The sequence below is a fragment of the Agrobacterium sp. CG160-95 genome (assembly GCF_053521725.1).
On the sequence record NZ_JBNWDU010000006.1, the window covers coordinates 171,223 to 228,893 of the forward strand.

A 57,671-nucleotide genomic window follows, 5' to 3' on the forward strand; every position below is an offset into this window, starting at 1 on the left:
CGACAGTGAGCAGAACCTTTTCAACAGCCGTCGCAGTGCACTGATCGGCATGAAGAAGCAATTGGTAACGCGCAAGGATCAGCTAGCCGATGAAGCGCGGGGCATGGACGTGCAGATTGAGGCGACCAACAATGAACTTGCTATCGTAAGGGAAGACGTCTCAAAGACACAGGAGCTATATGCCAAGGGGCTGGTAACGCTTCAGCGCCTCAACCTTCTCAAGCGGCAGCTTTCCAATCTCGAAGGTCAGCAGGGCCAGTACATGGCCGCGCGTGCGCAGACGGTAGGCAAGCTGAGCGAAATGGACTTGCAGTCGCTTCAGCTTGACGAGGACCGCAAGTCCGAGGTCACTAAAGATCTGACCTCAATCGAAGCCACCGTTGCGGAATACGAGGAACGGCTTGCGGCAACACGCGACCAGCTCGACCGCCTCGATATTCGCTCGCCGATTGCGGGGCGTATCTACCAGCTGTCGGTACACAACATAAACGGCGTCATCCAGCCGGGCGAAGTGCTTATGCTGGTGGTGCCGGCAAAGGAAGATCTTGCAATCGACGCCAATGTTCTTCCAAACGACATAGACCAAATCTATGTCGGGCAGCCAGTGACCATTCGCTTCACGGCTTTCAATCAGAGCACGACGCCGGATGTAAGCGCTGAAGTCGCAGTCGTCGCCCCGGACCTGCAGACAGATTCCCGAAGCGGTGCGTCATTTTACGCACTGCGCATCAAGCCGAGCAAAACTGGAATGGACCATATACCAGGTGGACGGTTGTATCCGGGCATGCCGGCCGAAGTCTTCATACAGACAAGCGAAAGAAGCGTTCTTTCCTATTTTGTCAAACCGTTCCAGGACAGGCTTAGAAAGACGTTCCTGCAGGAATAAAAGACTTTCATTACATGCTTTCTTAGAAACGATTCGCAAATACACCAAGGGCGAGAATTTTTCCAAAAAAAACAATTTCTCATATTGTCTTGCCATTTATAATGTACTAATTATCACCCGCAATATTTATTAAATTTAATTTCGATACATCGAATTCTCAAAAATTTATAGGAGAGTAAAATGGCGTTAAAAGTAACGTTCGGCAATGGTGGCGCTTACACGGTCGCTTCGCTCACCAATTTGATCGATCAGGAAACATACAGACTTCTCGATGAAGCGACCACGCAGACCAAGTCCGGTTCCTCGCTCAATTCTGGCGTCATTCAGGTCGACAACCCGGCCAACAAGGTCGCTGTCGGATACAACGCCGATAAAAACAGTTTCAATTTCGACGTTACAACCGCTTGGAATTCTGTCAAAAACGTTCTCGCCAAATCCGACACATCCGAAAACCTTTCGTTCAAGGATTTCGTTCACGTCGATGTTCACCTCGGCGGCACAGGTTCGTCCAACGTTGAAGTCTTCAACGCAAAGCGCGGCAATATTTCAACGGGTTCGGGCAACGACACGGTCACCATCTCCCTCGTTTCAAATGAGAAATTCTGGGTAAACACCTTCAACGTCGATACCGGTGCCGGCAACGACAGCATCACTTTCAAGGCAGGCAAGGCGTTCAACGACACTTCTGCCGAAGGTACGGGCGGTATAGCCAGCGCCCCGGCTGCGAATGGCGGCGCGGGGGTCACCGATGGCAGCTTCACCACAGTAAAGATCGATGCCGGTGCCGGTGACGATAAAATCGACCTAAGCGGTGTGAACCTTGCCTCTTCGCTGGTCACCGGTGGCAAAGGCATCGACCGCATCATTGCAAGTGGTGGCGCCGATACGTTCGTCTTCAATCTGGGTGACATGGCGAAGAGCATTGCAACAGATACCATCGAAGGCTTCAACGCCTCCATGGACAAGCTCAAGCTGGTCGGTACAGTGATCGATAACTGGGCGGTTTCGACCTATGATAACGATACCGTCCTCAGCTACAACGTTACTGGCGAGCACAAGGGTGAGAAGATCATTCTCTCCGGCGTTCACCTGACCGGCAGCGATTGGTTCACGGCGTAATTTCTCTCGAAGAGAATTTCATCTGTTACCGTTTAAATGGATCATGGCCCGGACATATCCGGGCCATGACTTTTTACATATGCGGCGGTTCGGAAATTATGCCGGCTGCCGCTATCTTGCAGATCAGGCGGCCTCGGCCTGATTGCCCATTTTTCGCGCCGCGATGATGACGAGCACACCTGCCAGCGCAAGGCAGAAGGCAAGGAAGAACATCGGCGCAATCGTGCTGCCGGTCTGGTCCTTGATCCAAGGCACCACGTTCTGCGCCACGAAACCACCGAGATTGCCGACGGAATTGATGGCGGCGATGCCGGCAGCGGCACCGGCTCCCTTGAGGAAGCGGCCGGGCAGGCTCCAGAACACCGGCTGGCCAGCAAAAATGCCCGCAGCGGCGATGCAAAGGAAGGCGAACTGCAATACCGGATCGCTGAGCAGCGCCGACATCAGCAGGCAAAACGCGCCGACGAAGGCAGGGCCGACGATATAAGGCGTTTTGTTTTTTGCCTTGTCAGCCGCCAAGGGCACGACGAAGAGAGCGACGGCCACGATCACCCAGGGGATGATGTTGATGAAGCCATTGGCGGTGTTGGAAACGCCGAAGCTCTTTACGATCGTCGGCAGCCAGTAGCTGAGACCATAGGCCGCCAGCGGAAAGCCGACATAGCAAAGCGCCATGAACAGCACGCGCGGATTGATCAGCGCCTTGAAGCCGTCCTCCGCATGCTCTTCCATGCCCTTGTTTTCTTCGGCCAGTCGGTTCTTCAACCAGTCCTTCTCGGCCTGCGTCAGGAACTTCGCTTTTTCCGGCGTATCGTCCAGATAGAAGAAGGTAACGATACCGGCGATCACGGCGGGAATACCCGTCGCCAGGAACACCCATTCCCAGCCGGCATAACCGAGGAAACCATCGAGATCGAGCAGCATGCCGCCAAGCGGTGCGCCGATGGCATTGGCAAGCGCACTGAAGATCATGAACAGGCCGATCATGCGGCCGCGATAATCGCGCGGGAACCACAGCGTCATCAAGAACAGCACGCCCGGGAAGAAACCGGCCTCGCAAAGCCCGAGCAGGAAGCGCAGGATGTAGAACATCGTCGCATTCTGCGTGTAGGCAAGCGCGATGGTGACGGCACCCCAGGACACCAGAATGCGGGCGAACCATTTGCTGGCGCCGAAACGGTTGAGGAAAAGGTTGCTCGGAACCTCAAAGAGGAAATAGCCGATGAAGAACAGCGAAGCGCCAAGTCCGTAGGCATATTCGCTGAGGCTCAGCGCATCGACCATCTGCAGCTTGGCATAGCTGACATTCTGCCGGTCGATATAGGCGATGAGATAGAGAAGGCCAAGAAACGGCATCAGCCGCCAGGTGATCTTCGAGATTAGGGATTTTTCCGATACCATGTGCTTTTCCCTCCCTTCGATTGCTCGTCGAAATGCAAATGATAAGGGCACCCATCTATATGTGCGCCGCAAGATACGCAAGTTGCATTGCATCATAACCAATGCCGAAAGGGCTGCGAAACCGGCATTTTAAAGACTTAAGTACATGATGCGGCGCACATCAAAGGAGCCGGGTCACCGTTTTACGGTCTGCGTGCATTCATATTGCCGCGAAACCGGCAATCTGCTATGAAGACCGCCATGGGATCTAAATTCGGATGTCTCGCGCAGAATGTTTATGTGCTGCAGGACCACAAGCGTCTGCCGGCACGGTTTTTTGCGCGCATTTCCGGGGCGCTCAACAGCCGACTTAGGCTCGCCTGACAGCACCCGCTGTCCACCGCCTTACTGAACCCTGATTTTACCTTTCCATGACAAGGCATAGAGCCATGAGCGCACCCCGCACCCTATACGACAAGATCTGGGACGACCACGTCGTCAATCGTGACCCGGACGGAACCTGTCTTCTCTATATCGACCGTCACCTGGTCCATGAGGTGACGAGCCCGCAGGCCTTTGAAGGCCTGCGCATTGCCGGCCGTCCGGTCCATTCGCCCACCCGCACGCTTGCCGTCGTCGATCATAACGTGCCAACCACAGCCGACCGGCTGGAAGGCATCAAGAACGAGGAAAGCCGTATCCAGGTGGAAGCGCTTGCGCAGAATGCCAAGGATTTCGGTGTCGAATATTATTCCGAGCGCGACAAGCGTCAGGGCATCGTCCACATCGTTGGCCCGGAACAGGGCTTCACCCTGCCGGGCATGACGATTGTTTGCGGCGACAGCCACACCTCCACCCATGGTGCTTTCGGCGCGCTGGCGCACGGCATCGGCACGTCGGAAGTGGAGCATGTGCTGGCGACCCAGACGCTGATCCAGAAAAAGGCCAAGAACATGCTGGTGCGTGTCGATGGCAAGGTTCCGGAAGGCGTCACCGCCAAGGACATCATCCTCGCCATTATCGGTGAGATCGGCACAGCGGGCGGCACCGGCCACGTGATTGAATTTGCCGGTGAGGCAATCCGCTCGCTCTCCATGGAAGGCCGCATGACGGTTTGCAACATGACCATCGAGGGCGGCGCCCGTGCAGGTCTGATCGCGCCTGATGAGACCACCTTCGACTACATCAAGGACAAGCCGCGCGCACCAAAGGGCGAGACGTTGGAACAGGCCATCGCCTACTGGAAAACGCTGAAATCCGATGAGGGCGCCCATTACGACAAGATCGTGGTGCTGGACGCCGCCAATCTGCCGCCGATCGTCTCCTGGGGCTCATCGCCTGAGGACGTGACGTCCGTCGAGGGCATCGTTCCCAATCCGGATGATATCGAGGAAGAAAACAAGCGTACTTCAAAGTGGCGTGCGCTGGAGTATATGGGCTTGAAACCCGGTACGCGCATCACCGATATCGCCATCGACCGCGTTTTCATCGGCTCCTGCACCAATGGCCGTATCGAGGATTTGCGCGCAGCGGCAAAGATCGTCGACGGCCGCAAGGTCGCACCCACCGTCTCGGCCATGATCGTGCCCGGCTCCGGTCTCGTGAAGGAACAGGCGGAAAAGGAAGGTCTGGACAAGATTTTCCTCGAAGCCGGTTTCGAATGGCGCGAACCGGGCTGCTCCATGTGCCTTGCCATGAATGACGACCGCCTGAAGCCTGGCGAACGTTGCGCCTCCACCTCGAACCGCAACTTCGAGGGCCGCCAGGGCTACAAGAGCCGCACCCACCTCGTCTCCCCCGCCATGGCAGCGGCGGCGGCCATCGCCGGTCATTTCGTCGATGTGCGCGAGTGGCGGTAATTATCGATAACGTCTGAAACGAAAAACCCCGGATCACAATCCGGGGTTTTTCGTTAGCATCTCATTCCGCAATGATCTTCACCCGCTGGCCGGGCTGAAGCGTGGCGGTGGCGCTCATCGCATTCATCATGCGGAACATGTCGAGCTTGCGGTCGGTCCCCATCATACGTGCGGCAATCGTTGCCACGGTTTCACCGGGCTTGACCGTCACCACGCGCACGCGCAGAGGTTTTAACGATGCGATCTCCTGCGGCGTCATCTTGCGGAAACTCGTGCGCAATACGTTGGCGATGGAATCGAGCTGCGTTTTACCCTTCGGCACGGCCGTCAGGAAGCGGAATATCTGCTGACCAACACGGATGACGGTAACGTCAAAGTCCCATTTGTCCGCCGTCGCACGGGCTGTGGCAGCCTCCAGACCGTTGATCTGCGTTTCCTTCACGGTTTCCGGCATCAGGCCGGCAACCCAGCCGCTGGTAAGGTAATTGGCAAGAGTAGTCTGTTTCGGATCGGCCACGCCGTCGAAACGGATCGCCACATCGCCCGGACCCGTCGCAAGAACGGCCTCGACCTTGTTGTCGATGACGAAACCTTCCGGCACATCGAAACGGATACCGAGCGTTCCGTGCAGGAAGGTCTGGCCCCGGACATAACCCTCCTGCGGGCTGTCGCCGTAAAGCAGGCCGTCTATGCCATCCAGAAACCAGTCGCGACCCCGATCCCCGACCTGACCGTCCTGGCCGAAGGCGCGGGCATGCCGGCGTGCAAGCTCGATGCGCTGCGGCGTGTTTGGGTGGCTGGAAAGAAAGTCGAGGCTCTGGTCATTTTCGGGATCAGCCGAGGAGAAACGCGCATAGGCTGCCATGGAATCCAGAAACCGCGGCGATGCGAAGGGGTCGTAGCCGGCCTCACCCAACATGCGCACGCCAATCACGTCCGCCTGCAATTCCTGCTGGCGCGAAAAAGCCGCAAGCCGCAGCTTGCCGCGCGCAAGCGCCTGCTTGCCGGCGAGATCGCTCGACAGAACCTCGGCGACCACACGGCTTGCAATCACCTCCGCCTCTTCCCGGCGCTGGCGCTCGATGCCGTGGTTTGCGGTAACGTGGCCCATCTCATGCGAAAGCACGGCCGCCACTTCCGAGGCATCGTTGGCGAGTGCCAGAAGCCCGCGCGTCACGTAAAGATACCCACCCGGCAGCGCAAAAGCGTTGATAGCAGGCGAGTTGAGGATGGTGATGCGATAGGATTGCTGCGGATTTTCCGAAACAGCCGTCAGCGCGCCGGCGATACGGGCGACAAGCCGCTCCGTCTTGGCATCACGATATTCGCCACCATAACTCGCCACAATACGCGGATGTTCGCGCGCGCCCATCTGCGCACGGGGATCGTTCTTCTGCACCTCTTCCACGGTCTGCGGATTGTCCGAAGGCCGCAAGGTGGACTGGTAGGCCGGGCTGAAGAGAGACTGACACGATGACAGGAATACGGCAGACGCCGTCAGCACGGAACACACGGCAGCCATCCTGCCCGAACGGCGAAGGCCTGAACGGGAGAAAAGCCTCCACTGCGCAGTCATGCTATTTCTCATTCTCTATGCCTGCCCCTAACGTTCCTGATCATCCGTTAATTGCAGACCAGAATAACAGATTCGCCCCAACGAGCCATGAATGTCGAAACGGTAAAAACGATCCATCAAGTCCGGAATATTCCTGAAGAACGCAATAATTCTCGTCTTTTCTCGGGCAACGACTTGAAACTGGCAAGTGCAAATTAACGCCATTGAAGTTATCTAAAGCGATTGCCAGCGGCACGCGTCGAAAATAAGGCGATCAGCCGTTCAGAAAACTGTCGACCGCCTTCACATTTTGTGTGGCGAAGAAATCTGCGGTCGAGCCCGCATAGACAACGCGGCCACGATCAAGAAAAACCACCCGCTGTGCCAGCTTTTTTATGTCGTCTGGATGGTGCGTAACAATAATCGCCGTATTTTTTGTTTCAGCATGCAAGTCGAGAAGCAGGGAGGTCATGCCCGCCCGCAGCCCCGGATCGAGCGCCGCGAAAGGCTCGTCCAGCAGCATGACCGGTTTTTTCCGGACCAGCGCACGCGCGAGCGCCGCCCTTTGCCTTTCCCCGCCGGAAAGCGTGCCCGGCAAACGTTTGTCAAAACCCGCAAGACCAACGCGTGTGAGCGCCACGTCGATCCTCTGCCTGTCTTCCTCCCCCAGCTTCATCCCGGGGCTGATGCCGAGCGCGACATTGGTGAAGATATCGAGATGGGCGAAAAGATTATTATCCTGGAAGATCGAGGAGACCGGTCGTTCGGAAGGATCGAGCGCCTTCATGTCCCGCCCGCCGATCAGGACGCGCCCGGAATCGGGCAATTCAAAACCGGCGATGAGATTGAGGAGCGTCGACTTGCCAGAACCGGATGCACCGACGACGGCAGTCATCTGGCCTTGCGGGAATGCACAATCGAGATCGAAATCCTGCGTTCCGAGCCGCAGCATGACCTTGTCCAGCCCCACGGCAAATTCGTCACCCGTCATATACTCGCCCTTGCTGATTGGGATTGCCGTGAAACGCCGCCCGCGGCAAGCAGCAGGCAGACGACGCCAAGGATGAACGCGTATCCGGCGGCATCATTGGTGCGGTAGCTGCCCATATTGCTATAGACCAGCCATGGCAAGGTGATGAAATTTTCCGACCCGAACAGGGCAACCGCCCCAAGATCACCGAGCGACAGGGCCATGGCAAAGGAAAACGCCATCAGAAGCGACCGCCGCAGTACCGGCAGATCGGCGAACCGCAGCCGCGTCAGTCCCTGAAGCCCAAGGCTGGCGGAGAGCCGGGACGTGCGTAAAAAATGGCTGGTGAAGGCTGGCTCCAGCACCCGCATGGCAAGCGGCAACGCCATCAGCATGTTGATGAGTGCCACGAGAACGGGAGCATAAAAACTGACATCTCCAAAGGGCCGCAGCAACAGGAACCACCCGCTTCCCAGCACGACGGGCGGCACCAGCAGCACCAGCGATGACCCCGCCCCGAGCGTGGCGGACAAAAGGCGCAAGGGCTGAGCCGCGTGCCGTCTGGAACCCACGGCCTGTCGCGCACCGATAATCGCAAAGCAGCAGAGCACGACGAGAGTTGCGGAGAGCGCAGCGATTGCAAGGCTGGTCGCCGCCGCACGCAGGAAGATCGGCGCGGACAAAAGACGCGGCAGATCGGCCCCCAAACCCGAGACGGTTATGGCAACAAGCGGCAGGCCGACCAGCAGAACCGCAAAAATGATTGCCGCTCCGTCCCACAGGCGCGCGCCAACACGCTTGCCGTCGAAACGGCGAACAGGGCGGCCAAGCGAGGCAATTTCCGCCTCGGGCAATGGCAAAAAGGCAAGAAGGCCGAGCAGAACTGCTGTGGCTGCAATCTGCAAAACCGAAAGCGCGATTGCCCGTTGCGGATCGAAATCAAACCGCAGCGCCTGATAGATTGCGACCTCAAGTGTCGTCGCCGCCGGTCCACCGCCCAGCAGAAGCACTAGCGTGAAGCTGGTGGCGCACAGCATGAAGACAAGCCCGGCAATACCGGGAACAAGCCGCGAGACGGCCGGCCACTCGATGAAGCGGAAAACCGAAACCGGCCCCATGCCAAGACTTGCTGCCATCCGCCAATATTCGCCCGGAATCCGCTCCAGCCCGGCCAGCATCAGCCGCACCGCAAGCGGCAGATTGAAAAACACATGGGCGATGAGAATGCCGGAAAGGCCGTAAATACTGAAGGGCTGCTCCGCACCGGCAAAAACAAGGGCAGTATTCAAAACACCCTGCCTGCCCCAGATCGTGATAATGCCGAAGGCGCCGACGATGACCGGCAGCCCCATCGGCACAGCCATCAACCTGATAATCCAAATCCGCCCCGGAAAATCCTGTCTGCGGGAGAGCGCAAGCGCCACCGGCAGGCCGAGAACAATGGAAAGAACAGTGGACAACGTTGCCTGATAGAGCGTGAAGCGCAGGATGCGCAGCGTGTAGGCATCCACGATTCCGGCGGCGGATGTGCCGGCATCGAAAGACAGGAGTGCTGATACAGCAAGCGCCATGAACAGGAAAACGGCGGCAAACGCCGCCGTTCCGCCAATGATCGACCATCTGTAGTCGCGACGCAGCATCATGCGCGGGCGTGCCTCTTGCTCAGTTCATGCTCATGGCCGCAAGCCATTCGTCGATCCAGGCCTTGCGGTTCTTCGCCACCTCTTCCGGGTCCATCAGGAAGGTCTTCTGCGGTACGACGAGTTTGGAAAATGCCTCGGGCAGGGGCGTGGACGTTGCCGCGACCGGCATCATCCAGTTGTTTTCCGGAATGGCATCCTGAAATCCTGATGTGAGCGTGAAAGCGAGGAACTGCTTCGCCAGTTCCTTGTGCGGCGCGTTTTTGAGAAGGCCGGAAACCTCGATCTGGATGTAGTTCCCCTCGGAAAAAGCCGCGGCCTGATAGCGATCCGTCTTTTCCGAGACCATGTGATAGGCAGGCGACGTGGTGTAGGAGAGCACCATCGGCACCTCACCCTTGGTGAAAAGGCCATAGGATTCCGACCAGCCCGGCGTGACGGTGAGAATGCGCTTCCGGAGCTTCGCCCAGGCTTCCGGTGCCTTGTCGCCGTAAACGGACTTCACCCAGAGCAGCAGGCCAAGCCCCGGCGTGGAGGTGCGCGGGTCCTGAATGGCGATTTTCTGTGAAGGATCGCCGTCCACCAGATCCTTCAGGCTCGTCGGCGGATTTTTTATCGTCTGCGTGTCATAGACAACGGCGAAATGACCGTAGTCGTAAGGGACGAAAACGTCGTCCTTGTAACCGCCCGGCACCTTGGCCACCGATGCATCGATACCGCTGATATCGAAGAGGCCGGTCTGTTTCGCTTCCGCGACCAGATTGGTGTCGAGACCAACAGCGACATCCGCCTTCGACGCCGCCCCTTCAAGCTTCAGGCGGTTGAGCAGCGCCACGCCATCCGCTACACCGACGAAATTGACCGTGCAATTGCACACCTTCTCGAAGGCCTCTTTCACCTTGGGGCCGGGACCCCATTCGGAAACGAAGCTTTCATAGGTGTAGACGGTCAGTTCCTGTCTGTCCTGAGCAGTGGCAAGACCGGGCAGAAACAACGAAACGGCAACGAGGGAATTCAGGAAAAGACGACGGCGCACGGGTATCTCCTCAAAAAACGAAAAGGGAAATAGCCGCTTGCCTTAAGCCGTCTAATCCCTCCGCCGGTATGAACCGGATCAGGTTCTTCGGGTTGGCAAGCCTCTCAGCCTTTTGCACGCAAGCACAAAAGACACCCCGTTAGATCAAGATGATGATGTAGTCCCGCTGTCTCTGATTGGCAAGATGGCTGCCGTCAGGCCTGCTGCACCATGTGCACCAGTTCCCAGACATGGCCGTCGGGATCCTGAAAACTACCGGCATACATGAAACCGTGATCCTGAACCGGTTTCCAGCTGCTGCCACCCGAGGCGAGCGCCGTTTCGATCATCCGGTCGATTTCCTCACGGCTTCCCGCTGTGAGACAGGTCAGGACCTCGGTGCTGCGTGTGGCGTCGGCGATATCGCCATTGATGAAATCACGAAAACGCTCCTCCTGAAGAAGCATCACGAAAATGTTCTCCTCAACGATCATGCAGAGCGTGCGGTCATCCGAATATTCCGGATTGAAGGTGAAACCGAGAGCCGTGAAGAAGCTTCTCGATGTCTCGATATTCTTGACCGGCAGATTGACGAAGATCATGCGCATTTTCTGAACTCCTCCGAACCCGCACAGGAAACGGCAATTCCGGCTCCCTGTCAAAGGTGGATGAGACCTCAGTCAAGAAATCGCGACCAAGTCACCCTTCAATTTCCTCGCGCAGCATCTCCAGCTCCAGCCATTCCTCTTCCATGGCTTCGAGCTTTTCGCGCAGCTTCGTCATTTCCTGCGCCAGCGTATTGAAGGTAGCCGGGTCCTTGGTGAACAGATTGGGATCGGCCATGCGCTGCTCACGCTTGGCGATTTCGCCCTGCGCCTTCTCCATCTCCTTTGGAAGGTTTTCGAGCGCAAATTTTTGCTTGAAAGAAAGCTTGCCCTTGGCCTTTGAAGCGTCCTGCGACGCGGAGGCGGAAGGGGCGGTCTTTGCCTTTTCCTGCTTCTCCGCCTTGCGCTTTTCTTCCGCAGCACCCTTGCGTTGCGCCATCATGTCCGAATAGCCGCCGGCATATTCGATCCAGCGTCCGTCCGGCTGGTCCGGATTGGCGGGCGCGATTGTGGAGGTGACGGTACGGTCGAGGAAATCGCGGTCGTGGCTGACGAGAATGACCGTGCCGGAAAAGCCCGCAACGATTTCCTGCAACAGATCGAGTGTTTCGATATCGAGATCGTTGGTCGGCTCGTCAAGGATCAGCAGGTTGGTAGGCCGCGCCAGAATGCGCGCAAGAATAAGACGGGCGCGCTCACCACCGGAGAGGTTGCGGATGGGCGTGCGGGCCTGTTCCGGCTGGAACAGGAAGTCCTTCATGTAACCCGTCACATGTTTCAACTCGCCATTGACCAGCAAATTGTCGCCGCGACCGTCGGTGAGGTAATGAGCGAGCGTATCGTTTGGATTGAGATCTTCACGCTTCTGATCAAGCGTCGCGATTTCCAGATTGGTGCCGAGCTTTACCGTGCCGCTATCGGGCTGAAGCTGGCCGGTCAGCATCTTCAAAAGCGTTGTCTTGCCGGCACCGTTCGGCCCGACGAGACCGATGCAATCACCGCGATGCACCCGCAGCGAAAACGGCGCGATGATCACGCGCTCGCCGTAAGACTTAGTGATTGCGTCTGCCTCGATGACCAGTTTGCCGGATTCCCGCACCTCCGCAGCCGTCGCCTGCACGCTGCCCTGCGGTCCCTTGTGGCCGCGATAGTCCGCACGCATTGCCTGAAGCTCGCCCACGCGGCGCATGTTGCGCTTGCGTCTCGCGGTCACGCCGTAACGCATCCAGTGTTCTTCACGCTCGATGGCCTTGCCGAGCTTGTGCTGCTCCAGCTCTTCCTCTTCCAGCACCTTGTCGCGCCATTCCTCGAAATGCGCAAAACCGCGATTGAGACGACGGGACTGGCCGCGATCCAGCCACACGGTCGAGGTCGAAACCTTTTCCAGAAAACGCCTGTCGTGCGAGATCAGCACCAGCGCGCTACGCGTCTGCTGCAACTCGCCTTCAAGCCATTCGATTGTGGGCAGGTCCAGATGGTTGGTCGGCTCGTCCAGCATCAGAATATCGGGTTCAGGGGCCATGACGCGGGCAAGGGCCGCACGCCGCGCTTCGCCGCCGGACAGGCTATCCGGATGTTCCTGTCCCGTCAGGCCCAGATGCTCGAGAATATAGGTAACGCGATAGGGATCGTCGCCAGGTCCCAGCCCCGCCTCGGCATAGGCCTGCACGGTGTCGTAACCGGCAAAATCCGGCGCCTGTTCCAGATAACGGATGGTGGCGGAGGGGTGACGGAAAACCTCGCCCGACTGCGCCTCGACCAGACCGGCGGCGATCTTCATCAGGGTCGACTTGCCCGAACCGTTACGTCCGACAAGGCAGATGCGGTCGCCCGGCTCCACCTGAAGATTGGCGCCGTCGAGCAGCGGGGTCACGCCGAAGGTCAGCTTGATGTCATCGAGTTTCAAAATTGGGGGTGCCAAGGCGTCAGGCTCCGGTCAGATCATAAGGGCGGGCGAGCACGATGGCTTTTCCGCTTTTCAGCGAGAAATGCACGGGGCCGCCATTCGCGACATTGGAAATAGTGCGGGAAGAGCCGAAAGCAAGCGGGAAATCCTTGATAGGATAACGCACATTGCCGATATCGAGCCCCACAAGGTCGGTAAACCCGGCAACGGAAAACAGCGCACCGGGAGGCAGATCAAGGTCGAACGACCCCGCCAGCAGCGGGCGGGCCTCCTCTTCGCCGGAGGTCAGCGTAACGTTGAGACCACGCTCAGTAAGCGCCACCGCGTAAAGGAGGTGCTGAAGTGCGTGGTCGCTTCTCGCTCCACCAAGCGCACCGGCAAGCACCAGAGAACGCGCGCCGCGGGCAAGTGCCTCCGACACCGCAATTTCGCCATCGGTCACAGCCTTTGCAGCGGGATAGGGCTGTCGCACCACATCGGGCCAGGCGTCCAGCAGGTCCTTGTCGGTGGAATCGAAATCCCCCACCCAAAGCTCGGGTGTGAGCCCGAGCGGTGCGGCATGGCGCATGCCGCCATCGGCCGCAATCACACGGCTACCCTCAACCGCCGCTTTGAGGCGGTCGGTAACGGTGACATCGCCGCCAAGCAGAATGGTGAAGCGTTCTCTATCCATGCCCTGCCTTATCGCACCTCAGGCAAAAATGGAAAGGCAGAAACCCGATGAAATCAGCCGATATTGATTTTCGTCGGCTTCGGGATTATGAAACGCCTCAGTGGTGATTTGCCGACCGGCTTGCAGCCACTTTAAAGAAGTCGCTAAAGGGTCGAGGAAAAGGGTAATTTCCTGGGACCGGCTGCGATTTCGCTGCCGGTTTTTTTGTTTTCGCAACGTTCTTTACGTCATCCGAAAAGAGAGTTCGACATGCCGATCAAGATTCCCGATACCCTTCCCGCCTTCGACACCCTCGTTCATGAGGGCGTGCGGGTCATGACAGAAACGGCGGCCATCCGGCAGGATATCCGCCCGCTCCAGATCGGGCTTCTCAATCTCATGCCGAACAAGATCAAGACGGAAGTGCAGATGGCGCGCCTCGTCGGCGCATCGCCGCTGCAGGTGGAGTTTTCGCTGATCCGCATTGGCGGCCATCGTGCCAAGAATACGCCGGAAGAGCACCTTCTGTCCTTCTATGAGACATGGGAGGAAGTGCGCCACCGCAAGTTCGACGGTTTCATCATCACAGGCGCGCCCATCGAGATGCTTGACTATGAAGACGTGACCTACTGGAACGAGATGCAAAAGATTTTCGACTGGACGCAAACCAACGTCCATTCGACGCTGAACGTCTGCTGGGGCGCGATGGCCGCCATCTACCATTTCCATGGTGTGCCGAAATACGAACTGAAGGAAAAGGCTTTCGGCGTCTATCGTCACCGCAATCTCTGCCCCTCGTCCATATATCTCAACGGTTTTTCCGACGACTTTCAGGTTCCGGTCTCACGCTGGACGGAAGTGCGCCGCGCCGACATCGAAAAACACCCGGAACTCGAAATCCTGATGGAGTCAGAGGAAATGGGCGTATGTCTGGTGCATGAAAAAGAGGGAAACCGCCTCTATATGTTCAACCACGTCGAATATGATTCAACCTCGCTTTCGGATGAATATTTCCGCGATGTGAACTCGGGCGTTCCAATCAAGCTGCCGCATGATTATTTTCCGCACAATGATCCGGAGCTTGCCCCGCTCAACCGCTGGCGCAGCCATGCCCATCTGTTTTTCGGCAACTGGATCAACGAGATATATCAGACGACGCCTTATGACCTCGAAGCAATCGGCAAACTAGCGGCGTAAATTGCGGGATTGCGAATTGCCGGAAAATGACGCAACGTCCGCCGGCAATTCAAAGATATCGGGAGAATGACGCAATGAGCGACGCGGCGGCACGGGAGAATTTCGGTTTCACGACAACCGGCGAAAAGGTTGAGCGTGTCACCATCTCGAAGGGCGGGCTGACGGCCAAGGTTATCACCTGGGGCGCCGTCATTCAGGACCTGCGCCTCGATGGGCACCAGCCGCCGCTCGTTCTCGGCTTCGATACATTCGAGGACTACAAATATTCATCCTATTTCGGCGCGACACCCGGCCGCAACGCCAACCGTATCGGTGACGGAAAATTCTCGATCGACGGGCACGAATACCAGCTGGAACTGAACGAAAAAGGCGTCAGCCACCTGCATGGCGGCAGCGACGGGATGGGCAAACGTAACTGGATGCTGATGGAACACGGCGAAAGCCATGCGGTTCTGCAGATCATCGATCCCGACGGCCGCGCCGGTTATCCCGGCAATTGCACGGTGACCGCGACCTATACGATCCGCGACGGCGGCGTGCTTTCGGTGGTCTATGAAACGGTGACCGACCAACCGACCATCGCCAATATCTGCCAGCATTCCTATTTCAACCTCGACGGTGCTGATACCGCACTTGGACATGAGATCAGCATCGCCGCTGACTTTTATCTGCCAACCAACGACAAACAGATCCCGACAGGCGAAATCCGCTCCGTCGAAGGCACCGTCTTCGACCTGCGCCACCCGACGCCGATGCGGCGAACGGAGGATGGCGAGCAGGTGCTCTACGACCATAATTTCTGCCTTTCGCCCGAGCGTCGCGCCAAGCGCAAGGTTGCCCGCGCCTATTCGCCCGCCTCCGACATTGCCCTTGAGGTTCACACCACCGAACCCGGCGTGCAATTCTATTCAGCCTTCAAGCTGAATGTTCCCGTTCCGGGCCTCGATGGCCGCCATTATGGCCCCTTTGCCGGTTTTTGTCTGGAAACGCAGATATGGCCGGATGCCGTCAATCATCCCGATTTCCCCTACGCGATCCTGCGTCCCGGCGAGACCCTGCGTCAGGAAACCGACTATATTTTCAAGAAGGGTTGAGGCGGCGGGCTGGGTTCAGTCCAGCACGCATCCCACATAACCGCCCGATGCTCGGGCTCGCCGTTCGATAAGGCCGGCAAGCCGTTGCAAACCACGCCCCGGCTTGCTGGCAACGCGATCGATGGGATTGGGTAGGGAAACGGCAAGCAGTGCCGCTTGGCGGGAGCTGAGCTTTGCCGCCGGTACCTTGAAATGGTGCTGTGCTGCGGCCTCGATGCCGTAAATGCCGGGTCCCCATTCGGCAACGTTGAGATAAATCTCCATCATCCGTTTTTTGGACCAGACGAAATCGGCAGCAATCGCCAGCGGCAACTCCAGCCCCTTGCGCAAGAACGAGCGGCCGTTCCAGAGGAACAGGTTCTTGGCCGTCTGCATGGGAATAGTGCTGGCGCCACGGGTGGACGCGCCTTCGAGCGCATTGTTGACGACGGACTGCATCTGGTTCCAGTCAACGCCGCCGTGGAAACAGAATTGTCCGTCCTCGGACATCATTACGGATTGCACAAGGCGCGGCGAAATATCCTCGAGCGGCACCCAGCGCCGGTCATAACCCTGAAGTGTCACCAGATCGGCAAGCATCAGCGTCGAGACCGGCCGCATGAAAGGCAGGGCATAAACCGGGATCAGCAGATAGGGCAGGATCAGCAACGCCAGCAAGGTCATGATGATACGCTTTGCCAACGTGCGAAAATCCACCTTCGGACTGCTCCGGTCTTCCGCCAGCACGGCGTAATCTGCGTCGCTTTCAGGCGTACTGCTCAATATTCGTCAAAGCCCCGCACCAATCGAAGCCTTTCATATTCCATTGCCGCCTTCAAGGCGAGTCCGGTCAAACAGTTGACCTCAGGAATCACGAAAAGGTTGCCTGGCCCCGCGCGCCATGCCAAAGAGCGCGGCATGGACGCTCAGATGACGAATTTCGAAACGAAGCTGCGCGATAACGCGGCACAGACCGAATCCCTGCTTGGTCGCCTGCTTTCCGCAGAGGCGCGTGCGGATGAGATTACGCGCCCGCAAAACCTGCTCGACGCCATGCGTCATGGCGTGCTGAACGGCGGCAAACGCCTGCGGCCCTTCCTCGTCATAGAAAGCACGGCCTTGCTCGGCGGAAATGCTGAAGCAGCCCATTATGTCGGTGCCGCGCTGGAATGCCTGCATTGTTACTCGCTGGTGCACGACGATCTGCCAGCGATGGATGACGACGACCTGCGCCGCGGCCAGCCGACAGTGCACCGCAAATTCGACGAGGCGACCGCCATTCTCGCAGGCGACAGCCTGCTGACACTCGCCTTCGACATTATCGCATCGGACGAAAATCCTCTCCAGGCAGACCGCAAGGCGTCTCTCGTTCTCTCGCTCGCCCGCGCCGCAGGCGTCGGCGGCATGGCGGGCGGTCAGGCGCTCGATCTGGCTGCGGAAAAGAACGCACCTGATGAGGCCGGCATTATTACATTGCAGGCTATGAAAACCGGTGCACTGCTGCGCTTCGCCTGCGAGGCAGGCGCGATCATCGGCGGCAGCGATGTTTCCGAAAGGCAAAGACTGCGCCTCTTCGGTGAAAAGATCGGCCTTGCCTTCCAGCTTGCCGACGATCTCCTGGATCTGACCGCCGATGCCGCCACCATGGGCAAGGCAACCGGCAAGGATGCCGCACGCGGCAAGGGAACGCTGGTGGCACTACGCGGTGAAGACTGGGCGCGCCTCAAGCTTCAGGAACAGGTGGCGGAAGCCTCCGAACTTCTGGCCCCCTACGGCGAAAAGGCCGCGATACTCATCGCGGCCGCCAGATTCATCGCCGAACGGAAAAGCTGAGCCGGTTTCCCGGCTCACCGTTTTTCAGCCAATCAGCCCTTGAGCGGCGAAATCAGCACTTCGACGCGACGGTTCTGAGCGCGGCCATCCGGCGTTGCGTTCGAAGCGATCGGCTGCGAGGGGCCGAAGCCGAGCGTCGAAATACGGCGCTGGTCGACGCCGCGTGCGCCGAGATAGTTTGCAACAGACGCCGCACGACGCTCGGAAAGCGCCTGGTTGTGCTGCTGGCTGCCGGTGGAGTCGGTATGGCCGTTGATGTCGATGAGCGTGCGGTTGAACTTGTTCAGCACGATGGCGACGGAATCGAGTGTCTGATAGAAGGGCGGGATGACCTGATCCTGATCCGTCGCGAAGGTGATGTTCGACGGCATGTTGAGAACGATGCTGTCGCCACGGCGGGTAACCGAAACGCCAGTGCCCTGAAGCTGGGCGCGAAGCTCGGATTCCTGACCATCCATGTAATTGCCGATTGCGCCACCGGCGAGTGCACCGATGCCGGCGCCGATGAGGGCTGCGTTGCGGCGACCGACCGGCGAACCGCCGACAGCCAGACCACCGAGAGCACCGACGACAGCGCCGATACCAGCGCCGCCCGCCGTGTTCGACATCTTCTGCTCACCCGTATAGGGATCGGTGGTGGTGCAGGCGGAAAGATAGGTCCCGCAAAGGGCAACGATCGCGATTTTTTTGATCATGTGTTTTGATGCTCCGAAGGGTTCAGGCGGTATGACAGTGGAATTTCGGCATTTTCACGGTAGTTTTTACTCCGCCGCATCTTTCCGGCCAAAACGCTTTTCGATGTAATCGATCACAAGCGCTTCAAAATCCGCGGCGATGTTGGGACCGCGCAGGGTGAGCGCCTTCTCGCCATCGATGAAGATCGGTGCAGCGGGGCTTTCGCCGGTTCCGGGCAGTGAAATGCCGATATCGGCATGTTTGCTTTCGCCGGGGCCATTAACGATGCAGCCCATGACAGCAACATTGAGCGCTTCCACACCGGGATACTTTTCACGCCAGATCGGCATGTTCTTGCGAATGTCATTCTGGATATTCTGGGCAAGTTCCTGAAAGACGGTAGAGGTGGTGCGCCCGCAGCCGGGACATGCCGCAACCACCGGAATGAACTGGCGGAAACCCATGACCTGCAGCAATTCCTGCGCCACCTGCACCTCGCGGGTGCGGTCGCCGTTCGGCTCCGGCGTCAGCGAGACGCGGATCGTGTCGCCAATACCGTGCTGCAGCACATAACCCATGGCAGCAGACGAGGCGACGATGCCCTTGGAACCCATGCCGGCTTCGGTAAGACCGAGATGCAGTGCGTGGTTGGAACGTTCCGACAGCATCGAATAAACGGCAATCAGGTCCTGTACCTGGCTGACCTTGGCAGACAGGATGATGCGATTGCGCGGCAGGCCGATTTCTTCGGCAAGCTCTGCGGAAATCAGTGCCGACTGGACTATGGCTTCGCGGGTGACCTGACGGGCAGAGAGCGGAAAACCCTGCTCCTTGTTCTTGTCCATCAGCGTCGTCAGCAATTCCTGATCGAGCGACCCCCAGTTCACGCCGATGCGAACCGGCTTGTCATAACGGATCGCCATTTCGACGATTTCGCCGAACTGCTTGTCCTTCTTGTCCTTGAAGCCGACATTGCCGGGATTGATGCGGTATTTCGCCAGTGCTTCGGCACAGGCCGGATGATCGGCCAGAAGCTTGTGGCCTATATAGTGGAAATCGCCAATCAGCGGCACGTCCATACCAAGGCGCAGCAGCCGTTCGCGGATTTTCGGCACAGCGGCAGCGCTCTCATCGCGATCGACGGTGATGCGCACCATTTCAGAACCGGCCTGGAAAAGTGCCGCCACCTGCTGCACGGTGGCGTCGATATCCGCCGTGTCGGTATTGGTCATGGATTGTACGACGACAGGCGCACCGCCACCCACGATGACGCCCCCTACGTCGACGGCAACTGATGCACGGCGGGTCTTTGGATCGTAATCGGCGTGTGACGTCATGGCGGTCTCTGGAGCTTGCGGCAAGGTCTGGCAATTGAGGTGAAACAAGGGGGCGTGCTTGTCAACACCCAACGCATAAGAGCTTCTACTTTACCGCAATCATGGCAAAATTCGAGACGCCTATTCCTTGCCCGCACCATCCGCATGCCGGGCGAGCCGCGAAAGCAGCAAAACCACCACATGCAACAACGGCAGAGCGAGAAATACGGTGGCGAGGCCGGTATGTTCGGCAATGAAGCCGATGGCCGAGGGTGCTACCAGAATCCCGGAATAACCCATGGTGGTGACGACCGACAGGCCGATGCCGGGTGCCAGTCCCGGCATGTTCCCCGCCGCCGAAAAGGCGATCGGCACCATGTTGGAAATACCGATACCGGCAATCGCGAAGCCGATGATCACAAACGTGGAATTTCCCGCAAGACCCGCAATCAGAAGGCCCGCAATCGACATGACCGAGCAGAACCGCAGGGTATTGACCGCGCCGAACCGGTCGCGCACCAGATCGCCGGCAAAACGCATGGCCGCCATGGTCATGGAAAAGGCCGCGAATGCGAAACCGGACTGGGACACGGAAGCGCCGAGTTCATTGCGCAGATAAAGGGCACCCCAATCGAGGATCGCGCCTTCCGGAATCATCGAAAACAGCGCCATCAGACCGATAATCCACGGCAAGGGCGTCAGCGGCAAGCGACCTTTCGGACGCTCCTCCTCGGCATGCGGGCGATCCGCAAGAACGCGCGGCCACGCGACGACGAGCAAAACAAGGGCGATGACCGTCAACGCGATCGCATGCCCCTGCACGCCAATGGTCGTGATGAGATAGCCGCCAAGACCGGCACCGATCAGGCCGCCCAGGCTCCAGAAAGCATGGCACGACGACATGATGGCGCGGCGCATGTCACGCTCGACCGCCACCGCATTGGCGTTCATGGCGACATCCATCGCCCCTGTCAGCCCACCGAACAGGAAAACTGCAATCACACCCGCCCAGATCGTGTCTGCCCAGGAGATGAAAAGCAGTGTCGGCAAGAAAATAGCCGCACTCGCAAGGCTGACCGTTCGCGATCCGAAACTGGCGATCTGGGAACCGGCGATCGGCATGAAAACCAGCGAGCCGACGCCGAAAACCAGAATGATAAGGCCAAGCGCACTTTCACTGAGGGATAACCGCGCCGCAAATTCCGGTATTTTGGGCGCCCACGACCCCATCATGAAACCGTTCATCAAAAACAGCAGGGACACACCGAGCCTGTGCCGCGTCAGATAGGACGAGCGCTTGACCGTCGGCGAAAATGTCGTGGGGCCGTTCATCGGTAATATCCTTCAGACTTGACCGTGAGAGAGTTGGACGGCGTCATCGTCGCCGAAATGAACTTGTACGCCTTTAGCCGATAGCGCCTCGACCAATGTGCGGTCGGCGTCATGTTCGAGCACCAGGGAAAGAGGCGGAGAAAAGTCGTGCACGTGAAACGCCGCCTTGTGGCCCAGCTTTTCCGTGGTGATGGCGGCAACAATCCGCTGGCTGGCGCTGCAGGCAAGCCGCTTGAACACGGCATCCTCGAAAATATCCGCCGACAGGCCGGTCTCAGCCGCAACACCGCAAACGCCAAGAATACATAGCTCGGGCCGCATCAGCTCAAGTTGCCGCAACGCCATGGCGTCGATGGCCGCACCGACGGCCGGATCGACCTTGCCGCCGATCATGATCAAAGCGATATCGGCGCGCCCCGTGAGTTCAGCGGCAATAGCAGGCGTATTCGTTACCACCGTCAATTTGAGACCGGCGGGGATAGCCCTTGCAATGGCCAGATTGGTGGAGCCGGCATCGATAAAGACGACCATGCCCGGCTCAAAAAGCGGCATTGCTGCGCGCGCCAACGAAGCCTTGCGATCGGCATCCTCGGTGATCCGTGTCTTCAGCGGCACCGTCTTGCTATCGGAAAGCAACGCCCCGCCGTAGACGCGCAGACACTCCCCGCGCGCCGCCATATCCCGCAGATCCCGGCGGACCGTATCTTCCGAAACGCCGAAATTCTGGGCCAGATTCTGCGCAAGCACGCGGCCGCTTTGCCGCAACTGTGCAAGGATGAGCGCCTGCCGCTCGCTGACAAAATGATCGCTCATCGGGACTCATGCATAAACAGGAACAAACGTGCACGAACATGCATATTTGAGTTTTAGCGAAGGTGCAACAGCAAAACGCCCGCCGGGAGGGCGGGCGTTTATAACGAAAGACAAAATATCGGGGCTAGCGATGCTGTGTGGGCATCATTCCGCGTAAGCGATCAGCAGATCCTTTGCGTCGATCTGGTCACCCGGGCGCACGAGAACCTCGGCGACCTTGCCATCGCGTTCGGCGTGAAGCGCGGTTTCCATCTTCATGGCTTCGATGGAGAGCAGCACATCGCCGGCCTTGACCTCCTGACCCTGGTTGATGAAGACGCGGCTGATGACACCCGGCATCGGCGCACCAATATGTGTGCCATTACCGAGTTCCGCTTTGCGGCGCACCGCAGAGCCGGATGCGCCATGAGCGCGATCCGGCACCTTGATGCGGCGCGGCTGGCCGTTGATCTCGAAGAACACCGTCACCATGCCCTTATCGTCAGTGCCGGAAGAGGCTTGATTGACGATGACCAGCGTTTTGCCGCGCTCGATATCGGCAAACAGCTCTTCACCGTCCTCCATGCCGTAGAAATACGCATGGGTGGGAAGCACGGAAACCGGACCGTAGGTCTCGGAGGTCAGCGCGAAATCGGTGAACACCTTCGGATACATCAGATAGGATGCGAATTCGAAGTCGTTCACGGAACGCTCGAGTTTGGTCTCGATCGCCTTTCTCTCCGCATCGAGATCGGCATCCGGCAGCAATGAGCCGGGACGAACCGTATAGGGCGCGTCACCCTTCAGCGCTTTTTTCTGCAGGGCTTCCGGCCAGCCGCCTGGCGACTGTCCAAGATCGCCCTTCAGCATCGAAACCACCGAGTCCGGGAAGGACACTTCGCGATCAGGATTTTCCACGTCGGCGACCGTCAGATCCTGGCTCACCATCATCAGCGCCATATCGCCGACAACCTTGGAGGACGGCGTGACCTTGACGATATCGCCGAACATCCGGTTGGCGTCGGCATAGGCCTGCGCGACCTCGTGCCAGCGGCTCTCAAGACCGAGCGAGCGCGCCTGCTCCTTGAGATTGGTGAATTGCCCACCGGGCATTTCATGCAGATAGACTTCCGAGGCAGGGCCCTTCAGATCGCTTTCGAAAGCCGCATACTGGTTGCGCGCCGACTCCCAGTAGAACGAGATGCGGCGGATCCATTCGGTATCGAGACCCGTATCGCGTTCCGATCCGGCCAGCGCTTCCACGATGGAACCGAGGCAGGGCTGGGACGTGTTGCCCGAAAGCGCATCCATGGCGGCATCCACCGCATCCACGCCCGCATCGACGGCGGCAAGCACGGTCGCAGCCGCAATACCGGATGTGTCATGCGTGTGGAAATGGATAGGCAGGCTGGTCGCCTCCCTCAGCGCCTTGAACAGCACCTTGGCAGCGGCAGGCTTCAGAAGTCCCGCCATATCCTTGACGGCGATGATGTGCGCGCCTGCACGCTCCAGCTCGGCGGCGAGGTTGGTATAATATTTCAGGTCGTATTTTGGACGCGCGGAATTGAGGATATCGCCCGTGTAGCAGATGGCCGCTTCGCAGAGCTTGTTCTCCTCGGCGATCGCATCCATCGATACGCGCATATTCTCCACCCAGTTCAGGCAGTCGAACACGCGGAACAGGTCGATACCGCCCTTCGCAGCCTGACGGACGAAATATTTCACGACATTGTCTGGATAGTTCTTGTACCCGACGCCGTTCGCACCGCGCAGCAGCATTTGCAGCAGCAGGTTCGGCGCACCCTCGCGGATCAGCGCCAGGCGCTCCCACGGGTCTTCCGTCAGGAAGCGCATGGAAACGTCGAAAGTGGCGCCGCCCCAACACTCCAGAGACAGAAGCTGCGGCAAGGCCTTGGCATAGACGCTTGCGACGCCGGCAATGTCATGGGTACGCATGCGCGTGGCCAGCAGCGACTGATGGCCGTCGCGCATCGTCGTGTCCGTTACCAGCACCCGCTTTTCGTTGCGCATCCAGTCGGCAAAGCCCTTCGGCCCCAGCCGGTCGAGCAATTGCTTGGTTCCATCAGGCGTCGGCGCATCGATGTAGGGAACCACCGGCTGTGCCGCATTTGCCGGTGGCCTGACGCGGCCCTTGGTTTCCGGATGCCCGTTCACCGTCACGTCGGCAAGATAGGTGAGCAGCTTCGTAGCGCGGTCCTGACGCTTGACCTGTGCAAACAGCTCCGGCGTCGAATCGATGAAGCGGGTCGTATAGGTGTTGTTGCGGAAACTCGCATGGCCAATGATGGCCTCGAGGAAGGTCAGGTTGGTCGCAACACCGCGAATTCGGAATTCGCGCAGTGCGCGGTCCATGCGGCTGATCGCTTCATCCGGCTGCGGCGCCCAAGCCGTTACCTTCACCAAAAGCGGATCGTAATAACGGGTAATGATCGCCCCCGAATAGGACGTCCCGCCATCCAGACGAATGCCGAAGCCGGACGCCGAGCGGTACGCCGTTATACGGCCGTAGTCGGGAATGAAATTGTGCTCCGGGTCTTCCGTGGTGATACGGCACTGCAGCGCATGGCCGTTGAGGCGGATATATTCCTGTTTCGGCACACCCGATTCCGGCGTGCCGATGGCGGCCCCTTCCAGAATATGGATTTGCGCCTTGACGATATCGATGCCGGTCACGACTTCGGTGACGGTATGCTCCACCTGAATGCGCGGATTGACCTCGATGAAGTAGAATTTGCCGGTATCGACATCCATCAGATATTCGACCGTGCCGGCGCCGATATAATTGGTCGCAGCCGCGATCTTCAAGGAATAGGCGGCCAGTTCCTGACGCTGCGCTTCGCTGAGATAGGGTGCCGGCGCGCGCTCAACCACTTTTTGATTGCGGCGCTGGATCGAACAATCGCGCTCGAACAGATGCACGACATTGCCGTGGGTATCACCGAGAACCTGGCTCTCGACGTGGCGGGCGCGCTCGAGCAGCTTTTCGAGATAGACCTCGTCCTTGCCGAAAGCAGCCTTCGCCTCGCGCTTGGCCTCGGTGACCTCGCGTGCCAGATCCTCCTTTTTGCGGATGGCGCGCATGCCGCGACCGCCGCCGCCCCAGGAGGCCTTCAGCATCACGGGATAACCGATCTCTTCGGCCAGCCGCTCCACCTCGGCCATGTCATCCGGCAGCGGCTTGGTTGCAGGAACAACGGGAACATTGACCGAGATCGCCAGATTGCGGGCGGCAACCTTGTTGCCGAGCTGGCGCATCGTATCTGCCGTGGGTCCGATGAAGGTGATGCCAGCCTTGTTACAGGCCTCAACGAATTCGGGGCTTTCGGACAAAAGGCCGTAACCGGGATGGATCGCGTCCGCGCCGGAAAGTCTGGCCACGCGGATGACCTCCTCAATCGAGAGGTAGCTCTCGATTGGTCCCATATCCTTGGCGAGATGCGGCCCCCTGCCGACCTGATAACTTTCATCCGCCTTGAAGCGGTGCAAAGACAGCTTGTCCTCTTCCGCCCAAATGGCGACGGTTTTTATCCCCAGCTCGTTCGCTGCCCGGAAAACTCGGATCGCAATTTCGGATCGGTTGGCAACAAGTATTTTCGATATTTTCAAGACGGTCTCCCCACACGCCAAAACAGAATTTCTGCTGCACTGCGGAATTAAGCAGCAAAACCCGGTCTTGAAAAGGGCAATTCGGGAGAGAAGCGTACTGTCGTAACTAGCTCAGCAGGCCGTTGCGAAAGGCGAGTGCTACAGTATGCTGCCTGTTCTTGGCGCTGAACCGACGCTGGATTCCATTGATATACCAGTCGACCGTGTGATTGGAGATCGATAGCTGGCGTCCAATTTCGGTTGAGGTCATGCCATCAGCCATCAGCGTCAGAACTTCCATTTCCCGCCTTGTAAGTTCAAGAGCGGAAACATTCGGCGCGTTGTTGAGGTTATGGACCTGGCCTGAAAGATCGAGCAGACGCCAGAACACCGCGCGCGTGGCCGCATCCAGCAGCTCAACGTGCAACGAAGGCAATTGCCGGTCCTCGCCGCCAAGGAACACCGCGCCGATGAATCCCGCGCGCCCGTGCACCGGAAAGGCATACCCACCCTGCAGACCGTAACGGCCGGCATCGTGAAAAAACACATTCGCCCTTTTTCGATGCATCGCGCGGGGCAGGCCCTCAAGCGCCTCTTTCCACTGAAACGGCTTGTGCACCATGCCGATCACCTTACGGACGGGATCGACGAGATTATATTTCTTGGCGCGGTAGACCTCGATCCACCCTTCCGGGAGATGTTGTGCGAGAATCTGGCCGGTGGAAGCAAGCTCCCCGGTCATCCGCCGGCTGACGAGGAAATATTCGAAACCATATTCGCGAATAAGTGTTACAAATTCGGAGCGAACACGATCAGCGTTTCCCGCCTGGTAGCACGCAGAGATGAAGTGAAGAATATCATGCATAAAGACACATGCCCGGAGCTTGGCTGGAAGGGATGACATGAAGGACATGGTCCCGCGAGGACGTCATGTTACTCGGGCGCCGGTCGGTTCAGACTGAACATATCGTCGTTAGCAATCCCTGAAACGAACATGCAAAATCTTGTGACGGCGTCCCCTAGAAACATCGGGTTCAGTTTTTTTTCGGTTCGCACGCGTGCTCGGTTTGTTAAGCCGCCATTCAGACTGAAAGAGCGATAATTACACAAATTTCGCCGTCTCATGCAACCTTGCTAAAACAGCATTGTATTGAGACCGAACAATCAACCGCTCGAAACAGACGCTGGACTGGATTGAAAATTTGACTTTGTTTCAGGTTTACACACGCGCCCTGCGCTATCTGACCGTACATAAATGGCGGGTGTTGATCGTTGTCATCGCCAACATCATTCTTGCAGCGATCACCATTGCCGAACCCGTGCTGTTTGGACGGATCATCGACGCCATCTCTTCCGGCTCCGATGTCACGTCCATCCTCATCCTGTGGGCGGGTTTCGGCGTCTTCAACACCGTGGCTTATGTCGCTGTCGCCCGCGAGGCCGACCGGCTGGCCCATGGTCGCCGCGCGACCCTGCTGACGGAAGCCTTCGGCCGGATCATCTCCATGCCGCTCTCCTGGCACCATCTGCGCGGCACCTCGAACGCGCTGCATACGCTTCTGCGCGCCAGCGAGACGCTGTTCGGCCTGTGGCTCGAATTCATGCGCACGCATCTGGCGACTTTCGTCGCGCTCGTACTGCTTATTCCGACAGCCATTGCCATGGACCTGCGCCTCAGCTTCGTCCTGATCGGTCTTGGGATCGTCTACTGGTTCATTGGCAAGTGGGTGATGGGCCGCACCAAGGATGGCCAGGCTTCGGTCGAGGAGCATTATCACAGCGTTTTTGCCCATGTCAGCGATTCCATCAGCAACGTGTCCGTCCTGCACAGCTACAACCGCATCGAGGCTGAAACGAAGGCGCTGAAATCCTTCACCGAAAAACTGCTGAGCGCCCAATATCCGGTGCTCGACTGGTGGGCTTTCGCAAGTGCCTTGAACCGCACTGCCTCCACCGTTTCGATGATGATCATCCTCGTCATCGGCACCGTGCTGGTGAAGAACGGCGAATTGCGCGTCGGTGATGTCATTGCCTTCATCGGTTTCGCCAATCTTCTCATCGGCCGTCTCGATCAGATGCGTCAGTTCGTGACCCAGATTTTCGAGGCGCGCGCAAAGCTCGAGGATTTCTTCGTGCTGGAGGATTCCGTCAAGGAACGGGAAGAACCGGGCGACGCCCGCGAATTGTCCAATGTCTCCGGCACCGTGGAGTTCCGCAACGTCAATTTCGGTTTCGCCAACACCAAGCAGGGCGTCCACGACATCTCGTTTACGGCCAAGGCCGGCCAGACGATTGCCATCGTCGGACCGACGGGCGCGGGCAAGACCACGCTCATCAATCTTCTGCAGCGTGTCTATGATCCGGATTCAGGCCAGATTCTGATCGATGGAACCGACATCTCGACGGTGACGAAGAACTCGCTCAGAAACTCCATCGCCACGGTGTTCCAGGATGCCGGCCTTCTGAACCGCTCCATCCGCGAAAACATCCGCCTTGGTCGCGAATCTGCTACCGACGCGGAGGTCGTGGAAGCAGCAGCAGCTGCTGCTGCGACGGATTTCATCGACAGCCGTATCACCGGCTACCTGACCCAGGTGGGTGAACGCGGCAACCGCCTGTCCGGTGGCGAGCGCCAGCGTATCGCCATTGCGCGTGCTATCCTGAAGAACGCTCCCATCCTGGTCCTTGACGAGGCAACCAGCGCGCTGGACGTGGAAACGGAAGCACGGGTTAAGGCCGCCGTGGACGCGCTGAGAATGAACCGCACGACCTTCATCATCGCCCACCGCCTTTCCACGGTGCGCGATGCCGATCAGGTGCTGTTCCTCGATCAGGGCCGTATCATTGAAAAGGGCACGTTTGACGAGCTCAGCCAGCGTGGCGGACGCTTCACCTCTCTGCTGCGCACCAGCGGCCTGCTGACAGAGGACGAGGGCCAGCCCCGGCCGAAAGCCATCGCCTCCTGACACTCTGGCTTACGGAATATAATAAGGGCGGGCACCGTGGTGTCCGCCCTTTTTCTTTGTCCGTTTTCCAAGGTCTGCGAAGCTGCAGACATGTGCCTTGATAATGCAGGCAAGGACCTAGCCTTAGCCTTAGCCTTAGCCTTAGCCTTAGCCTTAGCCTTGGCCATCAGCATTCAGCGATCCAACAGCGCAGAAACATGGCTCTGTAAAACTGCTCTGCCTGCGTGCCACGTCGAGAGGAGCACGGCTCACATTCTCGTTGGCCCTTGCAAGACCGTCGCGAGGCTGTGTCATTTCTCTCATGAGATGATGCTGGAGATACCCGCCAGGACAAAGCTGTTACCGCGCCTCCGTACAGACAAACAATACCAGGGCAGCCACAATAAAAATTAAGGCCCCTGCGTCACCGCAGGAGCCTGATTTTAAAAGCAAACGTAGAGCCGGTCGTCAGTCGAACGGGATCACCCGATCGTCAGCCGACAGGGGCTTGCCGTCGACGGATACAGAGACCTCTGCCGTGCCGGCCTTACGGCTGACGACGATGTCCTTTGCTTTACCGTCCAGCGTGATCTTCACCGAGAAGCCGCTCCAGTCTTCGGGCAGCGACGGCGCGATGTGAAGCTTGCCTTCGGTTCGGGTGATACCGAGAATGCCCTCGATCGCGGCGCGATAGAGCCAGCCGGCGGAACCCGTGTACCAGCTCCAGCCGCCGCGACCTGCATAAGCGCCCTCACCATAGACATCGGCGGTCACCACATAAGGTTCGACCCGATAGGTTTCGGACGATGCCGCGTCGAGCGCATGGTTGACGGGGTTGAGCAGCTTGAAGCAATTCCACGCCTCCTGCGCACGCCCCTGCTTGGCAAGGGCAAGCACTACCCAGGTCGCCGCGTGGGTATATTGTCCGCCGTTTTCGCGCACACCCGGCGGATATCCCTTGATATAACCCGGGTCATGCGGCGCCCGCGAGAATGGCGGGGTGAACAGACGGATGATACCGGCCTTTTCATCGACCAGATGCTCAATGACGGCGTCCATCGCCTGCCGTGACCGGCCTTCTTCACCCTCGCCGGAAAGAACACTCCAGCTCTGGCCAAGTGAATCGATCTGGCATTCCTCGCTGGTGGCGGAACCGAGCGGCGTGCCGTCGTCGAAATAACCGCGACGGTAGTAGCTGCCGTCCCAACCCGCAGTTTCGAGAGCATTGCGAAGCTTTTCGCGATGCGCCGACCACCTGCCGACACGGTCTGCATCACCGCGCTTTTCGGCGATCGCGATGAAGTCGCGAAGCGCCCCGGCCAGGAACCAGCCAAGCCAGACACTGGTGCCCTTGCCGCCGATGCCGACACGGTTCATGCCGTCGTTCCAGTCACCGCCGAGGATCAGTGGCAGACCGTTTTCGCCGGTGCGATGGATCGCGAGATCAAGCGCCAGCGCCGCGTGTTCGTAGAGGCTAGCGGATTTGTCGCTCGTCTCCGGCTGGAAGAAGGCATCGTGCTGCCCCGGCATCAATGCCGGTCCCTTGATGAAGGGGATGCTTTCATCAAGGATGGCCTCATCGCCCGTAGCTGAGACATACTGGTTGATCGCATAAGCGAGCCAGACCACGTCATCAGAGATCGTCGTGCGGACACCTGCACCGGTCAAAGGCAGCCACCAATGCTGGACGTCGCCTTCAGCAAACTGGCGGCCTGCCGCACGCAGGATCTGCTTGCGAGCGAGATCCGGCTGGTAGAGTAGGAATGCCAGCGTGTCCTGAAGCTGGTCACGGAAGCCGAAGGCGCCGCTCGACTGATAGAAGGCCGTGCGCGCCAGGATGCGGCACGCCAGCGCCTGATAGGGCAACCAGCTATTGACCATGTGGTTGAAGCCGGCATCGGGCGTGGTAACCTGCAACTGGCCGGTAAAGCCAGTCCAGAACGCCTTGCTGCCCTCCAGCACCGACTGGAAATCCGCCGCACGGACTTGTTCGACCAGCGTTGCCGCCTCCTCCGCATTGTCGGCATCGCCGAGAATGAAGGTCATATGCCGTTCTTCACCGGGCTTCAGGTGGATTTCCTGCATCAAGGCGGCGCAGGGATCGCCGTCCACCTCGGTGCTGCCACTGAGTGCCGCACCAGACACAATGCCCTGCGGAGCCTGTGCAGAACCGAAGCGGCCGATGAATTCACGGCGGCTGGTGGTGAAGCCGCTTGCCTCGCTGTCGAGCGTCAGGAAGGCAGTGCGGGTGCTATAGTCGATGCTGTACGGGTTGGAAGCAAAAATCGCATTGCTGCCGGCATCGTGCCTGCTCAGGATGAACGGCGCAGATTTCTGGCCATTATTGCCCAGCACCCATTCCACATAAGCATAGACTTTCAGGCGGCGGCTTTTCGAACCCTTGTTGCGTACGATGAGCTGCGAGAACTTGACCGGCTTTTCACGGTCTACCGTCTGCGTCACCTCGACTTCAAGCTTATCCGTCTTGCCGGTCATTACGGAGTAACCGAGACCGTGACGGGTTTCGAACAGGGCTTCCGGATCGCGCGAAAGGGCAGCACAGGGCGTATAGAGCTTTCCTGTTTCCACATCGGCAACATAGAAGGCCTCGCCCGGCCGGTTGATGACCGGATCGTTGCTCCAGGGTGTCAGCTGATAGTCACGGGAATTGCGGCTCCAGGTGAAACCAGCGCCTTCCGCCGACACATGGAAGCCGAAACTTTCGTTCGAGATGACGTTGATCCAAGGATGCGGCGTGGATTGCCCACCATGCAGGCGCACGACATATTCCTCTCCGCTTTTGGCGAAACCACCAAAACCGTTCCAGAAATCGAGATCGCCGGCATCCTCGACAGCCTCAGCGACGGGGAACGCAGGCACTGGCAGGCGAGCCTGCGCGGCCTCAGTCGCGCCGTCAGGACCGCGATGCGCCGCAAAAAGCGACACGGCGCGGTTGATCTGGTCGACAATCTTGCCATTCCGCACATGCAGCACGACACGGGAGGCCGCCAGAAGCGCGCTCCAGGTCTCTTCGTCCATCAAGTCGCGGCGAACGGAGAACACGTGCGGCCTTCCACCATCGGCGGGATTGATGCGACGCTGTGCCTCGGAAATATGATCCAGCGCATGCTGCATATCCTGTGCATACGACGCGGCCCGTTCGTTGACGATGACGAGATCGAAGATCACGCCGCGCGAACGCAGATATTCGTGGGCGCTTAGCGCCTCACGGGCAATATCCATGTCCATATCGTCGTTGATACGCAGGCTGAAGATCGGAAAATCGCCCGAAATGGCAAGCGGCCAGAGCGCCCGCTGCGAAGCAAGGCCCGTTTTCAGCGTTTCCGAATCCGCGCGCAGATGCATGTCCGGATAGGTCAGATAACGGCCGAGATGCTGGAAAGCGGCGGCCTGCTGCGAAGTGACACCCACATGGCGCATCTGCACCTGCGTGCGCGTCCATGCATGCACGAGTTCATGGGCAAATGCGTCAGGATGGCGATAACGGTCGATCGCCTTGTCGACTTCCTCGCGGCTCGGCGCGGCAATCGTCCAGAAAATCACGCTCACCTTCTTGCCGGCCGGTACGCGCACAGTGCGGCGCAACGACAGGATTGGATCGAGCGTGAAGCCATCGGTGTTGGAAAGCGTGGCACCCGTATCGAATGCAGCCGCTTCACCGAGCGATCTGCCGCGGCCGATGAACTTGGCACGGTCCGTCTCAAACTCCGTCGGGCGCGATGGGCCGGCGTTATCGGCAGCAAGATGCGCGATGATCGTTCCGGGCTCATTCGGGCTGCGGCGGTTACGCCAGGCGCGGATGACATCGCCGCGCCGGCCGATCTCCGTCTGCACGAACATGCGCGAGAACAGCGGATGGGCGTTGTCGTCGTCTTCCGACGCAATGACCGGCTCCATATAGGAGGTCACTTCAATGTAACGATCCTCGGAACCGACATTGAGCAGCGTGACGCGGCGGCCATCGGCATCGTGCTCGGTGGCGACGATGCATTCAACGACGCTCTGCAGATCGCCGACATTCTTGTGGAATTCGGCCTTGTCGTCGGTGAAGATCGTCTTGGTCTTTTCGCCTTCGATGACACGCGGCTCAGCCGTCGCACTCCACCATTGTCCATTGGTGGTATCGCGCAGGAAGATGAAGGTTCCCCAACGATCTTCGGTCGGATCGGCCTTCCAGCGGGAAATCGCCTGACCGTTCCATTTCGAATATCCCGCACCGGTTGAGGTGAGCATCGTCGAATAATGGCCGTTCGACAGGAACACCACTTCGCGGTCGCGCACGGCCGGGTCGGCGATGGAGCGCACTTCCGCACGCAGCAGGTCTGCCTGTTCCTTGCCTGGGGTTTCCGGCTCGTATTTGGCGCTCATGACAGGCACTTCGCGCGGTGCCTTTTCCTGCAACAGGAGTTCGGCCGCCTCGATTACCGGGTCGGAATGGAAGAGTTCGCGCAACACACCGTCAAAGGCGACGTTGGCGACAGCCGCGATCGACATGCCGTGGTGGTGGGCATAATAGTTGTAGACCACCGCGCAGACCTTGCCGTCAGGCACACGTGTCGGCGTGAAATCCACGGCATCATGGAAGCCGTACTGTCCAAGCGCGCCAAGCTTGCGCAGCTTGTCGAGGTTTTCCAGCGCACCGTCAGGATCGTACTGGCTGGCGAGAATCGACGCATAGGGCGCGATGACAGCATTCTGGCCGAGACCGCGCTTGAGGCCAAGCGTCGGCACACCGAAGTTGGTGTACTGGTAGTTCATGTTGTGATCGCGGGCGTTGAACGCCGCTTCGGAAATGCCCCATGGCGTGCCGAGACGGCGGCCGTGGTTCATCTGTTCCTTGACGATCAGATTGTTGGTCTGGTTGAGAATGCCACCCTGACGCTCCTGCATGACGAGCGGAGGCATCAGATATTCGAACATCGAACCCGACCAGGAGACCAACGCGCCCTGCGCACCGATCGGCACGACCTGGCGGCCGAGACGGTACCAGTGCTCGGTCGGCAGATCGCCCTTGGCGATGGCAAACAGGCTGGTCAGGCGGCATTCGGACGCCAGAAGGTCGTAGCAGGCCTCGTCCAGTTCCTTGCTTTCGACGCGGTAGCCGATCGACAGAAGACGGCGATCCTTGCGATAAAGGAACGTGAAATCCATCGAGAAAGCGAGGTTGCGGCTGCGGTCGCGCAGCGATGCAAGACGCTGGCGCAGCGGCTCCATATTGGTGAGGTCGATGGCGCTGTCTGAAATATGCGCCTCGCAGCAATCCACGAGCAATTGCGCCCAGCGGGTCACTTCCGCGCTCTGCGCAGACTTCACTTCGTGATCGACATTGGTAGCGAGCTTCTGGATGTCGCGCGCGAGTACCGCAAGATTGATGACGCGGATCGATGCGAATTCATGCTCGCGCTTGACCGAGGCAAGAGCGTTCGAAAAACCGATGATGCGTTCTTCGAGGCGGCGATGCAGCGGACGCAGGTTCTTGCGGTCGTCAGGCAGCGCTTTCAGCGTTTCGCGCAGAATACCGGCGAGATCGCCGATACCGTCGAGATTACCCTGAAGATGCGCGGAAGGCGCTTCTGCCCACTGGCGGCAGGCAGACGAAACCGCAATCAGGTGACCGGCGAGATTACCGCTGTCCACCGCCGAAACGTAACGGGGGCCAAGTGTCTGCAGCGTGTCCGTATGGTACCAGTTGTAGAGATGGCCGCGATGTTTCTCCATCTTCTCGACGGTCTGGATCGTGTTCTCGATCCGCTCCAGCGTATCGGCAAAGCTGATCCAGCCAAACTGGCGCGCCGAAATGATGGAAAGCAGGTAAACGCCGATATTGGTAGGCGATGTACGCGAGGCAACAATCGGCTCCGGCGTTTCCTGGAAGTTGTCCGGCGGCAGGTGGTTTTCCTGCGGCGTCACGAAGGCTTCGTAATAACGCCACGTGCGACGTGCGATCTTGCGAAGCTCGAAAGAGACGTGTTCCGAAACGAACAGCCGGTCTTCGGTTTCCGCCGACTGGCTGACATACCAGGCAACGGCGGGAGACAGAACCCAGAGCAGTGTGAAGGGAATGCCGATCAGGAAAGCATTGTCACCGGGCAGCGCCGCAAACAACAGGCCGAGCATGGCCACAACAGGCGCATGCCACATCTGGCGGAAATAATAGGTGATGCCGCCCTGGGCGCTAGACTGCATGCTGGCGGCGGTGCGCCATTCCAGCATCAGCTTGTGGCTGACGAGCAGACGGTAGAGCGAACGGACAATTGCATCCGTCATCATGCAGGCAGAATCGGCAATGAAGACGATACGCAGCGCAACCTGCGCATTGGTGGCGCGGATTTCCGACCAGATGGTGTGGAAATGCGCCTGCGGCACGATATCAGTGGAGCGCGGCACGAGCCCGGAAAGCAGCGAGAGCGTCGGAGCGACGAACAGCGAGAAGATCAGCAGGATCTGCCAGATCAGCGCCCCGAGCGGGTCCATGAAATACCAGCCGAGGATCGAGGCAAAGAACCAGGCAATCGGCGTCAGCGAACGGCGCAGGTTATCGACCATCTTCCACCGGCCGATCGCGGTAACACCACGGGCGCGGTCGAGAATATAGGGAAGCAGTTGCCAGTCGCCACGCGCCCAGCGATGCTGGCGCGAGACTTCCACCTCGTAGCGGGTCGGGAAATCCTCGACCAGTTCCACATCGGTCACCAGCGCGCAGCGCGCAAAGGATCCTTCGAGCAAATCATGGCTGAGGATGGAGTTTTCCTCGATCCGGCCCTTAAGAGCCGCCTCGAAGGCATCCACGTCGTAAAGACCCTTGCCGGTGAAGGTGCCTTCGGAGGTCAGGTCCTGATAAACGTCGGAAACGGTAAAGACGTAGGGGTCTATACCGCGATTGATCGAGAAGACACGCTGGAAGACGGAGGCATCCTTGCCCGTCGTCAGCGAAGGCGTAACGCGCGGCTGCAACAGGCCATAACCTTCAACCACACGTCCTGAGACCGGATCGATGACGGGGCGGTTGATCGGGTGATGCATCTTGCCGACGAGTTTGGTCACCGCATCGCGCATCAGGCGCGTATCGGCATCAAGCGTCATGACGTATTTGACATCGGCCGGCACGATATTGGCGCCACCGAGGAATGTCGTGTCCTTGTCGCCGCGCAGCAGCATGTTCAGTTCATGCAGCTTGCCACGCTTGCGCTCCCAGCCCATCCAGCAGCCTTCGGACGGGTTGTAGATGCGGCGGCGGTGCAGCAGGTAGAAACGCGTCTTGCCATCGAAGGCATAACGGCTGTTCAGCGCCGCCAGTTCGCGCTTGGCATATTCGAGAATCTCGAGATCGTCGCCGGACTGCTCATATTGGGCATCGCGCCAGTCGCTGACCAGCGCGAAATAAATCTCGCCATGCGGATTGGCGAGATAATGCACCTCGATATTGCGCATCATCTCGTCGACGCTGTCGCGGCTGGTCAACATGCAGGGCACGGCAACAAGCGTGCGGGCGTCCTGTGGAATACCGTTCTTGAACTCGTATCCGACCAACCGGAACGGCTTCACGAAGAAAGTGACGAGCGTGTTGAACAGACCGGTCGCGCCTTCCGAAGCAGGCAATGCAAACATCAGGAGGAATGCGGTCACCACATACCAGGGCATGCCCGCTTCGGCCAGGAACCAGCCGACGGCAAGCATGACAAGCGCGGTGATGAGAAACACTGGCGCCGCAATTGCGAGCCAGTTGAACTTGCGCATAGACCGGACGATATGCTGCGAGACCAGCGGCCTGTAAGCGAGCACCTTTTCAAGCTCGAACCGGCGCTGGCCGACGAGTACGGAGCCGACATTGACGCGATGGTTTTCAGACACCTCAGCAGGCTCGCCGGATCTCGCCATTTCCACGGCGGCAAGCGCGACCTCTACCTCTGTCTTGGGGGAGCGACGCGCCAGAAGCTCGATCGTGTTGCGATAGGTGTTGCGCGAACCGAAATCGAGAATCTCGTAATCGGTTTCCTCGCGCAGAACCTTGTCGATATGGCTGACTTCCTCGAACCACACCGACCATTCGGTATCGTCGATTTCCCTCAGGCTCTTGACGATATTGCCCATCGTCACATTGCCGGAGGCCAGCCGGTTGTGTTCCGACATCATGACATTTTCAGCGTCGGTGCCCGCAGCATGCAGGCGTTCTTCAAGCCAGGCCACCGCAAAACCCGAAGTCTGCGAGCCGTTTCTGAGGCGATAGAGGAACTGCGTCGCAAACGTCGGGTCATCGACCAGCGAATCGACCTGCTTGAGAAGTGCCGCGGAGGCTTCCGCATCGTTCAGGCGAATGATTTCGTCGACGACTTCATTCGCCTTCTGGCGCATGCGGCGCGAGCGTTCCACGCGAATGGAGATGCGGCGAAGATTTTCGATGAGGACAAAACGGATGATGGAGGGCAGCGCCCACAATTCGCCGATCTGCAGCGTCTTCGACGTCTGGTAGCCATCCACCAGCGCCGTCATATTCTCGCGCGAGACCGTGCTGTGGGTATGGGCGACATAAAGCCAGCCGAGCGCCATGACCCGCGGGATCGTCACGCCGCCCACCGTCATTGTCGGCAGCTGGCGATAGAACTTGCGCGGAAAATCGCGGCGGACTTCCTGGATCGCCTCTTCGATGACGTAGTGGTTGTCGAGCAGCCATTCCGCCGCCGGCGTTATCGTCGCGCCATTTTCCGCGTCGACGGCCGTTGTGCGGTAGACCCGCAGGATTTCCTTCTCGTTCTCACGGTGGCGCTCGAAGAAGTCGAACTCCATGAAGCCGGGAAGGGTATCGGCACCGTCGCGCGAAAGCGCGGCACCGGCATCATGCAGTTCCTCGACCGTCATATAGGACGCGCGGATCGAATCATTGTGATCGATCTGCTTCGTCTCGGAATCACGGGCGGCGGCGGTCGGGGTAATATGAAATGACATCGGCTCGTATTCTGAACTTTATGGAGAATTGTTCGACTTGACCGGCGTTTCGTCCGTGGCGGGAATACGCACGAAATCGGGCCACGCTATATTTATGACTTATCCTGAACCTTCGGTGAACCGGATCAGACGTTGTGTGCAACGCATCGTCAAACGGCGAATATCCGCAAGCACGGCGTTTTGCTGCGCGATCCCTCCGACCATGCAAAGCCGGGGATCTCTGCGGAGAATGGATTTTCGACGACAGGAAAATTTCGCCCTATGGCCCGGCAATGCCGTTCCAACCGGATATCGCACCTTCCCCCACGGCGAAAATTGTTCGCGCAACGTCAGATAGTCCCCCTTTGACACCTGAAGGGCAACGCGAGGCCGAGAAGGCCTGCGCCACATCCGAAACGCTAATGCCCCAGGACGTCTATAGTTCCATGCCACCTGTCGCGATACGATGCAAGCGATGAATTTCAAGGCATTCCGGCTCCGGGAACGCCCCTTACATGCCCGCGTATATGCTGCTATGAAATTTGCAAAAAGCGCTGGAAAAAAGCGGCGTAACCAGGGACTTCGAAAATGACCAGACAGACCGCAAACATTGCCTCCTTCGCCAACCATATGCCGGATGTGGTGGCAATCCGCCGCCACCTGCACCGGCATCCCGAAATCGGTCTTTCCGAATTCCAGACCTCGGATTTCATTGCCGGGCAGCTGGTGGAAATGGGTTACGAAGTAACGCGCGGACTTGCCGGAACCGGTATCGTCGCCACGCTCCGCAATGGCGACAGTGCCCGCACGCTCGGCATTCGCGCCGATATCGATGCCCTGCCGATCCGTGAGGAAACTGGAGCGGAATATGCAAGCGCCAATGATGGCGTCATGCATGCTTGCGGCCATGACGGACACACGGCCATGCTCCTGGGAGCCGCGAAGATCATCGCCGAACGCAGGAATTTCGATGGGACCCTGCATCTGATCTTCCAGCCGGCGGAGGAGAATTTCGGCGGCGCCCGCATCATGATCGAGGACGGACTGTTCGACCGCTTCCCATGTGATGCGGTTTTTGCCCTCCATAACGATCCCGGCGTGCCCTTCGGACAATTCGTCCTGCGTGACGGCCCGATCCTTGCCGCCGTCGATGAATGCAGGATCACCGTCAACGGATATGGCGGCCACGGCGCCGAACCGCAGGATGCGGCCGACCCTATCGTTGCGGGCGCCAGTATCATCATGGCCTTGCAGACGGTGGTGTCCCGTAACATCCATCCGCAACTGTCGGCGGTCGTCACTGTTGGCGCATTCCATGCTGGTGTTGCGAGCAACGTCATTCCCGAGAAGGCGGAAATGCTCCTCACCATCCGTTCCTTCGACGCGGGTGTGCGCGACGAACTGGAAAAGCGTATCCGGGCGATAGCCGAAGGCCAGGCGGCCAGCTATGGCATGAGTGTCACGCTCGATTACGAGCGCGGCTACAATGCGACCGTCAACCACAAGGCGGAAACGGACTATGTCGCCGGTCTGGCCCGTCGTTTTGCCGGGGCGGAAAAGGTGGTTGAAATGCAGCGCCCGTCCATGGGCGCGGAAGACTTCGCCTACATGCTCGAAAAACGGCCCGGCTGCTACTTCTTCCTCGGCACCGCGCGCACCGAAAACGACCCGCCGCTGCACCATCCGAAATTCGACTTCAACGACGATATCCTGCCAATCGGAACCGCCTTCTGGGTCGATCTGGCGGAGGATTATCTGAAGGCGTGAATGAATATAAAAAGGCCGGTCGGAGGAGCGACCGGCCTTTTTTTCTCAAGTTTCCTGATGAGAAAATCTGGGAGGATCAGGGAACGAGACCGAGTATGACCGCCGCGACAAAAGCCACGCACACGCCGACAAGAGCCGCGTGAACCGAATCTCTCCAGTTTCGCTGCGACTGGGGCTGCGAGACAAAGTCTTTTGCTTTTCCGGCCTTGGAATAAGACATTGTACAACTCCCTTCCCTGCTCGGCCCGTCAAAGCGGGCACTGCTTATTTCCCGTGAAGAATAGCTTTATTCCCCACTGTTTCAGTAGAGATAAAATTCCATAAGTTCGGCGCATTGGGAAAAATACGGATCGCGACTTGCCGCCGGACAAGCATCAATCTACCCATTGCGCAGGATCAACGTCGCAGACGGCATTTCCGTTCAAAATCATTGGCAGGCTCGGATAAGGACCATGACGGATATCGACGCCATCATCATAGGAGCCGGGGTGATCGGACTGGCGACGGCCCGCGAGCTGGCGATGCGTGGTCTTTCCGTCATCATCCTCGAAGGCGAAAAGGAATTCGGTTCCGCCACCTCTTCGCGCAACAGCGAGGTTATTCACGCCGGGCTTTATTATCCTGAAGGCAGCCTCAAGGCACGCCTTTGCGTTGAAGGCAGGGAGCGGCTTTATACGTTCTGCCAGAGCCATGGCGTTTCGCACCGCCGCTGCGGCAAACTCATCGTGGCAGCGAACGCGGACGAGACGGCTCTCTTGGCGGCCCTCAAGGAAAAGGGTAACGCCAATGGCTGCGACGACCTCGAACTGGTCGATGCCACGCAGGCGCTGTCGCTCGAGCCTGCGCTCAACTGCGTAGCGGCCCTGCTTTCACATTCGACCGGCATCATTGATAGCCATGGTTATATGCTGGCGCTGCTCGGCGACGCGCAAGACCATGGCGCAGCCCTCGCCCTGAATGCACCGTTCGAAAGGGCGGAAGCGACCGGCAACGGTTTCCGCGTTCACGTTGGCGGCAAGGAACCTCTCAGCTTGACATGCCGGCTACTCGTCAACTCCGCCGGCCTTCTGGCACCGCTGGCGGCAAAACAGATCGAGGGATTGCCGAAGCACACGATCCCGGAGGCGCGTTTCGCCAAAGGCAGCTATTTTTCGCTGACCGGCAAGTCGCCTTTTTCACGGCTCATCTACCCTGCTCCGCACACGCACGGCCTTGGCGTGCACCTGACGCTGGATCTTGCCGGTCAGGTCCGTTTCGGGCCGGATGTGGAGTGGGTCGACACTATTGATTATGCCGTCGATCCCCGCCGCATGGAGGGTTTTGGCGACGCGATCCGCCGCTATTGGCCGGGCCTACCAGAACACGCGCTGATCCCGGCCTATTCGGGCATCCGGCCGAAGATTTCAGGACCCGACGAACCGGCCATGGATTTTCGCATCGACGGGCCGGAAAGCCACGGCCTTGCCGGTCTCGTCAATCTTTTCGGCATCGAAAGCCCCGGCCTCACCGCCTCGCTGGCGATAGCCAACGAGGTTGCGGCTCGGCTCGAGGCCTGATCCCATCTGATCTCAGCCGAAACGGGACAATGCGCTCGCCATGATCTCCGGATCGACATTGCCGCCAGAGGCAACCGCAATCACCGTTTCGCTCTCCAGCTCTTTCCCGTGAAACAGCGCCGCCGCCAAGGCCACCGCGCCGCCCGGCTCGACGACGACCTTCAGCCTGTTGAAGGCGAGAACCATGGCCCGCAATGCTTCCTCTTCGGTCACGGCAATGCCTTTTCCGCAAAGCCCAACCATAATCGGGAAGGTGATGTTACCGGGCTGAGGCGTGACGATTGCATCGCAGATCGAACCGGAAGTCGTTGCATTCCGCTCGATCTTGCCCGCTGCGAGTGAGCGCGCCACATCGTCGAACCGCTCGGGTTCTGACGTCCTGACCTTGTAGTTCGGCGCTTTCGCCGCAAGGGCAAGGGAGATGCCGGATGTAAGGCCGCCGCCGCCGCAGGGCACGAGAACCTCGGCCGCATCGATACCGAGTTCCAAGCCCTGTTCGGCGATTTCCAGCCCGACAGTCCCCTGCCCTGCAATCACCAGCGGTTCGTCGTAGGGCCTGATAAGGGTCAGTCCGCGCTCGCTCGACAGGCGGTCGCCAATGGCGTCGCGATCGTCATTCGCCCGGTCGTAGAGCACCACTTCCGCACCATAGTCGCGGGTATTGTCGATTTTGATTTTTGGTGCATCGGACGGCATGATGATGACGGCAGGAACGCCGTGCAGACGAGCAGCAAGCGCGACGCCCTGCGCATGGTTGCCCGAGGAAAAGGCGATCACGCCACGGGCGCGCACATCGGCCGGCAGACCGGATACCGCCGACCAGCCGCCGCGAAATTTGAACGAACCCGTTCTTTGCAGGCACTCGGCCTTCACGAACAGCTTTCGCCCGGCAATCTCATCCAGAAAATGCGACGACAGAAGCGGTGTCCGCACCGCATGTTCGCCGATGCGCTGGCGCGCTGCCTCAATCATCGAAATATCTGTCATGCCCTGCCCCTGTAATGCGGATGTTGGGTGTACATTAGGAGGTCGCAATTAATAGTGAAACCGGCTGGACAAGAAAAATCCCCGGTCTTGGCCGGGGATCTTTCGTCATGCGCTTGCAAATGAATGGTCAATGGTTGTGCCGGGGCATCTTCTCGGCAATCCGGCGGAAATCCGCGGCCCCTTCCAGAACCGCACCGTCCGAAAGCTGGGTCACCGATTGACGATAGATGCGCTGCCAGGGCGTGGCATCCGCAGGCACCGCAGGAATGCCATCGGCCTTTCGGGCAGCAAGCTCTGCATCCGGTACCAACGCGTCGCACTTGCCCTGATTGAAGTCGATGCGGATTACATCACCCGTGCGAAGCCATGCCAGTCCTCCACCGGCGGCACTTTCTGGCGAGGCATTGAGGATCGACGGGCTATCCGCGGTTCCCGATTGCCGGCCGTCGCCGATTGTCGGCAGGCTGGTTATGCCTTTTTTCAACAGCGCGTCCGGCGGCTGCATGTTGACGACCTCAGCCGAACCCGGCCAGCCGAGCGGTCCGGCCCCGCGAATGACGAGAATGGTGCGCTCATCGATATCGAGAGACGGATCGTTGATACGGGCGTGATAGTCTTCCGAACCATCGAAAACCACACATTTGCCCTCGAAAATCCCCTCACGACCCGGCTCGCTCAGATAACGCTGCCGGAATTCCGCCGAGATCACGCTCGTCTTCATGATGGCGAAATCGAACAGATTGCCCTTGAGGACGAGGAAACCGGCCCGTTCCTTGAGCGGCTTATCGTAAGGCAGTATCACATCGCGGTCGGTCGATTCCCGCCCGTCCAGATTTTCCGCCACGGTCTTGCCGGTCACGGTCGGACAGCTCCCGTCAAGCTTGCCTGCCTTCAGAAGCTCCCACATGATGGCGGGCGTACCGCCGGCACGGTGATATTTCTCGCCCAGCCATTTTCCGGCGGGCTGGACATTGGCGATGAGCGGAATGTCATAACCGTGAACCTGCCAATCTTCCTCGCGAAGTTCGACGCCCGCATGTTTCGCCATCGCCGCCAGATGCGGCTGGGCATTTGTCGAACCGCCGATCGCCGAATTGACGCGGATCGCGTTCAAAAACGCCTCGCGCGTCATGATATCCGAAGGCTTGATATTCTCGACAACCAGTTCGACGGCACGGCGGCCGGTGCGATAGGCCATCTGGCCGCGTTCGCGGTAAGCGGCCGGGATTGCGCCGCAGCCGGTCAGCGACATGCCGAGCGCTTCGGCAATGGCATTCATGGTAGAGGCCGTGCCCATGGTGTTGCAGTGACCGACCGAAGGAGCGGATTCGAGCGCCGCCTGCAGGAATTCCTCGCGGGTGATTTCGCCGGCGCCGTATTTGCGGCGCATGCGCCAGATGACCGTGCCGGAACCAACCAGATCGCCGTCATGATATCCGTCGAGCATCGGCCCACCGGATAAGACGATAGCCGGAATATCAACCGTGCTTGCCGCCATCAGCGCCGAAGGCGTGGTCTTGTCACAGCCCGTGGTCAACACGACGCCATCGAGCGGATAACCGTAAAGCACTTCCACCAGGCTGAGATAAGCAAGATTGCGGTCAAGCGCCGCTGTCGGTCGCTTGCAGTTTTCGAACATCGGATGGGTCGGAAACTCGATGGGGATGCCGCCCGCATCACGGATACCATCGCGCACCCGCTTGACCAGTTCGACATGGACGCGGTTGCAGGGCGTCAGGTCGCTGCCGCTCTGCGCGATGCCGATGACCGGCTTACCGGAACGCAGCTCTTCCGGCGTCACGCCATAATTCATGAAGCGCTCCAGATAGAGCGCCGTCATGTCGAGATGGTCAGGGTTGTCGAACCAGTCCTGGGATCGCAGCCGCCGCACGGGTGTCTTGTCGTCGCTCATGAGACCGCCTCAGCCCTGTTCCCGGTTGTTGAGTTTTTCGAGGTAAAGCAGGATACCGCTATGGTCGATATCGGCTCCACCATCGCTGACGAAATCATCGAACTCCCGCGTTACCTGCTGGGTCAAAGGCAACGTCAGGGACAAATCCTTCGCCGTCGCCAGCACCCCGTTCAGATCCTTGAGCTGGAACTTGGAGGGTCCGCCTGGCGCGAAATTGCGCTTCACCATGCGTTCACCGTGCAATTCCAATATCCGGCTTTCGGCAAAACCGCCACGTATGGCGTCACGGAACCCTTCGCGGGATGCCCCGCCCGCTTCCACAAGCATCATCGCCTCGGCAACCGCGCCGATGGTGATGGCGACGATCTGCTGGTTTGCGAGTTTGCAAAGCTGGCCCGCGCCGGAGGGGCCGACATAGGTGAGCCTGCCCATCGGCGCGAAGAAATCCGAAATACCAGAGATCAGCGCCTCATCGCCACCGGCCATGATCGCGAGCGTACCCGCCGTTGCGCCCGGCACACCGCCGGAGACCGGCGCATCGACATGATGAATGCCCATTGCCCGTAGCCGGGAGGAGTGTTCGCGCGCAATAGGCGGCGCAATGGAGCTGCTGTCGATGACAACAGCGCCTTTTTCCAGCGCTTCGGCCACACCCGCCTCGAACAGCACCTCGCCCACGGCTTTGCCATCGCTCAGCATGGTGATGACGATATCGGCACCCCTGGCGGCTTCGGCCGGCGATGCCGCGAGAACCGCGCCATCGGCAACCAGCGCCTCAGCCTTTTCGACGCTGCGGTTCCACACCGCAACCGAAAAGCCCGCGCCCAGCAGACGCCGGGCCATCGGCCCGCCCATCAGGCCTGTGCCGATAAAGGCAACCGACCGCTTCTTCTCCTCCCCGCCGACACTCATTTCAGTGAACCTCCCAGTTCGTCCTCGATATGAACCTGAATGATCTCTTCGAAGGAGCTTTCAGCCGTAAAGCCAAGTTCACGGGCGCGCTTTGCTTCGAAACCGGGCGCCCAGCCTTCGCACATGCGCATGATCATCTCATTCGGCTCGCGGCGAATGAGGGCAACGGCCTTTTCGCCCGCAACCTTGCGCAGCGCTTCAATCTGTTCGCCAACGGTGGCGCTGAGGCCGGGCATGGACAGGTTGCGGCGGGGACCGACCTTTTCCACGTCGATCGTTGCGCCATGAAGAAGGAAACCAACAGCGGAACGCGGCGAAGCGTGCCAATGGCGAATGCTTTCCGGCACCGGCAGTACCGCTTCCTGACCAACCAGCGGCTCGCGCAGGATGTTGGAGAAGAAGCCGGAAGCGGCCGCATTGGGCTTGCCGGGGCGAATGCAGATCGTCGGCAGGCGAATGCCGATACCGTCGAAGAAACCGCGACGGCTATAGTCGGAGAGCAGCAGCTCGCAGATCGCTTTCTGCGTGCCGTAGCTGGTCAGCGGCGTGGTGTGGAACTCATCCGGAATCGGATAGGGGAGCGGCGCACCGAATACGGCGATCGACGAGGTGAAGACCACACGCGGCTTGTAACCGTCCTTGCCGTTGGCAATGCGGATGGCGTCGAAGAGATAACGCGTGCCATCGAGATTGATACGGTAGCCCTTGTCGAAATCAAGTTCGGCTTCACCGGATACGATGGCAGCAAGATGAAAGATCACATCGGGGCGGGCTTCGACCAGCTTTTCGGCTTCGCCCGGCGCGGACAGATCGGCTGCGCGCGCATCAACCGCACCGGAGAAGCCGGCGGGCGCTTCAGGCTGAAACACGTCGATAAGCGTGAATCTCTCAATCGACTTGCCGCCAAGCGATCCATCCTTGACGAGACGCTGCGTCAGCTTAAGGCCAACCATGCCTGCAGCACCGATGATTGCGATATGCATATCTTCCTCCTCTTTGGCCCGGTCATTCTCCCGAGACCGAAAAAACATCATCGGCTCGTGAACCGATAAATTAGCTTGTAAGGTTGTCTGATAACCTTATATGGTTTGATTGAAAATAGTATTTTTTCACAAACCGGCAAAAGCAAGGGCGAAAGACCTTTGCCCGGATATTTTAGGGCGGATTGGACGGAGAGGGTGGAATGACGATCGTGAGCGAACACGATATCGAGGAATTGCGGTTCTCGCTGAAGAACAGGCTGGGCGAGGCATTGCTGCTGACATCGCAGGAAGACATGCTGCGCTATTGCCGCGACTGGCATGGCGACGTCACCAGTTCGGCGGTAGCCGTCATCCGCCCCCGTTCGACCAAGGAAGTCTCCGATACGGTTCGCGCCTGCGCCGAACTCGGTCTCGCCATCATCCCTCAGGGCGGCAATACCGGGCTGGTGCTCGGCGGCATTCCCGATGAGCCAAAGCGTCAGATCGTGCTGAGCCTCGAGCGCATGAACGCCATCCGCACCATAGACAGCGACGATTTTTCGGCTGTCGTTGAAGCCGGCTGCATTCTGTCGGAATTCAAGGATGCGGTTCAGGACAAGGGAATGTTCTTTCCGCTGTCGCTCGGCGCGCAGGGCAGCTGCCGCATCGGCGGCAACGTCTCCACCAATGCTGGCGGCATCAACGTTCTGCGTTACGGCATGACCCGCGAACTGGTGCTGGGTCTCGAAGTGGTATTGCCTGATGGCACCATCTGGAATGGCCTGTCGACGCTGCGTAAGGACAATCGTGGCATTGACCTGAAGCAGCTTTTCATCGGCGCGGAAGGAACACTCGGCATCATCACGGCCGTGTCCGTAAAGCTCTACCCCAATCCAGAACATGTCGAGACGGCACTGCTCGGCCTCAATTCGCTGGATGACGCCATCAAGCTTTATCGCCGCGCCCGCCGCGAATGCTGCGACCTGATGTCCGCCTTCGAATTCATGCCGCCCGTCGCCTTCACGCTCGCAATCGAAGCAATCCCTGACCTTAAAATGCCGATCGCCGGAGATTATCCGGCCTATGTGCTGATGGAAATTTCCGGCTCGGGGCTAGTAGACACTGCCGACCTGATGGGACGGTTCCTCGAGGGCGTCATGGAAGACGGTCTGGTGCTGGACGGCGTCATCGCCTCCTCGCGAGCACAGGCGCAATCGCTGTGGCTTTTCCGCGAGGGCATGAACGAGGGTCAGGCGCTGCGCGGCAGCCATATGCGCACCGATATTTCCGTGCCGCTGTCAAAACTTGCGGCGTTCGTGGCCGAAGCAGAGGCTGAACTGGCGGAAAAACTGCCGGAATGCCTGGCGGTTTCCTATGGCCATGTCGGAGACGGCAACGTCCATCTCAACGTGCTGCCGCCAAACGGAGCAACGCCGCAGGAGCGCGAAACCTTCATCTACAAATCGAAAACCCTCGTCAACGAAGTCCTTGACCGTTACGTCGGCAGCATCAGCGCCGAGCACGGCATCGGCCGCCTGAAACGCTCTGATTTCGAAAGCCGGCTATCTGATGTGCAGCGCCGGATGATCACGGGTTTGAAAAATGCCTTTGACCCCGATTTGCGGATGAATCCCGGTTGCCAGATAACCCTGCAACCGGATAGCTAATCGAGAAACAGCAAAGGCGGCGGAATACGCCGCCTCTGAAAACCCCGCTGACGGCGAAGGAGGAAGTCGCCTGCTGCGGGAAAAAACGGACCAATCGTTTCTGTGGAACGGGAGCAATCATGACGCTGGAGTTCAGTCAGATACATCGCAACGATCATCTGCCCGGCCGGATCGCCGCGGAGATCGCCCGCGAAATCAATGATTCGAAACTCGGGCCGGGCGACAGGCTGCCCACGGAACATGTTCTGGCGAAAACCTTCGGCGTCAGCCGCTCGGTCATTCGTGAAGCGATCGCGCAATTGCGCAACGAAGGTTTTGTCGAAACACGGCAAGGCGTGGGCGCTTTCGTCACCGATCCCCGGCAGAGACTGTCCATTCGCATCGAGCGGTCCCGTCTGAACGATCCGGATAATTTCCGCGATCTCTTCCAGCTTCGCATGCCGATGGAAATCGAGGCGGCGGGTCTGGCGGCACTCCACCGCAACCCGCAGCAGCTGGCGCGGCTGGCGGCGGCACTGGAAAAGATGCGAACGACCGACGACTGGTCGACGGAGGGCGTTGCGGCCGATCTCGACTTTCACCGTATTCTGGCGGAAGCGACGCAGAACGAATATTTCCTGATGTTTCTCGGCTTTATCGCAGAACGCATCAGCTCGGCTATCAACATCGCCTTCTCCCGTGCTATTTTCGGGGAAATCCTAGAGGTGACGATCGCCGAACATGTGGCAATCTTCGAAGCCGTCGAACGCGCCGATGCGACTGCGGCCAAGGATGCGATGCGCAAACATCTGCTCGGGGCAGCAAGCCGGGTCAATCTGGAACTGGATATCTTCTGAGCCGCAAACAGAAGCTTAAACGGCAAAGCTATAGGACAGGTTTCGCTGCTTTCCGGCAATCCAGAGGCGAAAGACGATAATTTTGTCTGCGGTGCCGCTAGACTCGCTGTAAAAGTCATACTAAGAAGAATGAGATTAGGTTGTCAGACATCCAGACAATATGACCGCAGGAGGCGGCTGTCGGAGGGCTGAAGGGGAGGATATATATGACCGGCTCAAGGTCCATCGACGCTACCGCTATTTTGCCTGAAGACTTTGAAAACGCCCTGCTCGTCGGCCGCGTATGGTCGAAAAGCGAAGGCGGCCCCTGCCCCGTTCTGCTCAAAGGCGGCGTGCTTTACGACCTCACCTCTATTTCGCCGACCATGTCGGAACTTCTGGAAAAGACGGATCTGGTGGAGCTGCTTGCAGACACCGGCACATTCGTAGCGCTTGGCGCGCTCGAGGCCTTTCTGGATGGCTCCGCTGGTGAACTTCTCGCCCCCAACGATATTCAGGCCGTCAAGGCTGCAGGCGTGACCTTCGCCGACAGCATGCTGGAACGCGTGATCGAGGAGCAGGCCAAAGGCGATCCACTTCGCGCGCAGGAAATACGCGGACGGCTGGCGCCGGTTCTCGGCGACAATCTCAAGGGACTTGAGGCCGGTTCGGAAAAAGCAGCCGAAGTGAAGAAACTGCTGCAGGAAATGGGCCTGTGGTCGCAATATCTGGAAGTTGGCATCGGTCCGGATGCGGAGATATTCTCCAAGGCGCAGGCCATGGCCTCCGTCGGCTGCGGCGCGCTGATCGGCGTTCACCCGAAGTCGCAGTGGAACAACCCGGAGCCGGAAGTGGTGCTGGCCATTGCCTCCGACGGCCGTATCGTTGGCGCGACGCTCGGCAACGACGTCAACCTGCGTGACTTCGAGGGCCGCTCCGCCCTCCTGCTCAGCAAAGCAAAAGACAACAACGCATCCTGCGCAATCGGTCCCTTCATCCGCCTGTTTGATGGACGCTTTACCATCGAAGACGTGAAGAAGGCGCAGATATCGCTTCTGGTCGAAGGCGAGGACGGCTTCACCATGACCGGTGCAAGCGCAATGCAGGCGATCAGCCGCACGCCGGAAAACCTCGCTTCCCAGCTCTTGAACCGCAACCATCAGTATCCTGACGGCGCCGTCTTTTTCCTTGGTACGATGTTCGCGCCGGTAAAGGACCGCCATGGCCCGGGTCTCGGCTTCACCCACTCCAAGGGCGACCGTGTCGAAATCTCCACGCCCAAGCTCGGCAAGCTGATCAACTGGGTCACGACGACAGACGAATGCCCGGAATGGACATTCGGCACCGCGGCCCTCATGCGCAACCTGGCGAAACGCGGGCTGCTCTAGGCAATCCAGCAAAACTGCATCGCGGTTTTGCGCCCAGAATTGCGAAAACCCATAGGTGGAGCATTGAGGGCGATCCTTCGTCGAAAATGCTCCAGATATTTCTTCGGGAGGGGAAAATGCAAAAGACCGTCAATCTCTTTTACCGGATTCTCGAAATCATTCTCGTCCTGCTGCTCGCCGGCATGTCGATCATGGTCTTCGTCAACGTTGTCATGCGTTACACGATGAATTCCGGCATCAATATCTCGGAAGAATTGTCGCGATACTTCTTCGTATGGCTGACCTTCATCGGCGCCGTACTGACCTTCCGTGAAAACAGCCATATGGGCATCGAAACTCTCGTGATGTTCCTGTCGCGCCGCGCCCGTGTCGTGTGCATGGTCTTGTCGAACATTATCATTCTGGGCTGTTCCGCCATCTTCTTCTGGGGAACATGGAAGCAGTCCGCCATCAACGCCAGCATGCATGCGCCTGTCACCAAGCTGTCGATGATCTGGGTCTACGGCATCGGCATGTTCACCGGCGGCCTGATGTTCATCATCGCTCTGGAACGCCTCTACCGTTATGTGACGGGCCGCGTGACAGAGGATGAAATCGCCCAGTTCGCCGGCGAGAACCTCACGATCGAACAGCTTTCGGAGCGCTGATACCATGACACTTTTCGTTTTTGTCGGCTCTCTTCTCGGAGCCATGGCGATTGGCGTTCCCGTCGCTTTCTCGCTGATGTTCTGTGGCGTCGTGCTCATGTGGTACATGGGCATGTTCAACACCGCGATCATCGCCCAGAACATGATCTCGGGCGCGGACACCTTCACGCTGCTCGCCATCCCCTTCTTCATTCTGGCTGGCGAACTGATGAACTCCGGTGGTCTTTCCCGCCGCATCATCGACTTTGCGATTGCGCTTGTGGGCCATATCAGGGGCGGTCTCGGTATCGTCGCGATTGTCGCGGCCATCATCATGGCCAGCATCTCCGGTTCGGCCGCTGCCGACACCGCAGCCCTTGCCGCAATCCTCATCCCGATGATGGCGAAAGCCGGTTACAACATTCCGCGCTCCGGCGGCCTCATCGCTGCAGGCGGCATCATTGCCCCGGTCATTCCGCCTTCCATGGCCTTCATCGTCTTCGGCGTCGCCGCCAACGTTTCGATCACCCAGCTCTTCCTTGCCGGTATCGTACCCGGCATTCTGATGGGCATTTCGCTGATCATCGCCTGGCTGATCGTGGTCCGAAAGGATAACATCAAGCCGCTGCCCAAGACCTCGGGCAAGGAACGTCTGGTTGCCACGGTACGCGCCGGCTGGGCGCTTGGCATGCCGGTCATCATTCTGGGCGGCATCAAGGCAGGCATCATGACGCCGACGGAAGCCGCCGTTGTCGCTGCCGGCTACGCTCTTTTCGTCGGCATGGTGATCTACCGCGAACTGAAGCCGGCGGATCTGTTCCACGTTCTTCTGCGCGCTGCCAAGAGCACCTCGATCATCATGTTCCTTGTCTGCGCAGCCCTCGTCTCCGCATGGCTCATCACGGCTGCGAACATTCCAAACGAAGTCGCAGGTTATATCGAACCGCTGATCGATCGTCCGATGCTTCTGATGGTTGCCATGATGGTGCTGGTCTTCATCGTAGGAACCGCGCTCGACCTGACACCAACCATCCTGATCCTGACGCCCGTTCTGATGCCCATCGTCAAGCAGGCAGGCATCGACCCGGTCTATTTCGGCGTCCTCTTCATCATCAACAATGCCATCGGCCTGATTACCCCGCCGGTCGGTGTCGTGCTGAACGTCGTCTCAGGCGTCGGACGCATCCCGCTCGGCAAGGTCACGATCGGTGTCTGGCCTTTCCTCGTTGCAGAAACCATCGTTCTGGCGTTGCTCGTGGTTTTCCCGGACATCGTGATGGTTCCGCTGCAGTACCTTCGTTAATCGCCACTTCTCAACCAAAATCCAAGGGAGGATATTATGAGAAAGCTTCTTCTGACCACCACGGCCATCGCTTTTGCGGTGGGCGCCGCAGCCCCGGCAATGGCTGAATTCAACAGCCGCAACATCCGCGTTTCGAACGGCATCAACCAGGACCACCCGGTCGGCAACGGCATCAAGGCCATGCAGGCCTGCCTCGACGACAAGTCGGGCGGCAAGCTGAAGCTGACGGCATTCTGGGGCGGCGCTCTCGGCGGTGACCTTCAGGCGACGCAGGCCCTGCGCTCCGGCGTTCAGGAAGCGGTTGTTACGTCCTCGTCACCGCTCGTCGGCCTGATCCCGTCGCTCGGCGTCTTCGACCTGCCGTTCCTGTTTTCCAATGCCAAGGAAGCCGATGCCGTGATGGACGGCGCCTTCGGCGACATGATGAACAAGAAGCTGGAAGAACAGGGCCTCGTAAACCTGGCCTACTGGGAAAACGGTTTCCGCAACCTCTCGAACTCCAAGCACGCCGTGAACAAGTGGGAAGACTTTTCCGGCCTGAAGGTTCGCGTGATGCAGAACAACATCTTCCTCGACACCTTCCAGAACCTCGGCGCCAATGCAACGCCGATGGCTTTCGGTGAAGTGTTCTCGGCACTTGAAACCAACGCGATCGACGCACAGGAAAACCCCTATGTGACGATCGACACCTCCAAGTTCTACGAGGTGCAGAAGTACATCACCGAGACGAACCACGCCTACACGCCGTTCCTCTTCCTCTTCTCCAAGCCGATCTTCGACAGCTACACGCCCGAAGAACAGACGGCCCTGCGCGAATGCGCAGTCGTCGGCCGTGACGAAGAGCGCAAGGTCATCCGCGAACTGAACCAGAAGTCGCTGGAAAAGATCAAGGCTGCAGGACTTGAAGTGAACTCGCTGTCTGCGGAAGAGCAGGCACGTATCCGCGAAAAGTCGATGGTCGTCTACGAAAAGCACAAGGCTGAAATCGGTGCCGACGTCGTTGACGCCGTTCTGGCGGACCTGAAGAAGATCCGCGGCCAGTAATCCTGTCTGGATAAAATTAAAACACCCGGAGGTCAGCCTCCGGGTGTTTTTGTTTATGCGAATACAGAAAAGAAAAAGGCTGCCAAAGCAGCCTCTTCCAGAAAATCAGGACGCCGTGCGGTTTTGCCGGTTGGCGATGAGATCTTCGACCACCGCCGGATCGGCAAGCGTCGAGGTATCCCCAAGCGCGCCGAAATCATCCTCCGCGATCTTGCGCAGAATACGCCGCATGATCTTACCCGAACGGGTCTTCGGCAGGCCTGGCGCGAACTGGATCTTGTCTGGCGTCGCAACCGGCCCGATCTCGTTGCGGACGTGCTTTACCAGCTCCTCGCGCAGCGCATAGTCGCCGCTCTGGCCCGCCATCAACGTGACATAACAATAAATGCCCTGCCCCTTGATGGCATGCGGGTAACCCACGACCGCCGCTTCCGAAACCTGATGATGCGAAACAAGTGCCGACTCGACTTCGGCGGTGCCGAGGCGGTGGCCGGAGACGTTAAGCACGTCATCGACGCGGCCAGTGATCCAGTAATAACCGTCCTCATCGCGCCGGCAGCCGTCACCGGTGAAATACTTGCCCTTATAGGTCGAGAAGTAGGTGTCGACGAAGCGCTGGTGATCCCCGTAAACGGACCGCGACTGGCCCGGCCAGCTGTCGATGATGCAGAGATTGCCGTCGGCCGGCCCCTCCAGCACGTTGCCTTCGGCATCGACCAGCTGCGGCTGCACGCCGAAGAACGGCCTTGTCGCCGAACCCGGCTTCAGGTCCGTCGCACCCGGCAGCGGCGAGATGAGAATGCCGCCCGTTTCCGTCTGCCACCAGGTATCGACGATGGGGCTCTTGTCCTCGCCGACCACATGGTAATACCACTCCCACGCTTCGGGATTGATCGGCTCGCCCACCGTGCCGAGAAGCCGCAAGCTTTCGCGCGACGAACGCGTGACGAACTGGTCGCCGGCCCCCATCAGGGATCGGAGCGCCGTCGGTGCGGTGTAGAAGATGTTGACCTTGTGCTTGTCGATGACTTCCCAGAACCGTCCCTGATCCGGGAAGTTGGGAACGCCTTCGAACATCAGCGTCGTCGCACAGTTCGCCAGCGGCCCGTAGACGATGTAGGAATGGCCGGTGACCCAGCCGACATCGGCGGTGCACCAGAAGACCTCCCCGTCCTTGTAGTCGAAGACGTATTCATGCGTCATCGACGTATAGACGAGATAGCCGCCCGTGGTGTGCAGCACGCCCTTCGGCTTGCCGGTGGAGCCTGACGTGTAGAGGATGAACAGCGGATCTTCCGCTCTCATCTTCACCGGCGGGCAATCCGGTTTCACCGTGGCGATTTCCTGATGGTACCAGATGTCGCGGCCGGGCGCCCAGCCGGTCTTGCCGCCGGTGCGGCGCACGACCAGAACCTTGTTGACGATGACATATTGCTTGGCGGCAATATCGATCGCCTTGTCGGTATTTTCCTTGAGCGGGATCGGCTTGCCGCCACGCACGCCTTCATCGCAGGTGATGACGAAGGTGGACTGGCAATCGACGATGCGGCCGGCCAGGGCTTCCGGCGAGAAGCCGCCGAACACGACCGAATGAATGGCGCCGATGCGGGCGCAGGCGAGCATGGCATAGGCCGCCTCGGGTATCATCGGCATATAGATGGTGACCCGGTCGCCCTTCTTGACACCATGCTTCTTCAGCACGTTCGCCAGGCGGCAGACATAGTCATAGAGCTGATTGTAGGTGATCTTCTTGTCGATATAGGGATTGTCACCTTCCCAGATGATCGCCGTGCGTTCGCCATGCGTCTTCAGGTGCCGGTCGATACAGTTGTAGGAGACGTTCGTCAGGCCGTCCTCGAACCACTTGATCGGCACTCTTCCCTTGAAGGACGTGTTCTTGACCTTGGTATAGGGCTTGAACCAGTCGATCCGCCGGCCGTGCTTGTCCCAGAACTTCTCGGGATCCTCGACGCTCTCCTGATACCATTTCTGGTAACGCTCATTGTCGATGAGCGTGCGGGCTTTCGCCGATTTGAGCACGGGGTAGATTTTGGCAGACATGAACTCCTCCTGGAACCAGATATGGCTTGATATGCGCGACCTTGAGACTCCCACCTCAGGCATGTGTTGAATTCATAGCAGTTCAAATGCACACGGCAATTAGACAAAGGCATTTGTTTCGCAAAGAATTGCAATTATGATGCAATCCGGTTATAGAGCGCCAATATCCCGGAAATCAGTGGTTGATACCACGCCCGCGACCCCGGCGCGGACGGACAGAAGGACTGTATCTATGGCTCAACAATTGCTCATGCCAAAAGCTACGGCTGTATGGCTGGTAGACAACACCGCGCTGTCGTTCGATCAGATCGCCACGTTCTGCAAACTGCATCCGCTCGAAGTCAAGGCAATCGCCGACGGTGAAGCCGCGCAGGGCATCAAGGGCCTCGACCCGATCGCGACCGGACAGCTTTCCCGCGACGAGATCGCCCGCGCTGAAGGCAACCCGAACCACAAGCTCAAGCTTTCCGAGCCAAAGGTTCGTGTGCCGGAATCCAAGCGCCGTGGCCCGCGCTACACGCCGGTTTCCAAGCGTCAGGATCGTCCGAACGCCATTCTCTGGCTGGTCCGCAATCATCCTGAGCTGAAGGACGCGCAGATTTCGCGTCTTGTTGGCACCACCAAATCCACCATCGAGCAGATCCGCGACCGCACCCACTGGAACTCGGCAAACCTCACCCCGATGGACCCGGTAACGCTTGGTCTCTGCAGCCAGATCGATCTCGATCTTGAAGTTGAACGCGCATCGCGCGGCCGCCCGCTGCCGACAGCAGAAGAGCTTGGCAACACGCTGCAGCCGGCAACGGCGACGGAAGGTCTGGATTACAACTTCCAGCGCGACGAAGAAGAAAAGCAGATCGACGCGGACGCCGTCTTCAAGAAGCTCAGCTCGCTGAAATCGGCTCCGAAGGACGAAGACGAGGACGATCACTACTGATCGAAAGTCTTTCCGTTTATGAAAACCCGGCCGTCGTGCCGGGTTTTTTGTTTTCAGAGCTTCAGGGCACTTCCAGTAAACCGGCTATGCGCTTTGCCGGAAATGCTCTAGCGGGCACCGAAGATTGCCGAGCCGACACGCACGCTGGTGGCGCCGAATTCTATCGCAGTCTCGAAGTCCCCCGACATGCCCATGGAAAGCTTCTCGAGGCCGCATTGTCTGGCAAGCTTCGCCAGAAGCGCAAAATGCGGACCGGGATTTTCATCCGCAGGCGGAATGCACATCAGGCCCTCTACCGACAATTTCAGCTCGTCCCGGCAAAAAGCCACGAAGGCGACGGTCTCGCGTGGATCGATGCCAGCCTTCTGTGGCTCCAGCCCGGTATTGACCTGCACATAAAAACGAAGGCTGCGGCCCTGTTTGACGCATTCCTCAGAAAGCGCACGGGCGATCTTTTCCCGATCAACGCTCTGTACGACGTCGAACAGCGCAACTGCATCCGCCGCCTTGTTGGATTGCAGCGGCCCGATCAGGTGCAGCTCTATACCCGATGTCTTTTCTTTAAGCGCAGGCCACTTGCCCTGCGCTTCCTGTACGCGGTTCTCGCCGAACACGCGCTGGCCGCTGTCGATCACCGGCTGGATCTCTTGCGCATCGAACGTCTTCGAGACGGCGACGAGAGAAACATCCGTCGCCTTGCGGCCGGACTTTTCCGCTGTCTCCGCTATGCGTTGCCTGACATCCTCAAGACGTGCTTCGATTTCCATCACAGGACCTCTATTTGAAACATTCTGAACGCTAACTAGACGCCGATTGCCTTGATGCCAAGCGGGTTTAGCACCATTTGAGGCACGCTGGCCAAGATTGAACGCCCGGAGGCCCCGCCAAACTTGACGCCCCGGTCGTTTCATGGTGAAGGTCAGCGCAAATTTTTCCCCTCGATACCCGGAATTCTAAACAATGGCCATCGAACGTTACAATCCTCGCGACGCCGAGCCGCGCTGGCAGCAGAAATGGAACGAAGACAAGGTTTTCGTGACCGACAACAGCGATCCGCGCGAGAAGTATTACGTTCTAGAGATGTTTCCCTACCCGTCGGGACGCATTCACATGGGCCACGTCCGCAACTACGCGATGGGCGATGTCGTTGCGCGCTACAAGCGCGCGCGCGGCTTCAACGTTCTGCACCCCATGGGCTGGGACGCCTTCGGCATGCCTGCCGAAAACGCGGCTATGCAGAACAAGGTTCACCCCAAGGACTGGACCTATCAGAACATCGCCACCATGCGTGGCCAGCTGAAATCCATGGGCCTGTCGCTGGACTGGACCCGCGAATTTGCGACCTGCGATGTGGAATATTACCACCGCCAGCAGGCGCTGTTCGTCGATTTCATGGAAAAGGGTCTGGTCTACCGCAAGCAGTCCAAGGTCAACTGGGATCCGGTCGACCATACCGTTCTGGCCAATGAGCAGGTCATCGACGGCCGCGGCTGGCGCTCCGGCGCGCTGGTCGAACAGCGCGAATTGACGCAGTGGTTCTTCCGAATCACCGATTTCAGCCAGGATCTGCTGGACGAGCTGGACACGCTGGATCAGTGGCCGGAAAAAGTGCGCCTGATGCAGAAGAACTGGATCGGCCGCTCCGAAGGCCTGTCGCTGCGCTGGCAGACCGTTGCTGGCACAGTGCCGGAAGGCTTTGCCGACATAACCGTTTATACCACGCGTCCCGACACCCTGTTCGGCGCATCCTTCCTGGCAATCGCCGCCGACCATCCGCTGGCAAGAGAGCTGTCGGAGAAGAACCCTGATATTGCCGAGTTCTGCGACGAGTGCCGCCGCCATGGCACGTCTCTCGCAGCGCTGGAAACAGCGGAAAAGAAGGGTATCGATACCGGCGTCAAGGTCATACATCCGCTGGACCCGACGTGGGAACTGCCGGTCTATGTCGCCAACTTCGTGCTGATGGACTACGGCACCGGCGCGATATTCGGCTGCCCTTCGGGTGACCAGCGCGATCTGGATTTCGCCCGTAAATACGATTTGCCGGTGGTGGCCGTCGTGGCGCCGGAAGGCCCCGACGCTGCCAGCTTCACCATTGAAGACGTCGCCTTCACCGATGATGGCGTGATGATCAACTCCGGCTTCCTGAACGGCATGAACACGACTGACGCCTTTGAGGCGGTCGTGCAGAAGCTCTCTGCCCAGACGCTGGGCAACACGCCGCAGGCCGAGCGCAAGGTCAATTTCCGCCTGCGCGACTGGGGCATTTCCCGCCAGCGTTACTGGGGTTGCCCGATACCCGTCATCCATTGCGAAGTCTGCGGCGTAGTTCCGGTTCCGAAGAAGGACCTGCCGGTCAAGCTGCCCGACGACGTGACCTTCGACGTGCCCGGCAACCCACTGGATCGCCACCCCACATGGCGTCACGTTGCCTG

General features: G+C 59.0%; 39 protein-coding genes and 2 riboswitches (2 of these 41 only partly in view). Of the genes, 17 read left to right on the plus strand and 22 right to left on the minus strand.

The annotated features are described in order from the left end of the window. Both ACQZ63_RS20500 and ACQZ63_RS20505 read left to right on the plus strand, forming a co-directional pair. A protein-coding gene (locus ACQZ63_RS20500; protein WP_025594591.1) for an HlyD family type I secretion periplasmic adaptor subunit crosses the window boundary here: on the plus strand, positions 1-886 show its 3' portion. Its footprint begins 428 nt before the window's first position; 886 of the gene's 1,314 nt are visible here — the last part of the coding sequence; its start codon lies off the left edge, out of view; its stop codon occupies positions 884-886. A gap of 180 nt (positions 887-1,066) precedes the next feature. After that, a complete protein-coding gene (locus tag ACQZ63_RS20505) occupies positions 1,067-2,005 on the plus strand; it encodes a rhizobiocin (protein WP_112497312.1) in 939 nt (312 codons plus the stop codon). Between the two features lie 123 nt (positions 2,006-2,128). Here the strand turns inward: ACQZ63_RS20505 and ACQZ63_RS20510 are convergent, their stop codons facing one another. Then, a complete protein-coding gene (locus ACQZ63_RS20510; protein ID WP_003516599.1) occupies positions 2,129-3,406 on the minus strand; it encodes an MFS transporter in 1,278 nt (425 codons plus the stop codon). Positions 3,407-3,834: 428 nt separating this feature from the next. Here ACQZ63_RS20510 and leuC point away from each other — a divergent pair, with 428 nt between their 5' ends. Further along, positions 3,835-5,244: a 3-isopropylmalate dehydratase large subunit gene (leuC, locus tag ACQZ63_RS20515; RefSeq protein WP_065659956.1), complete on the plus strand. Its 1,410-nt coding sequence runs from the start codon at positions 3,835-3,837 to the stop codon at positions 5,242-5,244. Positions 5,245-5,305: 61 nt separating this feature from the next. Here the strand turns inward: leuC and ACQZ63_RS20520 are convergent, their stop codons facing one another. The 7 genes from ACQZ63_RS20520 to ACQZ63_RS20550 all read right to left on the minus strand — a co-directional run bounded on the left by ACQZ63_RS20520 (position 5,306) and on the right by ACQZ63_RS20550 (position 13,608). Beyond that, complete coding sequence (locus ACQZ63_RS20520) at positions 5,306-6,766, minus strand: M48 family metalloprotease (RefSeq protein ID WP_162763652.1); 1,461 nt, start codon at positions 6,764-6,766, stop codon at positions 5,306-5,308. A 307-nt stretch (positions 6,767-7,073) separates the two neighbouring features. Continuing rightward, positions 7,074-7,790 carry an ATP-binding cassette domain-containing protein gene (locus ACQZ63_RS20525; RefSeq protein WP_113556147.1) on the minus strand — a complete coding sequence of 239 codons (717 nt, stop codon included), beginning with the start codon at positions 7,788-7,790 and terminating at the stop codon, positions 7,074-7,076. Next, the gene (gene thiP, locus ACQZ63_RS20530) at positions 7,787-9,412 is read right to left on the minus strand and encodes a thiamine/thiamine pyrophosphate ABC transporter permease ThiP (RefSeq protein WP_113556146.1); all 1,626 of its coding nucleotides are present in this window, start codon (positions 9,410-9,412) and stop codon (positions 7,787-7,789) included. Before thiP ends, ACQZ63_RS20525 begins: the two co-directional genes overlap by 4 nt. Positions 9,413-9,431: 19 nt before the next feature. Then, positions 9,432-10,445, minus strand: a complete 1,014-nt coding sequence (gene thiB / locus ACQZ63_RS20535; RefSeq protein ID WP_113556145.1) for a thiamine ABC transporter substrate binding subunit — start codon at positions 10,443-10,445, stop codon at positions 9,432-9,434. Between the two features lie 38 nt (positions 10,446-10,483). Then, positions 10,484-10,594, minus strand: a riboswitch (TPP riboswitch). Between the two features lie 45 nt (positions 10,595-10,639). After that, a complete protein-coding gene (locus ACQZ63_RS20540) occupies positions 10,640-11,032 on the minus strand; it encodes a VOC family protein (protein ID WP_003516574.1) in 393 nt (130 codons plus the stop codon). A gap of 91 nt (positions 11,033-11,123) precedes the next feature. After that, positions 11,124-12,950 carry an ABC-F family ATP-binding cassette domain-containing protein gene (locus ACQZ63_RS20545; RefSeq protein ID WP_111782561.1) on the minus strand — a complete coding sequence of 609 codons (1,827 nt, stop codon included), beginning with the start codon at positions 12,948-12,950 and terminating at the stop codon, positions 11,124-11,126. Between the two features lie 4 nt (positions 12,951-12,954). Next, entirely contained in the window at positions 12,955-13,608 is a 654-nt protein-coding gene (locus tag ACQZ63_RS20550) for a thiamine diphosphokinase (RefSeq protein ID WP_111782560.1), read from the minus strand. Between the two features lie 90 nt (positions 13,609-13,698). Beyond that, a riboswitch (SAM riboswitch) is annotated at positions 13,699-13,775 on the plus strand. 82 nt (positions 13,776-13,857) lie between these two features. Between ACQZ63_RS20550 and metA the strand changes: the two genes are divergently transcribed. Both metA and ACQZ63_RS20560 read left to right on the plus strand, forming a co-directional pair. Then, complete coding sequence (metA, locus tag ACQZ63_RS20555) at positions 13,858-14,784, plus strand: homoserine O-acetyltransferase MetA (RefSeq protein ID WP_003516567.1); 927 nt, start codon at positions 13,858-13,860, stop codon at positions 14,782-14,784. Between the two features lie 74 nt (positions 14,785-14,858). Then, on the plus strand, positions 14,859-15,878 hold the full coding sequence (locus tag ACQZ63_RS20560) for an aldose epimerase family protein (RefSeq protein WP_113556144.1): 1,020 nt from the start codon (positions 14,859-14,861) through the stop codon (positions 15,876-15,878). Positions 15,879-15,893: 15 nt separating this feature from the next. Here ACQZ63_RS20560 and mtgA read toward each other — a convergent pair whose 3' ends face one another. Continuing rightward, a complete protein-coding gene (gene mtgA / locus ACQZ63_RS20565) occupies positions 15,894-16,640 on the minus strand; it encodes a monofunctional biosynthetic peptidoglycan transglycosylase (protein WP_003516563.1) in 747 nt (248 codons plus the stop codon). A 135-nt stretch (positions 16,641-16,775) separates the two neighbouring features. Between mtgA and ACQZ63_RS20570 the strand changes: the two genes are divergently transcribed. Next, positions 16,776-17,690, plus strand: coding sequence for a polyprenyl synthetase family protein (locus tag ACQZ63_RS20570; RefSeq protein WP_113556143.1), 915 nt, complete (start codon positions 16,776-16,778; stop codon positions 17,688-17,690). 32 nt (positions 17,691-17,722) lie between these two features. On the opposite strand, the gene ACQZ63_RS20575 is transcribed toward ACQZ63_RS20570, so the two are convergent. The 6 genes from ACQZ63_RS20575 to ACQZ63_RS20600 all read right to left on the minus strand — a co-directional run bounded on the left by ACQZ63_RS20575 (position 17,723) and on the right by ACQZ63_RS20600 (position 26,276). After that, entirely contained in the window at positions 17,723-18,385 is a 663-nt protein-coding gene (locus tag ACQZ63_RS20575) for an OmpA family protein (RefSeq protein ID WP_003516557.1), read from the minus strand. Between the two features lie 66 nt (positions 18,386-18,451). Continuing rightward, the gene (ispG, locus tag ACQZ63_RS20580; RefSeq protein WP_111782559.1) at positions 18,452-19,702 is read right to left on the minus strand and encodes a flavodoxin-dependent (E)-4-hydroxy-3-methylbut-2-enyl-diphosphate synthase; all 1,251 of its coding nucleotides are present in this window, start codon (positions 19,700-19,702) and stop codon (positions 18,452-18,454) included. 120 nt (positions 19,703-19,822) lie between these two features. Next, on the minus strand, positions 19,823-21,013 hold the full coding sequence (locus ACQZ63_RS20585) for an MFS transporter (protein WP_113556142.1): 1,191 nt from the start codon (positions 21,011-21,013) through the stop codon (positions 19,823-19,825). Positions 21,014-21,025: 12 nt separating this feature from the next. Next, a complete protein-coding gene (locus tag ACQZ63_RS20590) occupies positions 21,026-21,826 on the minus strand; it encodes a DeoR/GlpR family DNA-binding transcription regulator (protein ID WP_113556141.1) in 801 nt (266 codons plus the stop codon). A gap of 144 nt (positions 21,827-21,970) precedes the next feature. Then, positions 21,971-25,432, minus strand: a complete 3,462-nt coding sequence (pyc, locus tag ACQZ63_RS20595; protein ID WP_113556140.1) for a pyruvate carboxylase — start codon at positions 25,430-25,432, stop codon at positions 21,971-21,973. 106 nt (positions 25,433-25,538) lie between these two features. Then, the gene (locus ACQZ63_RS20600) at positions 25,539-26,276 is read right to left on the minus strand and encodes a LuxR family transcriptional regulator (RefSeq protein ID WP_003516548.1); all 738 of its coding nucleotides are present in this window, start codon (positions 26,274-26,276) and stop codon (positions 25,539-25,541) included. A 337-nt stretch (positions 26,277-26,613) separates the two neighbouring features. On the opposite strand from ACQZ63_RS20600, the gene ACQZ63_RS20605 reads away from it, so the two are divergent. After that, positions 26,614-28,377 carry a glucan ABC transporter ATP-binding protein/ permease gene (locus ACQZ63_RS20605; protein WP_013636948.1) on the plus strand — a complete coding sequence of 588 codons (1,764 nt, stop codon included), beginning with the start codon at positions 26,614-26,616 and terminating at the stop codon, positions 28,375-28,377. 447 nt (positions 28,378-28,824) lie between these two features. On the opposite strand, the gene ACQZ63_RS20610 is transcribed toward ACQZ63_RS20605, so the two are convergent. After that, positions 28,825-37,320 carry a GH36-type glycosyl hydrolase domain-containing protein gene (locus ACQZ63_RS20610; protein WP_113556138.1) on the minus strand — a complete coding sequence of 2,832 codons (8,496 nt, stop codon included), beginning with the start codon at positions 37,318-37,320 and terminating at the stop codon, positions 28,825-28,827. Positions 37,321-37,887: 567 nt separating this feature from the next. Between ACQZ63_RS20610 and ACQZ63_RS20615 the strand changes: the two genes are divergently transcribed. Then, positions 37,888-39,066 carry a M20 aminoacylase family protein gene (locus ACQZ63_RS20615; RefSeq protein WP_003516543.1) on the plus strand — a complete coding sequence of 393 codons (1,179 nt, stop codon included), beginning with the start codon at positions 37,888-37,890 and terminating at the stop codon, positions 39,064-39,066. Positions 39,067-39,518: 452 nt separating this feature from the next. After that, complete coding sequence (locus tag ACQZ63_RS20620) at positions 39,519-40,622, plus strand: NAD(P)/FAD-dependent oxidoreductase (RefSeq protein WP_113556137.1); 1,104 nt, start codon at positions 39,519-39,521, stop codon at positions 40,620-40,622. Between the two features lie 12 nt (positions 40,623-40,634). Here ACQZ63_RS20620 and ACQZ63_RS20625 read toward each other — a convergent pair whose 3' ends face one another. The 4 genes from ACQZ63_RS20625 to denD all read right to left on the minus strand — a co-directional run bounded on the left by ACQZ63_RS20625 (position 40,635) and on the right by denD (position 45,416). Then, a complete protein-coding gene (locus ACQZ63_RS20625; protein ID WP_013636952.1) occupies positions 40,635-41,609 on the minus strand; it encodes a threonine ammonia-lyase in 975 nt (324 codons plus the stop codon). Positions 41,610-41,736: 127 nt separating this feature from the next. Then, positions 41,737-43,521 carry an IlvD/Edd family dehydratase gene (locus ACQZ63_RS20630; protein WP_003516539.1) on the minus strand — a complete coding sequence of 595 codons (1,785 nt, stop codon included), beginning with the start codon at positions 43,519-43,521 and terminating at the stop codon, positions 41,737-41,739. A gap of 9 nt (positions 43,522-43,530) precedes the next feature. Beyond that, positions 43,531-44,433, minus strand: coding sequence for an NAD(P)-dependent oxidoreductase (locus ACQZ63_RS20635; protein ID WP_113556136.1), 903 nt, complete (start codon positions 44,431-44,433; stop codon positions 43,531-43,533). Further along, positions 44,430-45,416: a D-erythronate dehydrogenase gene (gene denD, locus ACQZ63_RS20640; protein ID WP_113556135.1), complete on the minus strand. Its 987-nt coding sequence runs from the start codon at positions 45,414-45,416 to the stop codon at positions 44,430-44,432. The genes ACQZ63_RS20635 and denD overlap by 4 nt, the downstream gene beginning before the upstream one ends. Before the next feature lie 200 nt (positions 45,417-45,616). On the opposite strand from denD, the gene ACQZ63_RS20645 reads away from it, so the two are divergent. From ACQZ63_RS20645 to ACQZ63_RS20670, 6 genes are all read left to right on the plus strand, one after another. Next, positions 45,617-47,062, plus strand: coding sequence for an FAD-binding oxidoreductase (locus ACQZ63_RS20645; protein ID WP_113556134.1), 1,446 nt, complete (start codon positions 45,617-45,619; stop codon positions 47,060-47,062). Between the two features lie 119 nt (positions 47,063-47,181). Further along, on the plus strand, positions 47,182-47,898 hold the full coding sequence (locus ACQZ63_RS20650; RefSeq protein ID WP_065659973.1) for a FadR/GntR family transcriptional regulator: 717 nt from the start codon (positions 47,182-47,184) through the stop codon (positions 47,896-47,898). A gap of 206 nt (positions 47,899-48,104) precedes the next feature. Continuing rightward, a complete protein-coding gene (locus ACQZ63_RS20655) occupies positions 48,105-49,265 on the plus strand; it encodes a fumarylacetoacetate hydrolase family protein (RefSeq protein ID WP_003516531.1) in 1,161 nt (386 codons plus the stop codon). A gap of 116 nt (positions 49,266-49,381) precedes the next feature. Then, positions 49,382-49,912, plus strand: a complete 531-nt coding sequence (locus tag ACQZ63_RS20660) for a TRAP transporter small permease (protein ID WP_448799394.1) — start codon at positions 49,382-49,384, stop codon at positions 49,910-49,912. Positions 49,913-49,916: 4 nt separating this feature from the next. Then, the gene (locus ACQZ63_RS20665; RefSeq protein WP_019566002.1) at positions 49,917-51,194 is read left to right on the plus strand and encodes a TRAP transporter large permease; all 1,278 of its coding nucleotides are present in this window, start codon (positions 49,917-49,919) and stop codon (positions 51,192-51,194) included. A gap of 36 nt (positions 51,195-51,230) precedes the next feature. Next, complete coding sequence (locus tag ACQZ63_RS20670; RefSeq protein WP_003516523.1) at positions 51,231-52,238, plus strand: TRAP transporter substrate-binding protein; 1,008 nt, start codon at positions 51,231-51,233, stop codon at positions 52,236-52,238. A 105-nt stretch (positions 52,239-52,343) separates the two neighbouring features. Here ACQZ63_RS20670 and acs read toward each other — a convergent pair whose 3' ends face one another. Continuing rightward, positions 52,344-54,299, minus strand: a complete 1,956-nt coding sequence (gene acs / locus ACQZ63_RS20675) for an acetate--CoA ligase (protein ID WP_003516521.1) — start codon at positions 54,297-54,299, stop codon at positions 52,344-52,346. A 232-nt stretch (positions 54,300-54,531) separates the two neighbouring features. Between acs and ACQZ63_RS20680 the strand changes: the two genes are divergently transcribed. Then, entirely contained in the window at positions 54,532-55,236 is a 705-nt protein-coding gene (locus ACQZ63_RS20680) for a DUF1013 domain-containing protein (RefSeq protein WP_003516519.1), read from the plus strand. A gap of 107 nt (positions 55,237-55,343) precedes the next feature. Here the strand turns inward: ACQZ63_RS20680 and ACQZ63_RS20685 are convergent, their stop codons facing one another. After that, positions 55,344-56,003 carry a YggS family pyridoxal phosphate-dependent enzyme gene (locus ACQZ63_RS20685; protein ID WP_003516516.1) on the minus strand — a complete coding sequence of 220 codons (660 nt, stop codon included), beginning with the start codon at positions 56,001-56,003 and terminating at the stop codon, positions 55,344-55,346. 193 nt (positions 56,004-56,196) lie between these two features. On the opposite strand from ACQZ63_RS20685, the gene leuS reads away from it, so the two are divergent. Continuing rightward, positions 56,197-57,671, plus strand: partial view of a leucine--tRNA ligase gene (gene leuS, locus ACQZ63_RS20690; RefSeq protein WP_113556133.1) — the 5' portion only. It continues 1,156 nt past the right edge of the window; the window shows 1,475 of its 2,631 coding nt (coding positions 1-1,475); its start codon is at positions 56,197-56,199; its stop codon lies beyond the right edge, outside the window.

What these genes read in the sequence shown, in the direction of transcription:
- denD (WP_113556135.1), bottom strand. Translation starts at nt 45,416, where the DNA reads ATGCATATCGCAATCATCGGTGCTGCAGGCATGGTTGGCCTTAAGCTG.
- ACQZ63_RS20560 (WP_113556144.1), top strand. Translation starts at nt 14,859, where the DNA reads ATGAGCGACGCGGCGGCACGGGAGAATTTCGGTTTCACGACAACCGGC.
- ACQZ63_RS20655 (WP_003516531.1), top strand. Translation starts at nt 48,105, where the DNA reads ATGACCGGCTCAAGGTCCATCGACGCTACCGCTATTTTGCCTGAAGAC.
- thiP (WP_113556146.1), bottom strand. Translation starts at nt 9,412, where the DNA reads ATGATGCTGCGTCGCGACTACAGATGGTCGATCATTGGCGGAACGGCG.
- ACQZ63_RS20590 (WP_113556141.1), bottom strand. Translation starts at nt 21,826, where the DNA reads ATGAGCGATCATTTTGTCAGCGAGCGGCAGGCGCTCATCCTTGCACAG.
- ACQZ63_RS20665 (WP_019566002.1), top strand. Translation starts at nt 49,917, where the DNA reads ATGACACTTTTCGTTTTTGTCGGCTCTCTTCTCGGAGCCATGGCGATT.
- ACQZ63_RS20670 (WP_003516523.1), top strand. Translation starts at nt 51,231, where the DNA reads ATGAGAAAGCTTCTTCTGACCACCACGGCCATCGCTTTTGCGGTGGGC.
- ACQZ63_RS20575 (WP_003516557.1), bottom strand. Translation starts at nt 18,385, where the DNA reads ATGATCAAAAAAATCGCGATCGTTGCCCTTTGCGGGACCTATCTTTCC.
- ispG (WP_111782559.1), bottom strand. Translation starts at nt 19,702, where the DNA reads ATGACGTCACACGCCGATTACGATCCAAAGACCCGCCGTGCATCAGTT.
- ACQZ63_RS20625 (WP_013636952.1), bottom strand. Translation starts at nt 41,609, where the DNA reads ATGACAGATATTTCGATGATTGAGGCAGCGCGCCAGCGCATCGGCGAA.
- ACQZ63_RS20685 (WP_003516516.1), bottom strand. Translation starts at nt 56,003, where the DNA reads ATGGAAATCGAAGCACGTCTTGAGGATGTCAGGCAACGCATAGCGGAG.
- acs (WP_003516521.1), bottom strand. Translation starts at nt 54,299, where the DNA reads ATGTCTGCCAAAATCTACCCCGTGCTCAAATCGGCGAAAGCCCGCACG.
- ACQZ63_RS20600 (WP_003516548.1), bottom strand. Translation starts at nt 26,276, where the DNA reads ATGCATGATATTCTTCACTTCATCTCTGCGTGCTACCAGGCGGGAAAC.
- ACQZ63_RS20645 (WP_113556134.1), top strand. Translation starts at nt 45,617, where the DNA reads ATGACGATCGTGAGCGAACACGATATCGAGGAATTGCGGTTCTCGCTG.
- ACQZ63_RS20525 (WP_113556147.1), bottom strand. Translation starts at nt 7,790, where the DNA reads ATGACGGGTGACGAATTTGCCGTGGGGCTGGACAAGGTCATGCTGCGG.
- ACQZ63_RS20615 (WP_003516543.1), top strand. Translation starts at nt 37,888, where the DNA reads ATGACCAGACAGACCGCAAACATTGCCTCCTTCGCCAACCATATGCCG.
- ACQZ63_RS20585 (WP_113556142.1), bottom strand. Translation starts at nt 21,013, where the DNA reads ATGAACGGCCCCACGACATTTTCGCCGACGGTCAAGCGCTCGTCCTAT.
- ACQZ63_RS20505 (WP_112497312.1), top strand. Translation starts at nt 1,067, where the DNA reads ATGGCGTTAAAAGTAACGTTCGGCAATGGTGGCGCTTACACGGTCGCT.
- ACQZ63_RS20650 (WP_065659973.1), top strand. Translation starts at nt 47,182, where the DNA reads ATGACGCTGGAGTTCAGTCAGATACATCGCAACGATCATCTGCCCGGC.
- ACQZ63_RS20620 (WP_113556137.1), top strand. Translation starts at nt 39,519, where the DNA reads ATGACGGATATCGACGCCATCATCATAGGAGCCGGGGTGATCGGACTG.
- ACQZ63_RS20550 (WP_111782560.1), bottom strand. Translation starts at nt 13,608, where the DNA reads ATGGATAGAGAACGCTTCACCATTCTGCTTGGCGGCGATGTCACCGTT.
- ACQZ63_RS20510 (WP_003516599.1), bottom strand. Translation starts at nt 3,406, where the DNA reads ATGGTATCGGAAAAATCCCTAATCTCGAAGATCACCTGGCGGCTGATG.
- leuC (WP_065659956.1), top strand. Translation starts at nt 3,835, where the DNA reads ATGAGCGCACCCCGCACCCTATACGACAAGATCTGGGACGACCACGTC.
- ACQZ63_RS20635 (WP_113556136.1), bottom strand. Translation starts at nt 44,433, where the DNA reads ATGAGTGTCGGCGGGGAGGAGAAGAAGCGGTCGGTTGCCTTTATCGGC.
- ACQZ63_RS20660 (WP_448799394.1), top strand. Translation starts at nt 49,382, where the DNA reads ATGCAAAAGACCGTCAATCTCTTTTACCGGATTCTCGAAATCATTCTC.
- ACQZ63_RS20630 (WP_003516539.1), bottom strand. Translation starts at nt 43,521, where the DNA reads ATGAGCGACGACAAGACACCCGTGCGGCGGCTGCGATCCCAGGACTGG.
- ACQZ63_RS20570 (WP_113556143.1), top strand. Translation starts at nt 16,776, where the DNA reads ATGGACGCTCAGATGACGAATTTCGAAACGAAGCTGCGCGATAACGCG.
- ACQZ63_RS20540 (WP_003516574.1), bottom strand. Translation starts at nt 11,032, where the DNA reads ATGCGCATGATCTTCGTCAATCTGCCGGTCAAGAATATCGAGACATCG.
- ACQZ63_RS20680 (WP_003516519.1), top strand. Translation starts at nt 54,532, where the DNA reads ATGGCTCAACAATTGCTCATGCCAAAAGCTACGGCTGTATGGCTGGTA.
- ACQZ63_RS20610 (WP_113556138.1), bottom strand. Translation starts at nt 37,320, where the DNA reads ATGTCATTTCATATTACCCCGACCGCCGCCGCCCGTGATTCCGAGACG.
- ACQZ63_RS20520 (WP_162763652.1), bottom strand. Translation starts at nt 6,766, where the DNA reads ATGGCTGCCGTGTGTTCCGTGCTGACGGCGTCTGCCGTATTCCTGTCA.
- metA (WP_003516567.1), top strand. Translation starts at nt 13,858, where the DNA reads ATGCCGATCAAGATTCCCGATACCCTTCCCGCCTTCGACACCCTCGTT.